42 protein-coding genes and 1 CRISPR repeat array (1 of these 43 only partly in view) are annotated in these 57,671 nt (G+C 71.2%); of the genes, 26 read left to right on the top strand and 16 right to left on the bottom strand.

Translation table 11 applies throughout. From position 1 onward, the window contains the following. Window positions 1-158 precede the first annotated feature (158 nt). From N4G63_RS24240 to N4G63_RS24255, 4 genes are all read left to right on the top strand, one after another. On the top strand, window positions 159-1,091 hold the full coding sequence (locus tag N4G63_RS24240; RefSeq protein ID WP_260790184.1) for a transglutaminase-like domain-containing protein: 933 nt from the start codon (window positions 159-161) through the stop codon (window positions 1,089-1,091). A 168-nt stretch (window positions 1,092-1,259) separates the two neighbouring features. Then, window positions 1,260-2,057 (top strand): MlaE family ABC transporter permease, encoded by a 798-nt coding sequence (locus N4G63_RS24245; RefSeq protein ID WP_443112094.1) that lies wholly within the window; start codon window positions 1,260-1,262, stop codon window positions 2,055-2,057. 60 nt (window positions 2,058-2,117) lie between these two features. Next, window positions 2,118-3,194: an MlaD family protein gene (locus N4G63_RS24250; RefSeq protein WP_443112095.1), complete on the top strand. Its 1,077-nt coding sequence runs from the start codon at window positions 2,118-2,120 to the stop codon at window positions 3,192-3,194. Between the two features lie 107 nt (window positions 3,195-3,301). Continuing rightward, entirely contained in the window at window positions 3,302-3,946 is a 645-nt protein-coding gene (locus tag N4G63_RS24255; RefSeq protein ID WP_260790186.1) for a hypothetical protein, read from the top strand. A gap of 363 nt (window positions 3,947-4,309) precedes the next feature. Here the strand turns inward: N4G63_RS24255 and N4G63_RS24260 are convergent, their stop codons facing one another. Together N4G63_RS24260 and N4G63_RS24265 are read right to left on the bottom strand one after the other, a co-directional pair. After that, complete coding sequence (locus N4G63_RS24260) at window positions 4,310-6,301, bottom strand: carbohydrate-binding domain-containing protein (protein ID WP_314600245.1); 1,992 nt, start codon at window positions 6,299-6,301, stop codon at window positions 4,310-4,312. Between the two features lie 106 nt (window positions 6,302-6,407). Further along, the gene (locus tag N4G63_RS24265; RefSeq protein WP_314600246.1) at window positions 6,408-9,152 is read right to left on the bottom strand and encodes an ATP-binding protein; all 2,745 of its coding nucleotides are present in this window, start codon (window positions 9,150-9,152) and stop codon (window positions 6,408-6,410) included. Window positions 9,153-9,334: 182 nt separating this feature from the next. Between N4G63_RS24265 and N4G63_RS24270 the strand changes: the two genes are divergently transcribed. Next, complete coding sequence (locus tag N4G63_RS24270) at window positions 9,335-10,459, top strand: PEP-CTERM sorting domain-containing protein (RefSeq protein ID WP_260790188.1); 1,125 nt, start codon at window positions 9,335-9,337, stop codon at window positions 10,457-10,459. Window positions 10,460-10,501: 42 nt separating this feature from the next. Then, entirely contained in the window at window positions 10,502-11,293 is a 792-nt protein-coding gene (locus N4G63_RS24275) for a PEP-CTERM sorting domain-containing protein (protein WP_260790189.1), read from the top strand. Between the two features lie 80 nt (window positions 11,294-11,373). On the opposite strand, the gene N4G63_RS24280 is transcribed toward N4G63_RS24275, so the two are convergent. The 4 genes from N4G63_RS24280 to N4G63_RS24295 all read right to left on the bottom strand — a co-directional run bounded on the left by N4G63_RS24280 (window position 11,374) and on the right by N4G63_RS24295 (window position 15,013). Continuing rightward, window positions 11,374-12,393 carry a TRAP transporter substrate-binding protein gene (locus N4G63_RS24280; protein WP_260790190.1) on the bottom strand — a complete coding sequence of 340 codons (1,020 nt, stop codon included), beginning with the start codon at window positions 12,391-12,393 and terminating at the stop codon, window positions 11,374-11,376. A gap of 39 nt (window positions 12,394-12,432) precedes the next feature. After that, on the bottom strand, window positions 12,433-13,725 hold the full coding sequence (locus N4G63_RS24285; RefSeq protein WP_260790191.1) for a TRAP transporter large permease: 1,293 nt from the start codon (window positions 13,723-13,725) through the stop codon (window positions 12,433-12,435). 118 nt (window positions 13,726-13,843) lie between these two features. Next, window positions 13,844-14,377: a TRAP transporter small permease subunit gene (locus tag N4G63_RS24290; RefSeq protein ID WP_260790192.1), complete on the bottom strand. Its 534-nt coding sequence runs from the start codon at window positions 14,375-14,377 to the stop codon at window positions 13,844-13,846. Between the two features lie 99 nt (window positions 14,378-14,476). After that, window positions 14,477-15,013, bottom strand: coding sequence for a gluconokinase (locus N4G63_RS24295; protein WP_260790193.1), 537 nt, complete (start codon window positions 15,011-15,013; stop codon window positions 14,477-14,479). Window positions 15,014-15,181: 168 nt separating this feature from the next. Here N4G63_RS24295 and gntR point away from each other — a divergent pair, with 168 nt between their 5' ends. From gntR to N4G63_RS24375, 16 genes are all read left to right on the top strand, one after another. Beyond that, the gene (gntR, locus tag N4G63_RS24300; protein WP_260790194.1) at window positions 15,182-16,300 is read left to right on the top strand and encodes an HTH-type transcriptional regulator GntR; all 1,119 of its coding nucleotides are present in this window, start codon (window positions 15,182-15,184) and stop codon (window positions 16,298-16,300) included. A 288-nt stretch (window positions 16,301-16,588) separates the two neighbouring features. Next, a complete protein-coding gene (locus N4G63_RS24305) occupies window positions 16,589-17,350 on the top strand; it encodes a class II aldolase/adducin family protein (RefSeq protein ID WP_260790195.1) in 762 nt (253 codons plus the stop codon). 166 nt (window positions 17,351-17,516) lie between these two features. Further along, window positions 17,517-19,091: an ABC transporter substrate-binding protein gene (locus tag N4G63_RS24310; protein ID WP_260790196.1), complete on the top strand. Its 1,575-nt coding sequence runs from the start codon at window positions 17,517-17,519 to the stop codon at window positions 19,089-19,091. An 18-nt stretch (window positions 19,092-19,109) separates the two neighbouring features. Then, window positions 19,110-20,081: an ABC transporter permease gene (locus N4G63_RS24315; RefSeq protein ID WP_260789561.1), complete on the top strand. Its 972-nt coding sequence runs from the start codon at window positions 19,110-19,112 to the stop codon at window positions 20,079-20,081. A gap of 110 nt (window positions 20,082-20,191) precedes the next feature. Then, complete coding sequence (locus N4G63_RS24320; RefSeq protein ID WP_260790197.1) at window positions 20,192-21,085, top strand: ABC transporter permease; 894 nt, start codon at window positions 20,192-20,194, stop codon at window positions 21,083-21,085. A gap of 26 nt (window positions 21,086-21,111) precedes the next feature. Further along, the gene (locus tag N4G63_RS24325; protein WP_260790200.1) at window positions 21,112-22,746 is read left to right on the top strand and encodes an ABC transporter ATP-binding protein; all 1,635 of its coding nucleotides are present in this window, start codon (window positions 21,112-21,114) and stop codon (window positions 22,744-22,746) included. Window positions 22,747-22,754: 8 nt separating this feature from the next. Then, a complete protein-coding gene (locus tag N4G63_RS24330) occupies window positions 22,755-23,708 on the top strand; it encodes a 2-hydroxyacid dehydrogenase (protein WP_260789562.1) in 954 nt (317 codons plus the stop codon). 19 nt (window positions 23,709-23,727) lie between these two features. Next, complete coding sequence (locus N4G63_RS24335; RefSeq protein ID WP_260789563.1) at window positions 23,728-25,890, top strand: alpha/beta hydrolase domain-containing protein; 2,163 nt, start codon at window positions 23,728-23,730, stop codon at window positions 25,888-25,890. A gap of 41 nt (window positions 25,891-25,931) precedes the next feature. Beyond that, the gene (locus tag N4G63_RS24340) at window positions 25,932-27,320 is read left to right on the top strand and encodes an aminotransferase (RefSeq protein ID WP_260789564.1); all 1,389 of its coding nucleotides are present in this window, start codon (window positions 25,932-25,934) and stop codon (window positions 27,318-27,320) included. A gap of 100 nt (window positions 27,321-27,420) precedes the next feature. Continuing rightward, window positions 27,421-28,551 carry a histone deacetylase family protein gene (locus N4G63_RS24345; RefSeq protein WP_260790201.1) on the top strand — a complete coding sequence of 377 codons (1,131 nt, stop codon included), beginning with the start codon at window positions 27,421-27,423 and terminating at the stop codon, window positions 28,549-28,551. After that, the gene (locus tag N4G63_RS24350; RefSeq protein WP_260789565.1) at window positions 28,548-29,483 is read left to right on the top strand and encodes a DMT family transporter; all 936 of its coding nucleotides are present in this window, start codon (window positions 28,548-28,550) and stop codon (window positions 29,481-29,483) included. Before N4G63_RS24345 ends, N4G63_RS24350 begins: the two co-directional genes overlap by 4 nt. A gap of 343 nt (window positions 29,484-29,826) precedes the next feature. Next, on the top strand, window positions 29,827-30,564 hold the full coding sequence (locus tag N4G63_RS24355) for a GntR family transcriptional regulator (RefSeq protein WP_260789566.1): 738 nt from the start codon (window positions 29,827-29,829) through the stop codon (window positions 30,562-30,564). A gap of 31 nt (window positions 30,565-30,595) precedes the next feature. After that, complete coding sequence (locus N4G63_RS24360) at window positions 30,596-31,624, top strand: histone deacetylase family protein (protein ID WP_260789567.1); 1,029 nt, start codon at window positions 30,596-30,598, stop codon at window positions 31,622-31,624. Window positions 31,625-31,627: 3 nt separating this feature from the next. Further along, window positions 31,628-32,704 carry a phosphotransferase gene (locus tag N4G63_RS24365; RefSeq protein WP_260789568.1) on the top strand — a complete coding sequence of 359 codons (1,077 nt, stop codon included), beginning with the start codon at window positions 31,628-31,630 and terminating at the stop codon, window positions 32,702-32,704. A 41-nt stretch (window positions 32,705-32,745) separates the two neighbouring features. Beyond that, on the top strand, window positions 32,746-34,062 hold the full coding sequence (locus tag N4G63_RS24370; RefSeq protein ID WP_260789569.1) for an aspartate aminotransferase family protein: 1,317 nt from the start codon (window positions 32,746-32,748) through the stop codon (window positions 34,060-34,062). Then, window positions 34,059-35,429 (top strand): ArgE/DapE family deacylase, encoded by a 1,371-nt coding sequence (locus tag N4G63_RS24375; RefSeq protein WP_260789570.1) that lies wholly within the window; start codon window positions 34,059-34,061, stop codon window positions 35,427-35,429. Before N4G63_RS24370 ends, N4G63_RS24375 begins: the two co-directional genes overlap by 4 nt. 55 nt (window positions 35,430-35,484) lie before the next feature. On the opposite strand, the gene N4G63_RS24380 is transcribed toward N4G63_RS24375, so the two are convergent. Both N4G63_RS24380 and N4G63_RS24385 read right to left on the bottom strand, forming a co-directional pair. Further along, a complete protein-coding gene (locus tag N4G63_RS24380) occupies window positions 35,485-38,682 on the bottom strand; it encodes a response regulator (RefSeq protein WP_260789571.1) in 3,198 nt (1,065 codons plus the stop codon). A gap of 41 nt (window positions 38,683-38,723) precedes the next feature. Then, on the bottom strand, window positions 38,724-39,815 hold the full coding sequence (locus N4G63_RS24385; protein ID WP_260789572.1) for a substrate-binding domain-containing protein: 1,092 nt from the start codon (window positions 39,813-39,815) through the stop codon (window positions 38,724-38,726). A 226-nt stretch (window positions 39,816-40,041) separates the two neighbouring features. Between N4G63_RS24385 and N4G63_RS24390 the strand changes: the two genes are divergently transcribed. Further along, on the top strand, window positions 40,042-41,283 hold the full coding sequence (locus tag N4G63_RS24390) for a TIGR03118 family protein (protein ID WP_260789573.1): 1,242 nt from the start codon (window positions 40,042-40,044) through the stop codon (window positions 41,281-41,283). 84 nt (window positions 41,284-41,367) lie between these two features. Then, window positions 41,368-45,146: a CRISPR direct-repeat array (repeat unit 36 nt; unit sequence GCTTCAATGAGGCCGGGGCAAGAAGCCCCGGATCAC). A gap of 273 nt (window positions 45,147-45,419) precedes the next feature. Here N4G63_RS24390 and cas2 read toward each other — a convergent pair. Further along, entirely contained in the window at window positions 45,420-45,716 is a 297-nt protein-coding gene (cas2, locus tag N4G63_RS24395) for a CRISPR-associated endonuclease Cas2 (RefSeq protein ID WP_260789574.1), read from the bottom strand. A gap of 21 nt (window positions 45,717-45,737) precedes the next feature. Further along, a complete protein-coding gene (cas4g/cas1g, locus tag N4G63_RS24400; protein WP_260789575.1) occupies window positions 45,738-47,462 on the bottom strand; it encodes a CRISPR-associated endonuclease Cas4g/Cas1g in 1,725 nt (574 codons plus the stop codon). A gap of 178 nt (window positions 47,463-47,640) precedes the next feature. Here cas4g/cas1g and N4G63_RS24405 point away from each other — a divergent pair, with 178 nt between their 5' ends. Both N4G63_RS24405 and N4G63_RS24410 read left to right on the top strand, forming a co-directional pair. After that, the gene (locus tag N4G63_RS24405) at window positions 47,641-47,991 is read left to right on the top strand and encodes a type II toxin-antitoxin system Phd/YefM family antitoxin (RefSeq protein WP_260789576.1); all 351 of its coding nucleotides are present in this window, start codon (window positions 47,641-47,643) and stop codon (window positions 47,989-47,991) included. Continuing rightward, window positions 47,975-48,379: a putative toxin-antitoxin system toxin component, PIN family gene (locus N4G63_RS24410; RefSeq protein ID WP_260789577.1), complete on the top strand. Its 405-nt coding sequence runs from the start codon at window positions 47,975-47,977 to the stop codon at window positions 48,377-48,379. Before N4G63_RS24405 ends, N4G63_RS24410 begins: the two co-directional genes overlap by 17 nt. Here N4G63_RS24410 and csb2 read toward each other — a convergent pair. The 6 genes from csb2 to N4G63_RS24440 all read right to left on the bottom strand — a co-directional run bounded on the left by csb2 (window position 48,362) and on the right by N4G63_RS24440 (window position 56,949). After that, window positions 48,362-50,662, bottom strand: a complete 2,301-nt coding sequence (gene csb2 / locus N4G63_RS24415) for a type I-G CRISPR-associated protein Csb2 (RefSeq protein ID WP_260789578.1) — start codon at window positions 50,660-50,662, stop codon at window positions 48,362-48,364. The two genes, N4G63_RS24410 and csb2, sit on opposite strands and share 18 nt — an antisense overlap. 1 nt (window position 50,663) lies before the next feature. Next, the gene (cas7g, locus tag N4G63_RS24420; RefSeq protein WP_314600248.1) at window positions 50,664-51,740 is read right to left on the bottom strand and encodes a type I-G CRISPR-associated RAMP protein Csb1/Cas7g; all 1,077 of its coding nucleotides are present in this window, start codon (window positions 51,738-51,740) and stop codon (window positions 50,664-50,666) included. Continuing rightward, complete coding sequence (gene cas8g2 / locus N4G63_RS24425; RefSeq protein WP_314600249.1) at window positions 51,737-52,633, bottom strand: type I-G CRISPR-associated protein Cas8g2; 897 nt, start codon at window positions 52,631-52,633, stop codon at window positions 51,737-51,739. The genes cas7g and cas8g2 overlap by 4 nt, the downstream gene beginning before the upstream one ends. Beyond that, window positions 52,626-55,307, bottom strand: coding sequence for a type I-G CRISPR-associated helicase/endonuclease Cas3g (gene cas3g / locus N4G63_RS24430; RefSeq protein WP_314600250.1), 2,682 nt, complete (start codon window positions 55,305-55,307; stop codon window positions 52,626-52,628). The genes cas8g2 and cas3g overlap by 8 nt, the downstream gene beginning before the upstream one ends. Window positions 55,308-55,388: 81 nt before the next feature. Continuing rightward, entirely contained in the window at window positions 55,389-56,318 is a 930-nt protein-coding gene (locus N4G63_RS24435) for a helix-turn-helix transcriptional regulator (RefSeq protein ID WP_314600251.1), read from the bottom strand. Between the two features lie 121 nt (window positions 56,319-56,439). After that, window positions 56,440-56,949, bottom strand: a complete 510-nt coding sequence (locus N4G63_RS24440) for an Lrp/AsnC family transcriptional regulator (RefSeq protein WP_260789583.1) — start codon at window positions 56,947-56,949, stop codon at window positions 56,440-56,442. A 248-nt stretch (window positions 56,950-57,197) separates the two neighbouring features. On the opposite strand from N4G63_RS24440, the gene N4G63_RS24445 reads away from it, so the two are divergent. Further along, window positions 57,198-57,671, top strand: the 5' portion of a protein-coding gene (locus tag N4G63_RS24445; protein WP_260789584.1) for an ROK family transcriptional regulator. 768 nt of this gene lie beyond the right edge of the window; only the first 474 of its 1,242 coding nucleotides appear in the window; it begins with the start codon at window positions 57,198-57,200; the stop codon falls past the right edge of the window.

Raw genomic sequence — 57,671 nt, forward strand, 5'->3', positions numbered from 1 at the left:
GCCAGCCAGCCAGCCAGCCGCGGCGTCCATACCGGCCGCACCAGCGTGCCGAGGCAAGCTCTGGCTGCGTCGCGGGCGCGCGGTCGCGCCGTGGCGCATACTGGCTGCATGAACACTGACTGGACAGCCCGGCGCCCTGGGGTGCCTGCGGCAGCGCGATGATCCGCATCGAGTTGCAGATCGACCTGCGCTACGAGATCGACGAGTACGGCGCCGATTTCATCTTCAACATCCACGCGGCGCACACGCCGGCCCAGGTGGTGTGCTCGGAACAGCTCACGCTGAGCCAGCCGATCGCCACCCGGCTGGACACCGACCCCGCCACCCGCAACCGCTACCTGCGGCTGCGCGCGCTGCCGGGCACGCTGGCGCTGCGCTACCTGGCCACGGTGCAGTTGACGCACCAGTTTCTCGAGCCGGCGCAGTTGCCCGAGGTGCCGGTGGGCCGACTGCCGCCCGAGGTGATCGGCTACATCTACCCCAGCCGCTACTGCCAGAGCGACCGCCTGATCCGCCTGGCCACGCACCAGTTCGGCGCGCTCTTCACCGGCCACAGCCGGGTGATGGCCATCCAGGACTGGGTGCGCCGGCAGGTGCGCTTTACCTCCAACACCACCAACTCCAGCACCTCGGCGGTGGACACGGTGATCGAGCAGCAGGGCGTGTGCCGCGACTTCGCGCACCTGATGATCGCGCTGTGCCGGGCGGTCAACATCCCGGCGCGATTTGCCACCGGCACCGATTACGGCGCCGATCCGGTGCTGGGCCCGCCCGACTTCCATGCCTATGTGGAGGTGTACATCGGCGGACGCTGGGTCATCTTCGACCCCTCGGGCACCGCCATCCCGATGGGTTTTGTGCGCCTGGGCACCGGGCGCGACGCCGCCGACGTGGCCGTGGCCACCATCTTCGGCAACGTGCAGTCGGCACCGCCGCTGATCCGCACCACCATCCTGCACGACCTGCCGGGCTGCGTGATGCCGGCGCACAGCACGCAGGCGCTCAGCACCGATGCCGGGCCGCCGCCGCTGCAGGCGCAGCCCCTGGCGCCACTGGCGCCTTACCAGCCGCTCGCGCCGCTGGCGCCGTAGCTGGCGCTGGCGCCGCTGGCGCCGTAGCAGCCGCTGGCGCCGTAGCTGCCGCTCGTGCCACTGGCGCTGAAGCCGCCGGTCGAGCCGCCGCCGCTGCCCTGAACGCGGGCCGGCCGTGGCCGCCGGTGGCGGCCCGTGGGCCGCTGGCCGCCACCTATGATGGCCGCCATGCCGGCCCCCACCGCCCTGCCCCGCCCCGCGCCGCTGCGTGCCGCGCAGCGCTGGCTGGCCAGCTGGTGGCAGATCGTGCACCTGGGCGCGCTGGTGGGGGCGCTGCTGCTCAGCCCGTCCACCTACGGCCGTGCGCGCCGGCCGCTGCTGGCGCGGCAGGTGGTGGCGTCGGCGCTGCCGCTGCTGGGCTGGTTTGGCGTGGTGTCCACGCTGCTGAGCCTGGTGATCGCGCGCATCGTGCTGGTCACCGCCGCCAGCTACGGCCTCAGCCAGTACGCGCTGGGCATGGTGGTGCGGGTGCTGGTGCTCGAACTCATTCCGCTGGTGGCGGCGCTGTTCGTGGCGGTGCGGGTCACCGTGCCGGCGGCGGCGCAACTGGCCGCGCTGCGCCAGACCGGCGCGCTGCAGGCGCTGCGCCAGCGTGGCGGCGACCTGCTGCGCGACGAGGTGGTGCCGCGCGCCGCCGCGGCGCTGTTCTGCATGCTGCTGCTGGCCGCGCTCAGCAGCGTGGTCACGCTGGTGCTGGCCTATCTGCTGGCGCATGGCTTCACGCCCTGGGGGCTGGCGCGCTTTACCCGCCAGGTGGGCCAGGTGTTCACGCCGGCCGTCTCGCTGATCTTTCTGCTCAAGACCCTGGGCTTCGGCGCCGCGGTGGCCATCATTCCGCTGGGCTCGGGCCTGCACGACCGCACGGGCAGCGCCAACCCGCTGCCGCTGGAGCTGCAGGGCCTGGTGCGGCTGTTTGCCGCCATCCTGCTGATCGAGGTGCTGTCGCTGATGGGCAACTACGCCTGACTCGCCTGACTCGCCCGATACGCCCCACGCCCGACACGCCTGCCCCCGCCCCCGCCACCGATGACCGAGCCGTCCTCCACCCCCGCCGCGCCCGTGCCGCCGGCGCCACCCGCGCCATCTGCACCACCCGCGCCGCCCACGCTGCCCCCGGCCATGCCGCCCGAGCACAACGCCGGCCTCGAGCGCCTTGCCGGCGGCCTGCTGCTGCTGCTGGTGGCCTTGCTGGCGGCCTCGGCCCTGTACCTGCTGTATGCGCGCGGCGCCTTCGAGCCCACCCAGCGCCTGGTGCTGCTGGCCGATGATTCCGAGGGCGTCACGGTGGGCATGGACCTCACCTTCTCGGGCTTTCCGATCGGCCGCGTGCGGCGCATCGAGCTGGCGCGCGACGGCAATGTGCGCATCCTTGTCGACGTGCCGCGCAGCGAGGCCCACTGGCTGCGCCAGAGCAGCGTGTTCACGCTGTCGCGCGGCCTGGTGGGCGGCACCGCGTTGCGCGCCTTCAGCGGCATCCTCACCGACCCGCAGCTGCCCGATGGCGCCGAGCGCCGCGTGCTGGCCGGCGACGCCAGCGCCGAGGTGCCCAAGCTGGTGGCCGCGGTGCGCGAGCTGGTGGCCAACCTCAGCGCCCTGACCGACAAAGACGCGGCGCTGGCCGGCATGCTGGCCAATGCCGCCACGCTGACCGGCCGGCTCAACGAGCCGCGCGGCGCGCTGGGCGTGCTGATGGGCAACCCGGCCGATGCCGACAAGGTGATCAGCGCGCTGAACCGCAGCAATGCGCTGCTGGCGCGCATCGATGGCCTGGCCCAGCGCATCGACGGCCTGGCCGCCAAGGCCGACAGCCTGGTGGGCCATGCCGATGCCCAGGTGTTCGGCCCGCAAGGCCTGGCCAGCGAAGCCCAGGCCACGGTGGTGCAATTGCGCGGCCTGCTCGGCGATGCCCGCGGCACGCTGCAGGGCGTGGACAAGCTGCTGGCCGAAGCCCAGGGCGTGGCCGCCAACACCCGCAGCGCCACCGCCGACCTGGGGCCGCTGCGCGCCGAGCTGGAGGCCAGCCTGCGCAAGCTGCAAGGCCTGGTGAACGAGCTGAACCGGCGCTGGCCGCTGGCGCGCGACACCGAGCTGAAGCTGCCATGAACAGCGCCTCCACCCGAAGCGGGCTGCGCTCGCCTCCCCCCCAGGGGGGCGCCGCCAGTGGCCCGGCGAAGCCGCTTCCACGGCGGCTGCTGGGGTGGTTTGCTGCCGTGCTGGCGCTGGTGTCGGGCTGCGCCGGCACGCCGCCGCCCGACTGGCAGATGAACGTGCACGGTGCGCTGCAGCGCGCGGTGGAGGCCCAGCTCTCGGGCCACACCCGCGTAGCCGAGGCCGAGATGCGCGTGGTGCGCAGCGAAATCGCCCGCACCGGCCGCCCGGCCCTGCTGGCGCGCGCCGAGCTGCTGCGCTGCGCGGCCGAGGCTGCCGCACTGAACTTCGGCGCCTGCCCGGCCTTCGAGCCGCTGCGCGCCGATGCCGAAGCGCCCGAGCTGGCCTACGCCGCCTACCTGGCAGGCCGCGCCAGCGGCGGCGCCGATGCCGCGCAGCGCGCCCTGCTGCCCGCCGCCCAGCAGGCCATCGCCGCCGCCGCCACGGTGGACGCCGCGCGCCTGAACACCATTGCCGACCCGCTGGCCCGCCTGCTGGGCGCCGCCATGGCGCTGCGCGACAACCGCCTGGCACCCGAGGCCATCGCGCTGGCCATAGCCACCGCCTCCGCCCAGGGCTGGCGCCGCCCGCTGCTGGCCTGGCTGCAGCTGGCGCAGCAGCGCGCGCAGCAGGCCGGCGATGGCGAGCAGGCGGCGCGGCTGCAGCGGCGCATGGATCTGGTGCTGGGCGGGGCCGACGGGCGCTGAAGGCCTGTTCCGCGGCGGCGCATGGCCGGTGTGCCAATTGCACAAGCGCCCATTGCAGAATGGGCGCCAACACAATAGGCACCGGGCAGGGAGAAGGCCATGCAACGCACCCATGCCGCAGCACCTGGCCAGCGCGCAACATGAGCGGCGCCGCCGACGCGCTGGCCCAGTTGCGCCAGGCCCAGGCACCAGCCGGTGCTCACCCAGCGCTGCCGGAAGATGTTAGGACATCGGGCTGTCGGGCGACTCGGCCTGGATGCCATCGCCAGCAGAAGCGGCCACAGCAGGCCTGGGCTGGCGCTCGTGCGGCGCAGGCCTGGTTTGCGCCGTGCCGCGGGTGCGCGCCGCAAGAGTGCGCCAGCCTCAGGGTTGGGAGACGGTACTGCTGACCGTGAAACTCAACTGCACCGTGCCGCCGCTGTGCGCGCCGGGCGTGAGGATCAGGCCGTTGACGTTTTCGCCCTGGCTGGCCAGCGTGCCGCCGGCCACCAGGCTGTAGCTGGTGCCGGTGGTGATGGCCGGCGCACCCACCAGCACCGAGCTGCTGGCCTTGGGCAGCATGAACGAGAACGCCGCCAGGCCGCTGGCATCGCGCAGCGTGTAGCTCTGGGCCTGCAGGCTGCGCAGGATCACCGTGTTCTGCGTGGTCACGCTGCGCGTGGGCGTGCTGTTGCGCCCGCCCGCGCCGATGAAGATGCCGCCGGTGATGGTGAAGGTGTTGCTGTCGCAGTCCAGCCCGCCTTCGGCACCGTTGGCGCCATGGGCCACCACCACGCCGCCGGTGATGCTGAGCGTGCCGTTGGAATCGATGGCGTCGTTGGCGCTGGCCGCGGCGTAGATGCGCCCGCCGTTGATGACGATGGCGGTGCCGGCGTTCAGCGCGTCGTCGGTGCTGCGCACGTCGATGTTGCCGCCGTTGATGGTGAGCACCGACTTGGCCTCGATGCCCTCGGGGCTGAGCGAGCTGTCGCCGTCGGCGGTGTTGGTGTCTTCGAAAGGCGTGCCGGTGGTCACGATGGTGATCGTGCCGCCGTTGATGGTCACGCGCGGATCGGGGTCGTCGGCCAGGGTGGTGGTGCTGCCGTCTTCGGCCGACTCCCACGCGGCGGTGATCGCCTTGTCGTGGCTGGTGATGGTCAGCGTGCCGGCATTGATGGCGATGAAGCCCAGCGGCTGCACGCTGTCTTCCCGGCCCTCCACCTTCAGGCCCTTGCCGGCCGGCGTGGTGATGGCCAGCGCACCGCCGTCGATCACCACTGCGTTGTTGGCACGCAGGCCGTCCTTCTTGGTGGCGGCCAGCGTCAGTTGGCCTGAGCGCAGGCGCACATGGGCATCGCTGGCCAGCGCATGCTTGGCGGCCGATGTGACCGACAGGCTGCCGCTGCCCGAGAGCAAGATGGGCCCTTCGCCAAAGAACGCGGCCTTCAGGTCCATGGCCGTGCCATCGGCCAGCGTGCGGGCGCTGTAGCTGCTGGTGTCGCCCAGCGTGTTGCTGCTGCCGGCGGCCAGCACCACGAAGGCGCGCTGCTTCGACTGCAGGTTCAGCGCCGGGCCGTTGGCGCTGGCGATCGCCACGCCCTCCAGCGACAGCTTGTAGGCGCCACTGCTGAGCACCGTGACCGTGCGGCCATAGCTGCCGCTGAGCGCAAACTCGGGCAGCGTGCCGGCGGGCAGGCTGGCGTCGATGGTCAGGCCCAGGCTGTCTTCGGTGATCGTGACCACGGTGGCGCCGTCCAGCGTCACGCTGCGGGTGCTGCCGCTGCCGCTGCCGGTGATGGCCAGCGCGCTGTCGCTGCTGCTGACCGCCAGCGTGTCCAGCGCGATGGCGATGCGCCGGAAGCCGAGGCCTTCGTGCAGATCGGCCGGGTTGGCGCCGGTGCCGATGTTCCAGGTCTCGGCGGTGGTGCTGGTTCCAGAGCCGCTCCCACTGCCGCTGCCCGAGCCGCTGCTGGCGGCGCTGACGGTCAGCACCGCGGCGCTGCTGGTCACGCTGCCGGCGCTGTTGCTCACCGTCACGGTGTAGCTGCCGGCATCGGCCGTGGTGGTGGCGCTGAGGCTGTGGCTGGCGCCGGTGGCCGAGGCGATGGTGATGCCGTCCTTCAGCCACTGGTAGCTCAGGCCGGTGCCGCTGGCCACCACGCTGAACGTGACCGCCGTGCCCGCCACCACGCTGGCCGATGCCGGCTGGGCGCTGATGGTGGGCGCGCTGACCGTGGTGGTGCCGCCGGTGCTGCCGCCGCTGGTGCTGTCACCGCTGCTGGTCGCCGGCTCAGCCGACCCGCCGCCCCCGCCACAGCCGCCCAGCAGCAACGCCGCCGCACACACCCCCAGCCCCATCCACGCACGCAGTCCCATGATCCATCCTGGCCATGCCCGGCCGGCCGCGGCATGCGGCCGGCATCACTGCAAAGATTTCACGCGGGCTGCGTTGCTGGCGTGTGTGCGTGTGTTGCCGCGCTGCTCAGGGGCCCGGCAAGGCCTGCAGCTCGCCCGTGACATCGGCCCGCGCAAAGGCCAGCCCGGCCACCTGCGCCACCGCCAGCGCATCACCGGCCAGGCGCGCGCCGTCATCCAGCGCCTGCTGCCAGGCCTGGGGCGACAGCCGCTGGCGGCACTGGCGCGCCTGCTCGGCGGCGCGCGCCTCGGTGTCGGGGCGCTGGCGGCCATGCGCGGCATACAGCGCATCGGCCAGGCCCAGCAGCCGGGCGGCACAGCGCGGGCGGTCTTCCAGCTGGCACAGGTGGGCCAGGTGGTCCAGCCAGTCGGGCTGCAGGCCGAAACGTTCGGCCAGCGGCCAGCCGCGCTGCGCCACGGCGCGTGCCTGGGCGGCATCACCGCGGGCCAGCCACACGGCGCACAGGTTGCGCCAGGCATGGAACTGGGTGAGCGGGCTGCCGCGGCCCTGCAGCCGGCGCTCCAGCTCCAGGCCGGTGCGCAGCGCCTGGTCGGTCTGGCCCAGCGACAGCTCCACCACCACCAGGTTCACCAGCGCGCGGGTGTCGGGGCAGCCGGCCATGTCGAGCAGGCCGATGCGCTGACGCAACCAGTGCGCGGCCTGCTCGACCTGACCATCGCCGTACAGCGCAAAGGTCTCGGCATTGGCGCGCACGGCACGCAGGATGGGCGGCCAGCCGCGATCGTCGATGGCACGCAGCCGGGCCAGGGCCTCGGCGCGTTCGGCCGCACCCAGCGCCGGGCCCGGCGGGCTGCACACCAGGTAGCCCAGCGCGCGGTACAGCGCCCGCGGCTCGCCCAGGGCATCGGCCAGCGCGGCGGCCTGGCGTGCATGGCCGGCGCCCACATCGGGCCGGGTGCGGCCGTAGGCCAGCGCGGCGGCCAGCAGCCAGCGCAGGCGCAGCGGCGCCGGGCAGTGCGGCGCGGCGGCCGCGGCCTGCGTGGCCTCGATGACCTCGCGCGCGCCCTGCGCCGAGGCTTCGTCGAGCTCGCGCGCCATGTCGGCGGCCAGGGCCACGGCGGTGTCGGGGTCGTGCGCCTGGGCCCAGGCCCAGGCGGCGCGGCCGTCGTCCAGATCGGGCACCAGGGTGCACCGCAGCGCATCGATGCGCTGGCCGCCGGCAAAGTAGGCCTCGGCCGCCTGCTCGAAGCGCTGGCGCATGGCCAGGGCGTGGCGGCGCTGGCAGTCGGCGGCCTCAGCAGCCGCGGCCAGGCGCTCGCGCGCGAAGGCCCGCGGCGTTTCCAGCAGCCGGTAGCGCAGGGCGCCGGCGGCGTCACCGGCCTGCACGGCGGCGCCGCCCGCGCCCGGGGCCGCCGGGGCGGCGGGGTTCTCCGGGGCGGGCACGGCGGCCACCAGCGCGCGGTCCACCAGTTCGGCCAGGGCATCCACCACGGCCCATTCGTCCAGCGAGTCGTCAGCCACCACCGCCACGGCCTGCTCCAGCGCAAAGCTGCCGGCAAACACGCCCAGGCGGCGGAACACGCAGGCCGCCGCCGGACCCAGCAGCGCGTGGCTCCAGCCCAGCGCGGCAGCCAGCGTCAGCTGCCGCGCCGGTGCATCGCGCCGGCCGCTCGACAGCAGCCGAAAGCGCGCGTCCAGCGCCGCCACCACCCGCGCCAGGCCCAGCGCGGGCACGCGCGCGGCCGCCAGCTCCAGGGCCAGCGGCAGGCCATCCAGGCGGCGGCACAGCTCCACCACCGCCGGCAGGTTCTGCGCATCCAGGCGGAAGTGCCGGTCGGCCGCGCGCACGCGCTCCACCAGCAGGCGCACGGCACCATGGGACAGCGCGGCGTCGAGGGTGGCGGCCGTGGTGGCGTCAACGGCCGTGCTGGCGGTGCTGGCGGTGCGGGCGGACGCGTCCGGCACACCGGCATCGGCCCCCGCGGGCCAGGGCAGCGGCCCGAGCTGGAACACCTGCTCGCCGGCCAGCTTCAGCGGCGCCTGGCTGGTGACCACCAGGGCCAGGCCCGGCGCGCCCTGGTGCAGCAGGCTGGCCAGGCCGGCCACCTCGGCCAGCAGGTGCTCGGCGTTGTCCAGCACCAGCAGCATCTGCAGCGGTGCCATGGCGCGCAGCAGCGCGGCACCAGCCTGGCCACGGCCATCGAGCTGCACGCCAGCCGCCTGGGCCACCGCCGCCGCCAGGCCCGCGCCGGAGGCCAGCGCCGCCAGGTCCACCCAGGCCGCGCCATCGGGCAGGCCGGCGCCAAGGCGGGCCATCAGGTGCCGCGCCAGGCTCGACTTGCCGATGCCGCCCGCCCCGGTGATGCTCAGCAGCCCGCCGGGCACGGCCAGGCGCAGGGCTTGCACCAGATCGGCCTCGCGGCCGTAGAGCGGCGCGTGCGGCGCGGCCGGTGCGACCTGTACAGCCGTGACGGCCGGTACAACCGGCTCAGCCGCCGCAGCGGACGCCACAGCGACAGCCTCGGCCATCTCGGTCACCTCAGCCATCTCGGCCACCAGCGTGAAGCGGTAGCCGCGGCCGGGCAGGTTGCAGATGGCCTGCGGCCCCAGCAGCCGGCGCAGCGCCGCCACATGCACGTAGAGGTTGGCCTCCTCCACCACCCGGCCGGGCCACACCAGCTCGATCAGCTCGGCCTTGCCCACCACGCGATCACGGCGCTCGGCCAGCGCCAGCAGCAGATCAAAGGCGCGCGATCCCAGCGCCAGAGGCTCACCCGCCAGTGTGGCCAGGCGTTGCGCGGGCAGCAGCGTCAGCGCACCGAAGCGCAGGCAGGTGGCAGGGTCGGGCATGGCGGATGGCGACATCCAGGCGGGGCGCAAGGGCACGGGCAGCGAAGCGCCAGGTACCGGCAGCGCTGCACGCACCCGCGTGGATTTAGAAAGATTCAGACCGCCTTCATTGTGGCGGGGCTCCTCAGCGGAAACCATGACAAGCGTCACCCCCCCCAAACCACACCCGGAGGAACCCCGCCATGAACCCCAACGCCCGCCGCGCCACCAGCCACCGCTTGATCCGGCGCCCCAGCGCCGCCGTCGCCCTGTCCACGCTGGGCCTGCTGCTGGCCACGGCCGTGACGCCCGCCCAGGCCGCCACCAACCATTACGACGTGCACCACGACTACGCCTTCTTCACCTCGAACTGGCTCAACCTGTGGGGCTGGAGTTCAGGCCCCGTGGGCTACAGCCGCTACACCAACTGGGCCACCGTGAACGGCCTCACCGATGTGGACAACGGCACCGAGTGGCTGCCCGCCAACAGCAGCACGCCGCACCAGGCCACGATGAGCACCGCCACCGGCCATGCCGTGGCCAATACCGAAGTGGTCAACCGCACGGCCTCCTTCAGCCTGCCCGGCTGGTGGGGCGGCTGGGCCGGCGTGAACTACATCTGGGGCAGCACCCATGCCTGGGGCAACACCTCGGCAACGCCCAACACCAACACGCGGGCCAGCGCCGTGAGCAGCGTGGCAGTCGATTTCGGCCGCCGGCAATGGGGCTACACCGGCTGGTTCTACTGGCAGCCGCGTCTGAGCAGCAGTTCGTTCGGCAGCAGCGTCAGCACCGAGCGCTCGCGCCGCATGTTCGACCCCATCATCGTGCGCTTTGACGACATCGAACCCAACCCCCTGCCCGCGCCGCCCAAGCCACCGGTGGAGGTCAAGCTGCTGGACGTGCTGTGGGAACCCACCCTCAGCGACCCCGGCGCCGGCTACACCTGGGACGCCGCCGCCGGCACGCTGCGCCTGACCGCCAGCCAGCAGGCCCGCTTCACGCTGACGCTCGATGCGCGCTACGTGGCCGACCCGGGCACGCTGAGCATCAGCTTCGACGACGACGGCCAGGCCCAGTTCTCAGGCACCGGCCGCTTTGCCGGGCTGCAGGCGAATGTGGGCCAGGTGGGCATCGCCAGCCTCACGCTGCCGGCCATCAGCCTGCAGTACACGCTGCCTGTGGACACCTACGAGCTGAGCCTGAGCGGTGGCGTGGGCCCCATCCCCGAGCCCGGCACCTGGTGGCTGATGGGCGCCGGCACGGCGCTGCTGGCCGCCTTGCGCCGGCGCAAGCCCGCGATGGCGCACTTGTTGCACGCTGGATGAGCGTCCACCGTCGGCGCATCCATGCCCTTCAGAGCCACATCCATGACCCTGTACGACCTCCCCGCTCCATCACCCGCCGACATCGCGCCCGCGCCACGCCGGCGGCCCGGCCAGTCCAGCCTGCTGGCTGCCGTGCTGTACCTGTGCACCTGGGCCCCCGCCCAGGCCGCGCCACCGCTGGCCGCGGCGCGGGTGACGCTGGGCAGCCTGGTCACCGACATCGGCCTGCAATGGACCGGCCAGCGCTGGGTGACCCCCGGCCCGTTGGTGGTGAGCGGGCCCGATGTCAGCCTGACGATCAACGGCCTGTGGCTCGACCCCGATCCCGGCGCCGGCTTCGACATCGTGGCGCAGAACCTGTCAGGCACCGACCAGGCCTTCAGCCTGACGCTCAGCGCCGAACTGGCGCCGGTGCTGCCGCAGGTGGATGCCGGCAGCAGCCTGTGGGTGCACAGCGCGGTGGATGGCGCGGCCCATGGCCTGGGCGGCGCGGCCGGCGTAACGCTGAACCCCACGGCCAGCCACCTGCTGCTGTCCAGCGGCCGCGACACGGCCCTGGGCACGCTGCCGGTGAACCTGGGCCTGGGCGAGGCGATGACCCTGCCCGATGGCGGCAGCAGCCCGATCATGGGCGCCGGGCAGGTGTTCACCCCCGCGCTGCCGATGCAGTGGATGGGCCTTACGCTGAGCTTCACGCTCTCGGCGCAGGACAGCGTGACGCTGATCGGTGACACCCAGCTCGCTCCGGTGCCCGAGCCGGCCCAGGCGGCGCTGTGGCTGCTGGGCCTGGCCGGGCTGGGGGCCTGGACGGCACGGCGCCGGGCCGCGCATTGACGCAAGACTGAAACGCCCGGGGCCGCATGCGCGGCCCCGGTTTCTTCGATGGTGCAGGTTCGGGGCTCACGCCCCGTGCATCACTTGCCGCCGCGCAGCTTGGCCAGCTGGGCCTGCGTTTCGTTCCACAGGTCCATGCCCACGTTGGCGGCGATGCTGGCGTTCACGCGGGTCAGCTTGTCGCGCATGCGGGCGGTCTCGGCCGCGCTCAGCTCGTTGATCTGCATGCCCTTGGCCTTGAGCTCGGCCACGGCCTTGGCGGCCTCTTCGCGGGTGTCCTTGCGCTCGAAGTCGCGGCTCTTGATGGCGGCGTCCATCAGCACCTTCTGCTCGTCCTTGGACAGGCCGTCCCACCACTTCTTGCTGACCGTCATGATCCACGGGCTGTAGACGTGGTTGGTGACCGAGAGGTACTTCTGCACCTCGTAGAACTTGGAGGACAGGATGGTGTTGAACGGATTCTCCTGGCCGTCCACCGTCTTGGTTTCCAGCGCGCCGAACAGCTCGCTGAAGGGCAGCGGCACGGCGTTGGCGCCCAGGCTCTTGAAGCTGCTGAGGAACACCTCGTTCTGCATCACGCGCAGCTTCACGCCGTCCAGGTCTTCCAGCTTGTGCACCGGGCGCTTGCTGTTGGTGAGGTTGCGAAAGCCGTTCTCCCAGTACACCAGGCCCACCAGGCCTTTTTCCTGCAGCTTGGCCATCACCTTCTGGCCCACCGGGCCGTCGAGCAGGGCGTCGGCCTCCTTGACGTTGTTCACCAGAAAGGGCGTGTCAAACAGCGCCATCTCCTTGGTGATGCCCACCAGCGTGGCGGTGCTGCCCACCATCATCTCCTGCGCGCCGCCAATCAGCGCCTGCTGCATCTGCGTATCGGGGCCCAGGGCGGCGGCGCCGATGGCGCGCACCTTCATCTTGCCGCCCGAGGCCTTCTCGACCTCGGCCGCGAACAGCTTGACCGCACGGCCCTGGTTGCTCTGCTCGTTGAGGCCGTAGCCAAAGCGGATCAGGCGCGGCTTGATGTCTTGCGCCAAGGCGGCGGTGGTGCTGGCCAGGGCCGCGATGGCGGCGGTGGCAACGAGGGCGCGACGGATCAGTTGCATGGAAGTCTCCGGGATGAATGCAAAGAAGCGGGAACAGGCTCAGCGCAGCCAGGCCACCGGGGCCGTGACCAGCTGCGGAAAGGCGACAAACAGCGCCAGGATCAGCACATAGGTGACGAGGAAGGGGTTCACGCCCTTGACCACCTGGTGCAGCGACAGCCGGCCCACGCCGGCCACCACGTTGAGCACCGTGCCTACCGGCGGCGTGATCAGGCCGATGGCGCCGTTGAGCACGAACATCAGGCCGAAGTACACCGGGTCGATGCCGGCCTTCACGGCGATGGGCAGCATCACCGGCGCAAAGATCAGGATGGTGGGCGTGAGGTCGAGCGCGGTGCCGATGAGCACCAGCGCCAGCATCATCACGGTCATCAGCAGGCGCGGGTTGTCGACCAGCGGGCCCAGCCAGCCGGTGAGCACGCCGGGCAGGTCGGCCAGCGTGATCATGTAGCTGGCCACCTGGGCGCCGGCGCACAGGAACATCACGATGGCGGTGGTCTTGGCCGCGCGCACCAGCACGCCGCGCAGCTCGGCCAGGCGCATCTCGCGGTGGATCAGCAGGGCCACGGCCAGGGCGTAGAAGGCGGCCACCACCGCGGCCTCGGTGGGCGTGAACACGCCGCTCTTCATGCCGCCGATGATGATGATGGGCATCAGCAGCGCCCAGAAGGCCTTGGCCGTGGTGCGCAGCCGCTCGCGCAGCGGCAGCGGCGTGCCGGGCTGCAGATCGATGCGGCGCAGCACCCACTTCCAGGCCACGATCAGGCCCAGGCCCATGATCAGCCCGGGCACGATGCCGGCAGTGAACAGCGCCGAGATCGAGGTGTTGGTGGTGACGCCGTAGATCACGAAGGGCATCGACGGCGGGATGATCGGCGCGATGATGCCGCCCGAGGCCAGCAGCCCGGCCGAGGTGGCCATGGGGTAGCCGGCCTGGCGCATCATGGGCAGCAGGATGGTGGCCAGCGCGGCGGTGTCGGCCAGGGCCGAGCCGCTCATGCTGGCCATCAGCACCGCGGCGCCGATGGCCACATAGCCCAGGCCGCCGCGGATGTGGCCCACCCAGGCCTGCGCCATGCGGATGATGCGCTGGCTGATGCCGCCCGAGTTCATCAGCTCGCCGGCCAGGATGAAGAAGGGCACGGCCAGCAGCGGAAAGCTGTCGATGCCGCCCACCAGGTTCTGCGCCAGCAGCTGGGTGTCCCAGAAGCCCAGCACCCAGGCCATGGCCGCGCCGGTGAGCACCAGCGCCAGCGCCATGTTCATGCCGATGCCCATCAGCACCAGCATGCCGAGGCAGAAGGTGACGAAGGCTTGTCCTTCGGGGGTCATGTCAGCGCCTCATTCGACGGGTGCGATGGCCGATCGCCCGCGGGAATGCGGGCCGGCCGGGCTGCGGCCTGGCGCCGGGCCCGCCGGGTGGATCTGGGACTGCGGTCTTGCTGGAACATCACTCCACCTCCACACCGTGGCCCAGGTGCAGCGGCTTGCGCGACACCAGCTCCCACAGCGCCACGCCGCCGATGGCCAGCGCGCACAGCAGCGCCGGCAGCGGCAGCAGCGCGGTGGGGTAGCCCATCACCACCGAATGGCTGCCCAGGCCCACCACCACCTGCTGCCAGGCGCCCCAGCCCAGCAGCACGCTGGCCAGCAGCACCAGCAGGCGGATCACCACCGTGGCCGCGGCCAGCGCCGCGGGGCGGCCGCGCAGCATCTGCAGCAGGCTGGTGAAGGCCATGTGCTCGCCCAGCGGATAGGCCGCCGCGGCGCCGATGAACACCAGCCACACGAACAGCAGGCGCGACAGCTCTTCACTGGCCGCGATGCCGCCGCCAAAGCCGTAGCGCAGCACCACGTTGATGAACACCGCCAGCGCCATGGCGCCCAGTGCGATGGCCATGGCGTTGTCGGCCAGGCGTTGCCAGGCCGGGACGGGGGCCGGGGCCTCGGCGGCCGGGCCGGTGGTGGAAGGGGGTGTGGTCATGGCGGGGCCCAGGCTGGGCGTGACAGGGGGCGTGACGGGAGGGGCGCGACGGGACGGGTGCGTGGCGTGGTGAAGGTGTAGTGACGGCGCCTGCCGCGCTCAGGGCCGGGCCGGCAGGCCGGCCTGCAGCCATTGCTGCACGGCCAGCACCAGCGCCGGCAGCGGCAGCGTGGCATCGAGCGCCAGCACGCGCGGCTCGCCCTCGGGCGGCTGCAGGGTGTCGAACTGGCTGTCCACCAGCGCGGGGTTGAAGTAATGGCCGCCGCGCCCGGCCACGCGCTCGCGCGCCTGCTCGCGGCTGAGCCGCAGGTGCACAAAGGCCAGGCCCGGTGCGGCGGCGCGCAGGCGCTCGCGGTAGGCGGCCTTGAGCGCCGAGCAGGTGAGCACCGCCTGGCCACCAGCGCCCAGCGGCGCGCTCTCGTGCGCCTGCAGCGCGCGGCCCAGCGCGTCCAGCCAGCCGGCGCGGTCGGCATCGGTCAGCGGCGTGCCGGCGCGCATCTTGGTCACGTTGGCGCCGGGGTGGTGGTCGTCGCCCTCCACCAGCGGCCGGCCCAGCGATTGCGCCAGCGCGGCGCCCAGGCTGCTCTTGCCGCAGCCGGCCACGCCCATCACGACGATTGACGGCAGGAGGTTCATGGTTTGGACAGCGCTATCCCAATTGGGTGAAAAAAGACAGGCCCGCAGCCTGTGGTGTCGTGCCGGTGCGCCGCGCTTCCCGGGTCAGGGATACTGCGGTGGACCGGCGGCAAGGACAGCGCTATCCTAAACATCCCAGCTCGCCAGCAGTATCAGGGTTTTTACTCAATGAGCCGCGATCCCGCGTCGGACGACGACCCCAGCGCCACCTCGGCCGACAGCCCGGCCGTCCACCCGACAAACAACCCGGCCGACAGCCCGGCCCCGCGCCGCCGCCAGGCCAGCCGCGCCACCGGCCGCGTGACGCTGGACGACGTGGCGCGCGCCGCCGGCGTGAGTGCCATCACCGCCTCGCGCGCGCTGCGCGGCACGCGCGGCGTGGATGCCGGCCTGTCGCAGCGCGTGCACGAGGCCGCTGCACAACTGGGTTATGTGCCTGACCCCGCCGCGCGCGCGCTGGCCTCGGCGCACAGCCAGCATGTGGCGGTGCTGATCCCGATGCTCAGCAACACGCTGTTCGTCGAGCTGCTTGAATCGGTGCAGCGCACCCTCACCCCGGCCGGTTACCAAACCCTGATCGGCGTCACCCACTACCGGGCCGACGAAGAAGAAGCCCTGCTGCGCAGCTACCTGGCCCACCGGCCGGCCGGCCTGCTGCTCACCGGCTTTGACCGCACGCCGGCCGCCCAGGCGCTGATCGACGGCAGCGGCCTGCCCTGCGTGCACATGATAGAGACGCGCGATGCGCCCGGCATCCACAGCGTGGGCTTCTCGCAGCAGGCCGCCGGCCGCGCCATCACCGAGCATCTGCTGGCGCGCGGGCACCGCCGCATTGCCTACGTGGCCGGCCAGATGGACCCGCGCGTGCTGCAGCGCGCCGAGGGCTGGCGCGGCGCGCTGCGCGCCGCCGGCCGGCTCGACCCCGCGCTCGAGCTGCTCGACCCCACGCCCACCAGCATGGCGCTGGGCGCGCGCCTGTTTCGCGAGCTGATGGCCCGCCACCCCGATGTGGACGCCATCTTCTTCTGCAACGACGACCTGGCCCAGGGCGCGCTGCTGGCCGCGCTGCGCATGGGCGTGGCCGTGCCGCAGCAGGTGGCCATTGCCGGCTTCAATGACCTGGACGGCAGCGACCAGATGATTCCGCCGCTGACCAGCGTGCGCACGCCGCGCGCCGAGGTGGGCGCCCAGGCCGCCAGCCTGCTGCTGGGCCTGATGCGCGGCCAGCAGCCGGCCCAGCCGCTGGTGGACGTGGGCTTCGAGCTGGTGGTGCGGCAGAGCAGCTGAGAGGGTGTCCCCGAAATGAGAGACACCCTCTGAGGGCGGCCGAAGACCTTGGCCGACGCGCTGCGGCCCGAAGGCGTGCGCACCCGCACTCACGCGCCCGCACCCACGCACCAGCCCCGAGCTTGGGCGCACCAGCATCAGGCGCCACCGCCACCCACAGGGGCTGACACACCCCCGCCAGCCCCGGTTTGACCCCGCACAAACCCTGGCACGGTTTTGGCTACACCTCCTGCAAACTGTCGACAGCCGACAGTTGACGAATCTCAAGCGTTTGGAGGGCCCCAGGCCATGTCCGTTTCTGCTGCCGAGCGCCAGGTGCGCGAGGACCTTGCTGCTGCCTACCGGCTGGTTGCCCATTTCGGCATGGACGACAGCATCTACACCCACATCTCCGCGCGGGTGCCGGGCACGCAGGACCAGTTCCTGATCAACCCCTACGGCATGCTGTTTCGCGACATCACGGCCTCGTCGCTGGTGAAGATCGATCTGGAAGGCCGCATCCTCGAGCCCACCGATTTCGACGTGAACCCGGCCGGCTTCACCATCCACAGCGCGGTGCACGCCGCCCGGCACGACGCCACCTGCGTGCTGCACACCCACACCGTGCCGGGCGTGGCGGTGTCGTCGCTGGCCTGCGGGCTGCAGCCCTGCAACCAGTGGGCGCTGCAGTTCCACAACCGGGTGGTCTATCACGCCTTCGAGGGCATTGCGCTGAACCATGCCGAGCGTGAGCGCCTGGTGGCCGATCTGGGCCCCACGGCCCAGGTGCTGATCCTGCGCAACCATGGCCTGGTCACGCTCGGCCGCAGTGTGGCCGAGGCGCTGATCCTGATGCACAACCTCGATCGCGCCTGCCGCGTGCAACTGGCCATCCAGGCCAGCGGCCAGCCCATCCATCCGGTGCCGGACGAGGTGGCCGAACTCACCGCGCGCCAGTACGAGGGCGGCAGCAGCAACCGCGTGGCCGGCAACCCCAACCTGTATGCGCGCGAATGGCGCGCCATGCTGCAGCGCCTGCAGCCGGCCACCGCCAGCGATTGGCGCGACTGACGGCCCGTGCCGCAGGTCGCGTTGATCTTCCGTTAGCTCCCCCGTTTCCCTCCCCTGCCCTGTTCCCCACCCGCCGGCAGCCGCCGCGGGTGCGGGCCGGGCTGCCGCATGGGCGGCGCAGCCGCCGCCACCGCCAATCCCACCGCAAGCAAGAAGGCTTTTCACCATGCAACGACGCCAACTGATTCAACTGGGTGCCACCGGGCTGGGCGTGTCCATCGCCGGCGTGCCGCTGGAACTGCTGGCCCAGGACAAGGACGCCAAGAAGGGCGGCACGCTCAATGTGCTGGTGCAGCCCGAGCCGCCGGGCCTGATGATGGGCCTGGTGCAGAACGGCCCCACGCAGCTGATCAGCGGCAACATCTACGAAGGCCTGCTGCGCTACGACGACAAGCTCAACCCGCAGCCGCAACTGGCCAGCAGCTGGACGGTGAGCCCCGATGGCAAGACCTACACCTTCAAGCTGAAATCCGGCGTCAAGTGGCACGACGGCAAGCCCTTCACCAGCGCTGATGCGGTGTTCTCGGTGGATGTGTTCCTGCGCAAGACCCACGCCCGCCTGCGCGGCAGCCTGGAGGCGCTGGAGTCGGTCAAGGCGACCGACCCGCTGACGCTGGAGTTCAAGCTCAAGTACCCGTTCGGGCCCTTCCTGGGCCTGTTCGAGAACGGCACCATGCCCATGGTGCCCAGGCACATCTACGAGGGCACCGATTTCGCCACCAACCCGGCCAACGCCACGCCCATCGGCACCGGGCCGTACAAGTTCAAGGAATGGGTCAAGGGCAGCTACATCCTGCTCGAGGCCAATGCGGCCTACCACGTGCCCAACCTGCCGCTGATCGAGAAGGTGTACTACCACGTGATCCCCGATGCGGCGGCGCGTGCGGCGGCCTTCGAGAGCGGCAAGATCGACATCGCGCCGGGCGGCTCGGTGGAGTACTTCGACGTGCAGCGCCTGGCCAAGCTGCCGGGTGTGGCCGTCACCACCAAGGGCTGGGAATTCTTCTCGCCGCACTCGTGGCTGTGGATCAACCACCGCAAGGCGCCGATGAACAACGTCAAGTTCCGTCAGGCGCTGATGCACGCCATCGACCGCGAGGCCATGGCCAAGATCGCCTGGTACGGCTTTGCCAAGCCGGCCACCGGCCCGTTCAACAGCGCCATCAAGTACGCCAGCGCCGACGTGCCCAAGTACCCCAAGGACATGGCCAAGGCCAAGGCCCTGCTGGCCGAATCGGGCTACAAGGGCGAGACCATCCGCCTGCTGCCCCTGCCCTATGGCGAGAGCTGGCAGCGCCAGGCCGAGATGGTGAAGCAGGCGCTCACGCAGATCGGCATCAAGCTCGAGCTGGTGGCCACCGACGTGGCCGGCTGGAACCAGCGCCTCAACGAGTGGGATTACGACCTGGCCTTCACCTACCTGTACCAGTACGGTGATCCGGCACTCGGCGTGGCGCGCAACTACACCAGCACCAACATCGCCAAGGGCTCGCCGTTCAACAACGTGGAAGGCTATGTGAACTCGCGCGTCGATGCGCTGTTTGCCGCCGGCGCCCGCGCCACCGATCCGGCCTCGCGCCAGAAGGCCTACCTCGAGGTGCAGAAGCTGCTGGTGGAAGAGGTGCCGGTGGCCTGGCTGCACGAGATCACCTTTCCCACGCTGTACCGCGCCAAGGTGAAGAACCCGGTCAGCTCGGGCATCGGGTTGAACGACAGCATCGCGCGCGCCTCCTTGGCGTAAGGACTTGGGCTGACCACGATGAAACGCCTGCAGTACATGCTCACGCGCGTGGCGCAGGGCCTGCTGGCCCTGGTGCTGATTGCCACCGTCAACTTCATGCTGGTGCGCGCCGCGCCGGGTGACCCGGTGGCGGTGATCGCCGGCGAGGCCGGCGCGTCGGATGCGCAGTTCGTGGCCCAGCTGCGCGCGCAGTTCGGGCTCGACCAGCCGGTGTCCACCCAGCTCGGGCGTTACCTGGGCCATGTGCTGCAGGGCGATCTGGGCTTCTCGTACCGGCAGCAGCAGCCGGTGGTCGATCTGATCCTGCAGCGCCTGCCGGCCACGCTGCTGCTCACCGGCACGGCCTTCGCGCTGTCACTGCTGTTCGGGGTGACGCTGGGTGCGCTGGCCAGCCGGCGGGCCGGCAAGTGGCTCGACAGCCTGATCACCGTGGTGGCCCTGGTGTTCTATGCCACGCCGCTGTACTGGCTGGCGATGATGGCGGTGCTGCTGTTCTCGGTGCAGCTGGCCTGGCTGCCGGCCTTTGGCCACATGACGGTGGGCGCCGGCTACACCGGCTGGGCCGCGGTGCTGGACACCGGCCGCCACCTGCTGCTGCCGGCACTGACGCTGGCGCTGTTCTACATGGCCGTCTACGCCCGCATGACCCGCGCCGCGATGCTGGACGTGGCGCAGATGGATTTTGTGAAGACCGCCCGCGCCAAGGGCCTGAAGCCCGGCCGCATCCTGCGCGCCCATGTGCTGCGCAATGCGCTGCTGCCGGTGGTCACGCTGGCCGGCATCCAGGCCGGCGGCATGATCGGCGGCGCGGTGCTCACTGAAACCGTGTTCGCCTGGCCCGGCATCGGCCGCCTGATGTTCGATGCCCTGCTGCAGCGTGACTACAACCTGCTGCTCGGCTGCTTTCTCGTCACCGCGGCCATGGCGGTGCTGTTCAACCTGCTGACCGACCTCGTCTACACGCTGGTCGATCCCCGAATTGAACTTTAGCCCCCCCCCCCGAAGCGCCTGCGGCGCCTCCCCCCAGGGGGCGCCGCCAGCGGCCCGGCAGAGCCGGTTTCGCGGCGGGCGCTGGGTTTGATCCATACACGGAGTCCGTCATGGCCAACTCTCTGTCCTCAACTGCCACGGTCGTCCTGACTCCTTCGAAGCGCTCGTCAGGTTTCTGGCGCCGCTTCGCGCGCAACAAGGGCGCGGTGGCCGGCCTGGTTGTGCTGGCGCTGGTGGCGCTGCTGGTGGCCTTCGGGCCGCTGCTGGCCGCCAACGACCCCTGGGACATGGTCGACCAGCCCTTTCTCGAGCCCGGCCAGACCGCCGGCCTGCCGATGGGCACCGACACCATGGGCCGCGACATCTTCTCGGGCGTGGTGCGCGGGGCGCGCATCTCGCTGCTGATCGGCGTGGTATCCACGGTGGTGTCGCTGATCATCGGCGTGGGCATCGGCGCGGTGGCCGGCTACTTCGGCCGCTGGGTCGATGCCACGCTGATGCGCTTCACCGAGCTGTTCCAGGCCGTGCCCAGCTTTGCGCTGGCCATCGTGCTGGTGGCCATCTTCCAGCCGTCCATCGACTCCATCGTGGCGGCCATCGCGCTGGTCAGCTGGCCGCCGGTGGCGCGCCTGGTGCGCGGCGAGTTCCTCACGCTGCGCCAGCGTGATTTCGTCTCGGCCGCGCAGCTGGCGGGCCTCTCTACGCCGCGCATCATCCTGGGTGAGATCCTGCCCAACGCCGCCTCACCGATCATCGTGATGGCCTCGCTGATGGTGGCCACGGCCATCCTGCTGGAATCGAGCCTGAGCTTTCTGGGCCTGGGTGACCCCAACCAGATGAGCTGGGGCTACATGGTGGGCGCCGCGCGCACCGTGCTGCGCCAGGCCTGGTGGATGGCGCTGTTTCCGGGCCTGGCCATCGTCTTCACGGTGCTGGCGCTCAACCTGGTGGGCGAGGGCCTGAACGACGGCCTGAACGCCCGCTCGGCCGGGAGAACCCGATGAACGCCCGCGTGCTTGACCTGTCCGCCATGAGCCATCTGCCCATTCCTGAGACCCCCGCCACGCCCGTGCTGGCGGTGCAGGGCCTCGACATCCGCCTGCCCGCGGGCGCCGACCGGCCGCTGGCCGTGCAGGGCGCCAGCTTCACGCTGCACGCCGGGCGCACGCTGTGCGTGGTGGGTGAATCGGGCTCGGGCAAGTCGATGATCGCCAATGCGCTGATGGGCCTGCTGCCGCAGCCCGCGGTGCAGCCGGTGGCCGGCCAGGTGATGTTCGACGGGCAAGACCTGCTGCAGCTCGACGAGGCCGGCTGGCGCGCCTTTCGGGCGGCGCGCATCGCCATGGTGTTCCAGGAGCCGATGACCGCGCTGAACCCGGTGATGCGCATCGGCGACCAGCTGGCCGAGCTGCTGGACGCCCACCTCACACTGCCGGCGGCCGAGAAGCGCCAGCGCATCGTCGCGGCGCTGAAGGACGTGGGCCTGCCCGAGCCCGAACTGCTGGTCGACAGCTACCCCTTCCGCCTGTCGGGCGGCCAGCGCCAGCGCGTGATGATTGCCTGCGCCATGCTGCTCGAGCCCCGGCTGCTGATCTGCGACGAGCCCACCACCGCGCTCGATGTCACCACGCAGGCGCAGATCCTGGCGCTGATCCGCGAGCTGCAGCAGCGCCGCGGCACGGCGGTGCTGTTCATCACCCACGATTTCGGCGTGGTGGCCGAGATCGCTGACGACGTGGTGGTGATGCAGACCGGCCGCATCGTCGAGGCCGGCCCGGCCGCCCAGGTGCTGCGCGCGCCGCAGCATGCCTACACGCGCCAGCTGCTGGCGGCCATTCCGCAGGGCACGCTGCGCGAGGCGCCGCCACCGGCGGCCGGCGAGGCCAGCTACGTGCTGCAGGTGCAAGACCTGTGCAAGACCCATGTCACCGGCCGTGGCCTGCTCACCCGCGGCCGCACGGTGCAGGCCGCCAAGGACGTGAGCTTTGCGCTGCGCGCCGGCGAGACGCTGGGCCTGGTGGGCGAATCGGGCTCGGGCAAGAGCAGCGTGGGCCGCTGCCTGGTGGGCTTGTCGCCCTTTGATTCGGGCCGCATCCTGTTCAAGGGGCGCAGCCTGCTGGCCGGCGAGGGCCTGCGCCGCGCCACCGGCGGGCGCATCCAGATGGTGTTTCAGGATCCGAACGCGTCGCTCAACCCGCGCCACCGCATCGGCCCGGCACTGATGGCCGGGCCCATGGCGCAGGGCCTGCCCCGCGCGCAGGCCGAAGTCCGCGTGCGCGAGCTGCTGCAGCTGGTGGGCCTGGGGCCCGAGGCGGCCGACCGGTTTCCGCACGAGTTCTCGGGCGGCCAGCGCCAGCGCATCTGCATCGCCCGTGCTTTGGCCATGCAGCCCGAGCTGCTGGTGGCCGACGAGCCGGTGAGCGCGCTGGATGTCAGCGTGCAGGCCCAGGTGCTGAAGCTGTTTGCCGAGGTGCGCGAGCGCTTCCAGCTGGCCATGGTGTTCATCACGCACGACCTGCGCGTGGCCGGCGAGATGTGCGACCAGATCGCCGTGATGCAGCGTGGCTGCGTGGTCGAGCACGGCCCCACGGCCGAGGTGCTGGCGCGGCCGCAGCACCCGTACACGCAGGCGCTGATGGCGGCGGTGCCGAAGCTGGCGGCATGACGCGGAACATGAGCGACCAACCCACGCTCGCGTTGCTGAGCGCCACCATCGACATGCGTTACCTGGTGCCGGCCTTCGAGGCCGCCTGCCCAGGCATCGAATTGCGCCTGTGGCCCGAGCTGGGCAACGTGGCCGAGATCGACGCAGCCGTGTGCTGGGAGCCGCCGCCCGGCGTGATCGCCACGCTGCCGCGGCTGAAGCTGATCCAGTCGCTGGCCGCCGGCATCGACCACCTGGTGCGCGACCCGGCCCTGCCGGCCAGCGTGCCGCTGTGCCGCATCGTCGATGCGCAGATGGCCAGCGGCATGGCGGCCTATGTGGCCTGGGCCGTGGTGCAGGGCCAGCGCCACATGGGCGCCTACCTGGCCCAGCAGCGCGCCGGTGAATGGCGCGAGCAGCCGGTGCAGCACCCGCCGCAGCACCGGGTGGGCATTGCCGGTTTCGGCACCCTGGGCCAGGCCTGTGCGCGCACCCTGCTGAGCATCGGCTACGCGGTGCGCGGCTGGAAGCGCAGCGCGTCCGAGGTGGCCGCTGACCTGCACGGCGTGGCGCTGTTCCACGGCGATGCGCAGCTGGCCGACTTTCTCTCGGGCTGCGACACCCTGGTGTGCCTGCTGCCGCTCACCGAGGCCACGCGCGATCGCATCGACGCGCGCTTTCTGGCCGCCCTGCCGCGCGGCGCGCACCTGATCAACGTGGGCCGCGGCGACCATGTGGTGGATGCCGACCTGCTGGCGGCGCTGGCCAGCGGCCAGCTGGGCGCGGCCACGCTGGACGCCTTTCGCACCGAGCCGCTGCCGGCCGGCCACCCGTTCTGGCAGCATCCGCGCATCACCGTCACGCCGCACATTGCCACGCGCACGCCCATCGCGGTGATCGCCGCGCAAACCCTGGCCAACCTGGCCAGCGCGCAGGCCGGCCGGGCCGCCGACGTGGCCATCGACCGCCGCCGCGGCTACTGACTTGCAAGGACACACCGACATGCCAAGCCGCCATCCTCGGACTGCCTTCGCTGTTGCCGCGCCCGGCTTCTGCGCGCCGGCACGGACACTGGCCGTGGGGGTGGCCGTGGCCCTGGCCAGCCTGCTGCCGGCCGTGCCGGCCCAGGCGCGGGTCACCCGCCTGGTGATCGACGCGCGCCAGCCCGTGGCGGCGCCGCCCGGCGCACCGGCCGGCATGGCCTACGAGCAGATCGCCGGCCGCGTCTTCGGCGAGCTCGACCCGGCCCTGCCCGGCAACGCCATCATCCAGGACATCCGCCTGGGCCTCGATGCCGATGGCAAGGCGCGTTATGTGGCCACCTTCCAGCTGCTCAAGCCGGTGGACAAGGCCCGGGCCAGCGGCCTGATGTGGCACGACGTGCCCAACCGCGGCCGCATCTTTGCCAACGCGGTGCAGGAGTTCGCCGCTGGCGACGTGATGCTGGCCAGCGCCTGGCAGGGCGACAACGCCGGCGCCACGGCAGTCAAGCCCACCGCCGCCATCGGCGCCAACCAATGGCTGCAACTGCCGGTGGCCCGTGGCCGGGATGGCGAACGCATCACCGGTGAGGTGTTTGCGCGCATCGTCAACCGCAGCGGGCCCGCCTCGCAGCCGCTGCTGGTGCAGACCAACCCGGTGCCCTATCGCCCGCTGAGCCTGGACACCACAAAGGCCCGGCTGGTGTCGCGCGGCGGCGAGCTGCAAAGCGGCGAGGTGATCGACGAGCGCGTGATCCCCGCGGCCGATTGGGCCTGGGCGCGCTGCGATGCCGACCACCCCTTCCCCGGCACGCCCGACCCGACGCAGATCTGCCTGAAGGCCGGCTTCGATGCGAAGCGCCTGTACCAGGTGGTGTTCACCGCGGCCGACCCGCAGGTGCTGGGCATGGGCTTTGCGGCCTGGCGCGACGTGGGCCAGTTCTTCAAGACCGCCCAGGCCGACGAGGCCGGCACGCCCAATCCGGTGGCCGGCTGGGTGAGCCACAGCATCGGCCGTGGCGTGTCGCAGTCGGGCAACTTCCTGCGCGGCTGGCTGCACCTGGGCTTCAACCAGGGTGAGGACGGCCAGGCCGTGCACGATGGCCTGTGGCCGATCATTGCCGGGCGCCGCATCGCGCTGAACCACCGCTGGGCCCAACCCGACGGCGTGCTGGAGCTTTACCAGGCCGGCAGCGAAGGCCCGCAGTGGTGGCTGCCGGCGCCCGACCCGCTGCGCGGCGGCCGGGTGTCGGGCATCCTGCAGCGCTGCCAGGCCACGCGCACCTGCCCCAAGGTGATCGAGCACTTCGGCGCGGCCGAGGTGTGGGCGCTCAAGCTCACGCCCGGCTGGGTGGGCACCGACGGCCAGGCCGACCTGCCGCTGCCGGCCAACGTGCGCCGCTACTACCTGGCCGGCAGCCACCACGGCGGCGGCGCCGGTGGCTTCGACACCAGCCTGCCCGGCGTGGGCCTGCCGGCCACCGGTGCCGCCTGCCCTGGCAACAACTTCGGCAGCGGCGTGCTGCCGGCCAACCCCATGCCGCACACCGAGACGGTGAATGCGCTGCGCCAGCACTTGCGCCACTGGGTGATGCAGGACCTGCCGCCCCCGCCCAGCCGCTACCCCACGCTGGCCGCCGGCCAGCTGGCGCGCGCCGACAAGGCCAGCCTGGGCCTGCCCACGCTGCCCGGCCTGCGCGCCAGCGTGCCCGAGCCCGACTTCATCATGCCGGTGCATGTGCTCGACCACGGCCCCGACTTCGACCCCGTGGACGGCAGCGGCATCGCCAGCCTGGCCCCGCCGCGCGTGCGCCAGGTGCTGCCGATGTGGGCGCCCAAGGTCGACGCCGATGGCAACGAGCTGGGCGGTGTGCCGGTGGTGCTGGCCCTGGCGCCGCTGGGCACCTACCTGGGCTGGAACATCACCGCCGCGGGCGACAAGCCCTTCCACGCCGGCCAGATCTGCAACTACGCGGGCGGCATGCTGCCCTTTGCCCGCACCCAGGCCCAGCGCGAGGCCACGCAAGACCCGCGCCCCTCGCTGGAAGAACGCTACGGCAGCCATGCCGGCTATGTGGCGGCCGTGCGCCAGGCCGCCGCCAGCGCGCAGAAGCAGGGCTTTCTGCTGCCCGAGGATGCCCAGGCCCTGATCCGCGCGGCCGAGGCCAGCCAGGTGCTGCGCTGACGCCCTGTTTCGACGCCCCCTTTCAACCGCCCCCCATCGCGATGACCACCCCCTCCGACAGCATCCAGGCCCTGCGCCAGCTCGACACCCAATCGCACCTGCACGCCTACACCAACGCCCAGGCCCATGCCGAGATGGGCCCGCTGGTGGTGGTGCGCGGCCACGGCGTGGAGGTGGAAGACGACCAGGGCCGGCGCTACATCGAGGGCATGTCGGGGCTGTGGTGCGCGTCGCTGGGTTTCAGCCACCCGCGCCTGGCCGAGGCCGGCGCCCAGGCGCTGCGCACGCTGCCGTACTACCACACCTTCAACCACCGCTCGAACCCGGCCGTGGCCCAGCTGGCGGCCAGGCTGCTGGCCCTGGCCCCGGTGCCGATGGCGCGCGCGTTCTTCGCCAACTCGGGCTCCGAGGCCAACGACAGCGCGGTGAAGATGGTCTGGTACCACTTCAATGCCACGGGCCAGCCGGGCAAGAAGAAGATCATCGCCCGCCAGCGCGGCTACCACGGCGTGACGGTGGCCAGCGCCTCGCTCACCGGCCTGCCCGGCAACCACACCGATTTCGACCTGCCGCTGCCGCGCATGCTGCATGTGGACTGCCCGCACCACTGGCGCAACGCCTTGCCCGGTGAAAGCGAAGAGGCCTTCGCCACCCGCCTGGCCGATCAGCTGGACGCGCGCATCCAGGCCGAGGGCCCCGACACCGTGGCCGCCTTCATTGCCGAGCCGGTGATGGGCGCCGGCGGCGTGGTGGTGCCGCCGGCCACCTACTTCGACAAGATCCAGGCGGTGCTGCAAAAACACGGTGTGCTGCTGATCGCCGACGAGGTGATCTGCGGCTTCGGCCGCACCGGCAGCATGTGGGGCAGCCAGACCTTCGGCCTGCGGCCCGACATCCTGACCTGCGCCAAGGCCTTGTCGTCGGGCTATGTGCCGATCTCGGCGGTGATGGTCAATGAGCGCATCCACGCCAGCCTGGTGGCCAACAGCGGCCGGCTGGGCACCTTCGGCCATGGCTACACCTACTCGGGCCACCCGGTGGCCTGCGCCGTGGCGCTGGAGACCCTGCAGGTCTATGAGGACGAGCGCATCCTCGAACGCGTGGCGGCGCTGAGCCCGCGCTTTCTGGCCGCGCTGCACCAGCTGGGCGAGCGCGCGGTGGTGGGCGAGGTGCGCGGCGTGGGCCTGATCGGCGCGCTGGAGCTGGTGGCCGAGCGCGGCGGCAAGACAGCCTTCCCGCCCGCCGCCAAGGCCGGCCCGCGCCTGGCCCAGCTGGCGCTGGACGAAGGCCTGGTGGTGCGCGCCATGGGTGACACCCTCGCGCTGTGCCCGCCGCTGATCATCACCGAAGCCGAGCTGGACGAACTCTTCGCCCGCCTGGGCCGCGCCTTCGACCGCTTCGAGGCCGAGGCCCCGGCGCTGCGAAGCTAACACCACCGCAGCGCGACATACCGGCCACCAGACTGCCAAGCCGCCAAGCCACCAAGGCATCAAGCCGCCACACGAGCCCCCGCCACCACCGATGAGCCCCCTGCGCGCGTTTTTCTGCCCCGACCAGCTGCTGCACGAGCCGCAGCAGTTCATGCGCCTGGGCCGCATCCACCGGCCGGCCGATGTGCCGGCGCGCGCCGAGGCGCTGCGCGACACGCTGCAGGCCCTGGGCCTGCCGCCCGAGGTGCCGGCCGAGCCGCCCGCGGCCAGCGCCCGCGCGGTGCTGGAGGCGGTGCATGCGCCGGCCTACCTCGACTACCTGCAGCACGCCCACATGCGCTGGCAGGCGCTGGCCGTGCCAGGCCTGAGCCCCGGCCCCGAGGTGCTGCCCAACCTGTCGCCCTACCCGCACCCGGCCGGCCATGCGCTGGCCACCGGCCCGGGCGGCGTGCGCCCGCCCTGCCCGTCGCAGGCCCTGGTGGCCCAGACCGGCTGGTTCATCAGCGACCTGTCGTGCCCGATCGGGCCGCACACCTGGCGTGCGGTGCTGCGCGCCGCCCACACCGCAGCCGCGGCGGCCGCGGCGGTGGTGGCGGGCGCGCCGCTGGCCTATGCGCTGTGCCGGCCCTCGGGCCACCATGCCCACCGCGACCGCGCGGGCGGCTTCTGCTACGTCAACAACAGCGCCGTGGCGGCGCAGCAGCTGGTGCAGGCCTTCGGCCGCGTGGCGGTGCTGGACGTGGACGCCCACCATGGTGATGGCACGCAGCAGATCTTCTATGACCGCGGCGACGTGTTCACCGTCAGCACCCATGCCGACCCGGCCAGCTACTACCCGTTCTACACCGGCCATGCCCACGAGCGTGGTGCCGGTGCCGGCGAAGGCTGCAACCTGAACCTGCCGCTGGCCCATGGCAGCGGCCTGCCCGAGTTTGCCGCCGCGCTCGACCAGGCCGCGCTGGCCATCGAGCGTTTTGCGCCGCGTGCACTGGTGCTGGCGATGGGCTTCGACAGCCACCGCGACGACCCGATCAGCGTGCTGCGCTTCGACCACCCGGCCTACCGCCTGGCCGGCGAGCGCGTGCGCCGCCTGGGCCTGCCCACCGTGGTGGTGCAGGAGGGCGGCTACCGGGTGGATGTGCTGGGCCCCGGCCTGCGTGCGCTGCTCGAGGGGCTGGGCGGCCTGGGCCGCGTGGATGCTGCCGGCCCGCGCCAGGGAGGCCCGGCGTGAGCGGCAGCGCCGCCCCCGCGCTGCCGGCGCCGGGCGCCGCCGCGGGCACCGGCCGTGGCGTGGCGCTGTTCCTGCTGGCCCTGCTGTGTTTTGCCGGCTACGACGCCTTTGCCAAGGCCATGGTGGCGCGGCATCCACCGGCGCTGGTCAACCTCAGCCGCTACATCGCCGTCAGCGGCATCGCACTGGCCTGGCTGCTGCAGGCGCGCAACCTGCGGCCCTGGCGCCAGCCGCACCAGGGCCTGCTGCTGCTGCGCTCGGTGATGCTGGCCATCACCGCCACCAGCTTCATGACCGCACTGGTCACCATGCCGCTGGCCGAGGCCACGGCCATCTACTTTGCCGCGCCGCTGGTGATGGTGGCGCTGTCGCCCTGGCTGCTGGGCGAGCAGCCCACGCGGCGCCAGTGGGCCGCCGTGCTGGCCGGTTTTGCCGGCATGCTGCTGATCGTGCGGCCGGGCTCGGCGCTGCCGCTGGCCGGCACCGCGCTGATGGCCGTTGCGGCGCTGTGCTACGCGCTGTTCCAGGTGCTCACGCGCAAGCTGTCGGGCCGGGTGGCGCCGTCCACGCAGTTTGCCTACATGGCCTCGCTGTGCCTGGTGATCACCTACCTGCCGGCGCTGCTGGGCCCGCCGCCGGCCTGGCCCGGCTGGCCGGCCATGGCGCTGCTGCTGGCTGGCGGCGTGCTCAGCGGCATGGCCCAGCTGCTGCTGCTGGCGGCCTTCCGGCGCGCGCCGCTGGCCACGCTGGCGCCGCTGAACTACCTGCAGCTGCTGCTGGCGGTGCTGATCAGCAGCTTCTGGTTCCAGCGCCCGCCCGATGGCCTGGCCCTGGCCGGCATGGCGGTGATCGCCGTGGCCGGCGTGAGCCTGGCGCGTGCGGCGCGGCGCCCCGGCGCGGCCTCGGGCGCCAACCACACCCCGCCACGCTAGTCCAGTGAAACGGAGAAATCGGATGTGCGTGGGTACCTGTCAGGGGCGCCATCTAGGCGCCGGGCGCAGCCGGGTTGGACACCCGGCGAGCACCGGCAACGACGAGGGCTCCCCTGACAGGTGCCCACCCTGCGGGCAGGGGTCTGGCAGGGCATGCGCCGGTGTTGCAACCCTTGCCCAGGCGTTCAGCCTGGGCTGCGGGCCGCGCCTTGTCGCCTGCCCTGCCAAACCCCTGCGCACATCCGATTTCTCCGTTTCACTGGACTAGGGAATCCACGGCCCGCCGCCGCCCGCGCACGCTGACACCATCCGCGCTCCCCGCCACCCCTGCATTTGCCGCCCCATGTCTGCCCGCCCCCTGCCGCCCGCTGAAACCCCGCCCGCTGCCCCGCTGCCCGCCCCGGCGCCCGGCTTCCAGGCCATCGAGGTGCCTGACCTGGTGGCCCGGGTGGAGGCGCAGCTGCGCGACGCCATCCTGGACGGCCGCATCGGCCCGGGCGAGCGCATCGTCGAGGCCGAGCTGGCGCGCCAGATGGGCATCAGCCGCGCCCCGGTGCGCGAGGCCGCGCGCAGGCTCGAAAGCGCCGGCCTGCTGCTGGCCCGGCCGCGCCACGGCTTTGCGGTGCGCGAGTTCACCGCGCGCCAGGTGGAAGACCTGTACCGCGTGCGCATCACCCTCGAGCTGATGGCCTGCGAGCTGGTGTGCGCCCAGGCCAGCGAGGCCGAGCTGGCCGCGCTGCTGCCGCAGGTGGATGCCATGGTGGCCCGCGCCGCCACGCTCACCCGCGCGCAGCGGGTGGCCATGGACATCGGCTTTCACCAGCACCTGGTGGCGCTGTCGGGCAATGCCTGCCTGCAGCGCCTGTACCTGCAGCTGAGCCACGAGGTGCAGCTGTTTCTGGCGCTCACCGAAGACACCTACGGCGACATCGCCGCGCTGGCCGACACCCACCGCCCCATCGCCCAGGCCCTGGCCCGCCGCGATGCACCTGCCGCCTGCGCCGCCCTGCGCCACCACCTGGAGGTGGCGCTCGACCATGTGCGCGCGCTGGCCGAGCAAGGCAGCGCACGCAAGCCCTGAGCCTCGAACCTCACCCGTTCACCGCCCGCCCATGCACGTCGTCCACACCCCCCAGCACCGCGGCCACGATCCGCAGCAGTTCATCGTGCGCGGCCGCTTCCAGCGCAGCAACGAGCAACCCGAGCGGGCCGACCGCCTGCTGGCCGCGGCCCGGGCCGAGGGCCTGGTGGCGATGGAGCCGGCTGACTTCGGCCCCGGCCCGCGCGCGGCCATCCACACGCCCAACTACCTGCGCTTTCTGCAAACCGCCTGGGCGCGCTGGCAGGCCCTGCCCAACGCCAGCGACGAGGTGCTGCCCAATGTGCACCCCTTTCCGGGCCAGCCCGCCAGCTACCCCGACAGCCTGGTGGGCCAGGCCGGCTGGCACCTGGGCGACATGGCCTGCTCGGTGGGCCAGCACACCTGGCAGGCGGCGGTGTGGTCGGCGCACTGCGCCACGCAGGCCGCGCAGCTGCTGCTGGATGGCGAGCGCGCCGCCTATGCGCTGTGCCGCCCGCCCGGCCACCACGCCTATGCCGATCGCGCCAACGGCTTCACCTACCTCAACAACGCCGCCATCGCCGCGCAGCACCTGCGCCAGCGGCATGCCCGCGTGGCGGTGCTGGACGTGGACGTGCACCACGGCAACGGCACGCAGGGCATCTTCTGGCGCCGGCGCGATGTGTTCACCGTCTCGCTGCATGGCGACCCGCATTTCTGCACGCCGTTCTTCACCGGCCATGCGCACGAACACGGCGAGGCCGAGGGCGAGGGCTTCAACCTCAACCTGCCGCTGGCGCGCGGCACCGGCGATGCCGACTACCTGCGCACATTGGATGTCGCGCTCGAGCAGACCGCCCGCTTCGCCCCCGGCGCGCTGGTGGTGGCCCTCGGCCTCGATGCCCACGAGCGCGACCCCTACCAGGCGCTGGCCCTCAGCACACCGGGCTTTGCCGCCATCGGCCGCGCCGTGGCGCAGCTGCAGCTGCCCACTGTGCTGGTGCAGGAGGGCGGCTACCTGTCCGACGACCTGGGGGCCAACCTGCGCAGCTTCTTGCGCGGCTTCGGCGCGGGGGCCTGAGGCATGGCACCGGCCTTCGACACCCTGCCCGAGGCGGCCGTGCTCACCGCCGGGCCGGCCCCGGTGCCGCCCGACTGGGCCGCCACCGTGCTGCGGGTGCACTGGGGCGTGGCCGGCAACCTGGTGCCGCTGTCGGGCGAGCGCGATGCCAACTTCCGGGTCGATGCCGACGACGGCGCGCGCTGGCTGTTCAAGGCCGCGCACCCGATCGAGCCGGCCGAGGTCACCGACTACCAGACCCAGGCGCTGGCCCACCTGGCCCGCCATGCGCCCGCACTGCCGGTGCAGCGCCTGCGGCCGACCTGGGGCGGCGCCTTGTCGCTCACGCTCACGGCACCCGATGGCCGGCCGCGCGTGCTGCGCCTGATCAGCTGGCTGGAGGGCGTGCCCGCACCGCAGGCCCCGCGCAGCGCCGCGCTGCGCGACGACGTGGCGCGCATGCAGGCGCGGCTGCACCGTGCACTGGCCACGCTGCGCCACCCGGCCGAGGCGCGCCAGCTGCCCTGGGACCTGCAGCGCGCCGAAGTGGTGGACAGCCTGCTGCCGCACCTGCCGCAAACCGCCGGCCAGCCGCAGCGCCTGGCCATGGCGCGTGGGGTGCTGCGCCAGCATGTGGCCCAGGTGAGCGGCGCGCTGGCCGCGCTGCCGCGCCAGGCCATTCACAACGACTTCAACCTCTACAACCTGCTGGTGCAGCCCGATGCGCCGCAGCGCGTGAGCGGCGTGCTCGATTTCGGCGACATGCTGGCCGCGCCGCGCATCTGCGACGTGGCGGTGGCCGCCTCGTACCAGCTCGACGACGCCGACGGCGCCGCCAGCCTGGCCAGCGTGGCGCAGTTTGCCGCCGCCTACCATGCCGAAAGCCCGTTGGCGGCGCCCGAGCTCGACCTGCTGTGGCCGCTGGTGCAGGCCCGGCTGGTGATGGTGGTGGCCACCAGCGGCTGGCGCGCGCAGCGCCAGGCGGCCCAGGCCGACTACCTGCTGCGCAACAACGCCATCTCGTGGCAGCGCCTGGCCGCCACGCAGCAGGTGGCGCCCGGGGCCGCGCGCCAGGCCCTGCAACAGGCCTGCGGTGTCTAGCAGCACCCGGCAGCCCATCGACGCAAGCAAATGACCCCCGCATGACCAGCCCTCCCGCCGACCTGCAGGCCCGCCGCGCCCGCCTGCTGGGCCCTGCCTACCGCCTGTTCTATGACGAGCCGCTGCACCCGGTGCGCGGCGACGGCGTGTGGCTGTTCGACGCCGATGGCCGGCGCTACCTCGACGCCTACAACAACGTGGCCTCGGTGGGCCATTGCCGGCCCGAGGTGGTGCAGGCCATCGCCGCCCAGGCGGCTGTGCTCAACACCCACACCCGCTACCTGCACGAGGGCGTGCTGGCCCTGGCCGAGCGCCTGCTGGCCACCCTGCCCGCCGGACTGCAGGCCGGTGAGGGCCAGGCCATGTTCACCTGCACCGGCAGCGAGGCCAATGACCTGGCGCTGCGCATCGCCCAGGCCCACACCGGCGGCAGCGGGCTGATCATCACGCAGTGGGCCTATCACGGCGTGACGGCGCCGCTGGCCGGCGCCTCGCCGTCACTCGGGCCGCAGCAGCCGCTGGGCGACAACGTGGCCACGGTGGCGCTGCCGCTGCGCGCGCCGCACGGCGAGATCGGCCCGCGCTTTGCCGAGGGCGTGCGCCAGGCCATCGCCAGCCTGCGCCAGCGCGGCCTGCGCCCGGCCGCGCTGCTGCTCGACACCGTGTGCTCCAGCGACGGTGTGCTCACCCACACGGCTGGCTGGCTGACCGAGGCCGTGGCCGCGGTGCGTGCCGAGGGCGGCGTGTTCATCGCCGACGAGGTGCAGCCCGGCTTCGGCCGCACCGGCGAGGCCTTCTGGGGCTTTGCGCGCCACGGCACGCCCGCCGCGCCGCTGGTGCCCGACATCGTGACCCTGGGCAAGCCCATGGGCAACGGCCACCCGGTGGCCGGCCTGGTGGCGCGCGCCGAGGTGCTGGCCGCCTTTGGCCGGCAGTGCCGCTACTTCAACACCTTTGGCGGCAACCCGGTGGCCATGGCCGCGGCCAACGCGGTGCTCGATGTGATCGCGCGCGAAGGCCTGCAGGCCAACGCGCTGCGCACCGGTGCGCTGCTGCGCGAGCAGCTGGCCGCGCTGGGCCGGCGCCATGCCGCCATCGGCGCGGTGCGCGGCGCGGGCCTGTTCATCGGGCTGGATCTGGTGGATGCCACGCAGGGCCACGCGGCCTTTGCGCCGGCCCCGGCCCTGACCCAGCGCGTGGTCAACGGCCTGCGCCAGCGCGGCGTGTTGATCAGCGCCACCGGCCCCGAGGCCAGCACGTTGAAGATCCGCCCGCCGCTGGTGTTTGCCGAGGCCCACGCCGCGCTGCTGGTGGAGACGCTGGACGCCGTGCTCACCGATCTGGAGAACGCCGCATGAGCCCCGCCCCTGCCTCCGCCGCCGCCCCCGCGATCAGCACCGAGGCCCTGGCCGCCGCGGTGGCCGCGCTGCAGCCCTGGATGATCGACACGCTCAGCGCGCTGGTGGCCGCGCCCAGCCTCTCGGGCGCCGAGCAGCCGGCGGTGGCCGTGTTCGAGCAGCAGCTGCGCGATCTGGGCCTGGCGCCCGAGCACATTGCGCAAGACAGCGCGGCGATTGCCGGCTCGCCGCTGTTCAGCTGCCCCTGCACGCCCGATGGCGGCCGCCACAACCTGCTGGCGCGGCACCTGCCGCCCGAAGCGGCAGGTGGCGTGAACGGCGGCCGCTCGGTGCTGTTCAACGGCCACCTCGATGTGGTGCCCACCGGGCCCGAGGCGCTGTGGAGCCACCCGCCCTTTGCGCCGCGCGTGGCCGACGGCTGGCTGTACGGCCGTGGCGCCGGCGACATGAAGGGCGGCCTGGTGTGCGCGCTGCTGGCCTACAAGGCCTTGCAGCAGCTGGGCTGGCAGCCGGCCGGCATCGTCGGCTTCAACGCCGTGGTCGACGAAGAGAACACCGGCAACGGCACGCTGGCCACCGTGGCCGCGCTGCAGCAGCGCGGCGCGGCCAGCGGCTTCGGCCGCGCAATGGCCCAGGCCCGTCTGACCGACTTTGACGCGGTGATCATCCCCGAGCCCTTTGCCGAGACGCTGATGAGCGCCCAGGTGGGCGTGCTGTGGCTCACCGTCACGCTCACCGGCCGGCCGGCGCATGTGGGCTACATGCGCAGCGGGCTGAACCCGATCGAGGCCGCCCAGGCGCTGATGGCCGAGCTGAAGCTGCTGCAGGCCGAATGGAACGCCCCCGCGCGCCGCCACCCGGCCTTTGCCGACGTGGCCCAGCCGATCAACATCAACCTGGGCCGGCTGCAGGGCGGCGAGTGGCATTCGTCGGTGCCCTGCACCGTCACCATGGGCCTGCGCGTGGGCTTCTACCCCGATGAAGACCCCGACATCGTGCGCACCGCGGTCGAGGCGCGCATCCGCGCCGCAGCGGCGGCCATCGATGCCGAGCTGGGCGTGGCCATCACGCACGAGGGCTTCAAGGCGCCGGGCTGCGTGTACGACCTCGAGGCCCCAGCCATGCGCGCGCTGGCCACGGCCCACCAGGCCGTGCATGGCCGTGCGCCCGAGCGCCTGGCCTGCACCGCCACCACCGATGGCCGGCACTTCCGGCTGCTGACCGACATCCCGGTCACCAACTACGGCCCCGAGGCACGCCACATCCACGGCCTGGACGAATGCGTGAGCCTGGCCAGCATGCAGCGCGTGGCCACGGTGATGGCGCGTTATATGGTCGACTGGTGCGGCGTGTTGGCACGGCCCTGAACGGCCTGGCGCCCGGCGGGCTGGCGCCGGCCGGCCTGGCGCCTGGCGGGCCGGCTCACACGGGCTCGGCCTGGGCCGAATCGATGTCGTCCACCAGGGCCTGCAGCATCTGCGCGGTGGTGACCAGGGCCTCGGCCAGCGCGGCCTGCGGCGCGCCGCCGGGCCCGGGTTCGTCACCCAGCTGCTCCAGCGCGGCCACCTGCGCGGTCAGGGCCTCGGCGCCCAGCGTGGCGCAGGCGCCGCGCAGCGAGTGGGCCTGGTGGCGCCAGCCGGCAGGCAGGCGGTGGGTGGCCTCCAGCCAGTCGGCCAGGCCGGGGCGGTAGCAGCGCGCGAAATGCCCGATGGCGCCCAGCAGCAGCTGCGGCTGGCCACCGGCATGGCGCAGGCCCAGTGCGATGTTCAGGCCCGGCACGTCGCCCAGGCGCTGCAGCCGTGCCTGGGCCTCACCGGGATCGCGGGGCGCGGGCGCCACGGCCGCAGCGTTGGCCGGCGCGGCCGCGGCGGGTGAAGGCGACAGAGGCGACAAAGGCGACAGAGGCGGCAAGGGCAGCCAGCGCAGCAGCAGCGTGTACAGCGTGGCCGGTTCCACCGGCTTGGCCAGGTGGTCGTCCATGCCGGCCAGCAGGCAGGCCTGGCGGTCTTCGGCAAAGGCGTTGGCGGTCATGGCCAGCACCGGCAGCGCACGGCCGATGGCGGCGCGGATGCGGCGCGTGGCGCTCAGCCCGTCCAGGCGCGGCATCTGCAGGTCCATCAGCACCAGCGCATAGTGGCGGGTCAGGGCCAGCGTGGCGCCCTCCTCGCCATCGGCGGCGCACTCCACCACCAGGCCGGCCTGGGTGAGCAGCTCGCGCGCCACCTCCTGGTTGACCTCGTTGTCCTCGACCAGCAGCACGCGCTGGCCGGCGTGGCGCTGGCGCAGGCGCAGCAGCAGTTCTTCGTCAGCGGCCGGCGCGCCGTCGTCGGGGGTATGCGCCTGCCACAGGTGCGGGGCCTGGTTCGAGGCGCGGCTGAGCAGGCGCATCAGGGCATCGTGCAGCGACGAGGGCATGATCGGCTTGACCAGCACCGCGTCGCAGCGCCCGTCGCGCTCGGCCTGCCAGATCAGCGGCTGGTCGAAGGCGGTGACCAGCAGCGCCGGCGGCATCTGGTCGCCCAGCAGCTGGCGGATCTGGTCGAGGGTTTCGAAGCCGTCCCAGGGCTCCATGCGCCAGTCCACCAGCAGCAGATCGGGCCGCTCGGCCTGCACCTGGCGCAGCGCGGCCGGGCCGTCGGCCACGGCCAGGGCCTGCAGGCCCAGCATCTGCAGCTGGTCGCACAGTGCGCTGCGCGCCTCGGGCAGGTCGTCCACCACCAGCACGCTGCGTCCGCGCAGCGACACCGGCGCCGGGCGTGCCGTGGCCTCGCGCGCACGCCGCAGCCAGGCGGTGAACCAGAAGCGGCTGCCATGGCCGGGCTGGCTTTCGAGGCCGATCTCGCCGCCCATCAGCAGCACCAGCTCGCGGGCCAGCGCCAGGCCCAGGCCGCTGCCGCCGTGGCGGCGGGTGATGCTGGCATCGGCCTGCTCGAAGGGCTCGAACAGCGCCGCCTGGCTGGCCAGCGGCACGCCCGGCCCGGTGTCGCGCACCTCGAAGCGCAGGTGCAGGCGCTGGCCTTCTTCGGCCAGCAGCTCGCCGCGCAGGCTGACGAAGCCGTCGTCGGTGAACTTCACCGCATTGGCCAGCAGGTTGATCAGCACCTGGGCCAGCCGGGTGGCATCGCCCACCATGCGGGCCGGCAGGTGGTCGGTGTCGACCACCAGCTCCAGGCCCTTCTCGGCGGCCTTGGTGCGCACCATCTCGAAGGCCCGGTCGAGCAGGCCATCGAGGCCGAACTCGGCCTGCTCGAGCAGCATCTTGCCGGCGTTGACCTTCGACAGATCGAGGATGTTGTCGATCAGGCGCAGCAGGTGCTGGGCCGCTTCGGCCACCTTGTCCAGGCGCTGGCGCTGCGGGCCGGGCGCGGTGTCGCGCCGCAGCAGGTGCACCAGGCCGATGATGGCGTTCATGGGCGTGCGGATCTCGTGGCTCATGCCGGCCAGAAAGGCGCTCTTGGCGCGGCTGGCCGCCTCGGCCTCGGCGCGGGCGCGGCGTTCGGCCTCGGCCTGCGCGCGGTTGCTGAGGTCGAGCACGAAGCTCATGCCCTGCTGCGGCTGGGTGTCGGCCACCAGCACGCTGCCCACCAGCACCGGCACCAGCTGCCCGTCGCGGTGCACGCACAGGCGTTCGTAGGGCAGCACGCGGCCGTGGCGCACCAGTTCGTCGAGCTTGCGCTGCAGCAGGCCGGCCTCGTTGCCGGGCGCCATGGCCAGCCAGTTGAGCTGGCCGGCATTGAGCGCCTCGCGGCTGTGGCCCACGGTGGCCAGCAGGGCGTCGTTGGCGTCGAGGATCAGGCCGTCGGTGCGCCAGCGAAACACGCCGATCAGGTTGGAATCGACCAGGTGGCGCAGGCGGCTCTCGCTGGCCTCGAGCGCGCTGTGGCTGGCGGCCTGGGCGGCGGTGCGGGCCTGCAGCTGGCTGGCCAGGGTGTCGATGCCCTGGGCCAGCTGGGCCAGCTCGTCGCGGCCACCGTCGGCGGCCAGGCGGTGATCCAGCCGGCCGGCCTGGATGTGCTGCAGGCCCTGCTGCGCCGCCTCGAGCCGCCGCCCCAGCCAGCGGCCGAACAGGCCGGTGCTGGTGGCGCTGACCGCCAGCGCGCAGCTGGTGATGGCGAACAAGGTCCACAGCAGGGCATTGAGCGGGGCGTCGACCTCGCGCGCCGGCACGGTGAGGGCCAGGGTCCAGTCCATCGGCTGCAGCTGCTCGTGCACCACCAGCCAGCTCTGGCCGGCATCGTCGGCACGCTGCGCACCGGGCGGGCGGTGCTGCAGGTGGTGGGCCAGTGCGCTGTCGTTGCGGCTGCCGAAGGCGCGGTCGGGGTCGAACACCACGCGCTGGTCGAGCTGCTCCAGCACCCACAGGCGGCTTTGCGCCAGGCCGGGTTGCTGGCGCAGGCGCTGCTGCTGCTGGCGGGCTTCGTCGTGGGCGGCGGCCACGCCGCTGCGCTGCAGGCGCTGCAGCACCGCCGCCGAGGTGTGCTGCAGCTCCAGCGTCAGCAGGCGTTCATGCAGCTGGCGCTGCGCCGGCCCCAGCCACAGCGCGGCGGCCAGCGAGGCCGCCAGCGCGGCCAGCACCAGCACCACCAGGGTGATCAGATTCAGACGGGTGGAGACTTTCATGCGCGATCGTGGAAGCGCCGCGGCAGCCACGGCAGGGCGCGTCAGAAGCGGAACTGGTCGACGTTGTCGCGGGTGAACTGCAGGGTCGGCAAGACCAGCTCGGCGTTGACCTTGTCGCGGCGCGGCAGCACCTGGCCCATGCGGCCGGCCTGGAAGGCCGTGCCGGCCTGGATGCCGCCGTTCAGCAGCTGCCAGGCCGCGTGCACCGTGAGGTAGCCGTGGTCGCGTGCATTCCAGCCCAGCGCGGTGTTGAAGGTGCCGTCCAGCAGGTACTCGCGCACCGCGTTGGGCGTGCTGTTGCCGGTGAGCGCGGGCAGGGCCCGGGCCGGCTCGGCGCGGCGCAGCTCGCGCAGGGCCTGGGCTGCGCCGGGCAGGTTGGGCGCGCCCAGCACGATCAGGCCCTTGAGCGCCGGATGGCTGCGCAGCAGATCGCGCGTGACGCGTGCGGCTTCTTCGGTGCTTTCGCCGGCCGGGCGGGTGTCGATCAGGCGCAGGCCCGGGTGGCGGGCGTACAGGGTGCGCTTGATGGCCTCGATCCAGCGGGTCTGGTTGGGTGCGCTGAAGCTGGTGGTGATGATGGCGATGTCGCCGCGGCTGCCGGCATCGGCCACCAGGGCCTGCACCAGGCGCTGGCCGAACTCGTCGAAATCGACCAGGTTGACGAAAAACTCGCGCGGCGTGACATCGGCGTCCCAGGCCATCACCCGCACACCGGCCTGCACCGCGCGGGCCAGCACCGGCGACAGCGTGACCGGATCATTGGTCGCCACCGCCACCAGCGCCGGCCGGGTGGCGATGATGCGTTCCAGCAGCGCCGCCTGGGCGTCGGCGCGGTCTTGCTCGGTGCCCTGCCACTGCACGCGCAGATCGGGCCGCTCGGCCGCGGCCGCCTCCACGCCCTGGCGCACGGCCTCGTAGTAGCCGATGCCCACCAGCTTGGGCACCACCACCACCCGCCTGGGCGCCGCTGTGGCGGTTGTGGCGGGTGTGGCCGCGGTGGCTGGTGTAGCCGCTGTGGCGGCTGTCCAGCCCGACGGCAGCAAGGCTGCGGCGGCCAGTGCGCCCAGGCAGCGGCGGCGCTCGGCAGGTGCAGTGGTGGCGACTTGCTGGGCAGGCGTGGGGGGCTGGCGCAATGGATGGGTCTCCCGGCGGCGATTGTGTGGCCCGGCGCTGCCGCGCCTGCCGCCATCTGCATCCGTACAAACGCGCAGGTGACGCGGCCTGGCGCGCCAGCCGCAGGCCTGAGGTCGGCACCATCCCTATGTTGAGAATCATTCGCATTCGTAAAGCGGATGTAATTCCACGATGCCGACCGGGCCGCTGTCTGCCCGGCGGCGCGTTCACCCAGGAGTTGCGCACATGACCTTCCGCCCCGCCCATCGCGTCCGTCTGGCCGCCACCGCCCTGGCCCTGGCGGCCAGCACGCTGGCCCAGGCCAGCTATCTGCAGACCCATCTGGTGGCCAGCTCCGACGCCTATGGCGCCGCGGTGGTCGACCCCACGCTGGTGAATGCCTGGGGCATCGCCATCCGCCCGGCCGGCCTGGGCGGGCACTTCTGGGTCACGGCCAATGGCACCGGCCTGTCCAGCCAGTGGGTGGGCGACGTGGCCGGCCTGCCGCTGTACCAGGACGATCTGCGTGTGGTCAGCGTGCCCGGCCCGGTGCTGGGCAGCGGCGCCACGCCCAGCCAGCCCATGGTGGCGGTGGGCACGCCCACCGGCGTGGCCTTCTACGGCGGCAGCCAGCACTTCCGCATCACCCAAGGCTCGATCCAGGACGCGTCGGCGCGCTTCCTGTTTGCCACCGACAACGGCGTGCTGTCGGCCTGGACCGAGCGCCGCAACGCCGATGGCAGCTACGACCGGCCGTTCAATGCCAAGGCGGTGGTCGACCGCTCGGCCGACGGCGTGCAGTTCTTCGGCATCGGGGTCGACGAGGCCGGCGGGCGCGTGTATGCCGCCAACTTCGGCAGCCATCCAGGCATGTTGGTCTACGACGGCCAGTTCAACGACATCAGCGCCAGCGCCGGTTTTGCCAACCCCTTCGTGCAGGACGGCTACCAGCCCTTCAACGTGCAGGTGCTCGCGCAAGACCGCGTGTTCGTCACCTACGCACGCTGGGGCTCGGCCGGCGAGGAGGAAACCGGCAACGGCTTCGGGCGCGTGGTCGAGTTCAACACCGCCGGCCAGCAGGTGCAGGTGTGGGGCGACGGCGCCGGCCTGAACGCGCCCTGGGGCCTGGCCATCGCGCCCGACAGCTTTGGCGAGCATGCCGGGCGCCTGCTGGTGGGCAATTTCGGCGATGGCAGCATCGCCGCCTTCGACGCCGGCACGCATGCCTTTGTCGACCTGCTGCGCGATGCCAGCGGCACGCCGATCCTGATCGACGGCCTGTGGGGCCTGCAGTTCGGCAACGGCGCCAGCCTGGGCCAGAGCGACCGGCTGTACTTTGCCGCCGGCCCGCAAGACGAGACCGCCGGCCTGTTTGGCCACATCGCCGCAGTGCCCGAGCCGGCCGCCGCCTGGCAGTGGCTGGCCGGGCTGGGGCTGGGGGCGGCGCTGTGGCGCCAGCGCCGGCTGATCCGGCTGCGCCGGGTGTGATCACGGTCGTGTCGCTTGCATGAGGCGGGGCAGGAAGCCCTGGATCGCAACCGCCAACCCGCCCACCATCTCCCAACAGCCTCGGCTTCGATGAGGCCGGGGCAAGAAGCCCCGGATCACCAACCTCAGCCCGGGCGCCTTTCGCAGCATCGCCGATGCTTCAATGAGGCCGGGGCAAGAAGCCCCGGATCACGTCGCATAGGTCATGTGACGTATCCCCCGTGCACCCTGCTTCAATGAGGCCGGGGCAAGAAGCCCCGGATCACATGGCGCTGGCGCTGGGGGCCGTGTTTGCTGCTGTAGCTTCAATGAGGCCGGGGCAAGAAGCCCCGGATCACCATGCTGACCCCGCAATTCGGCTTGCCGCTGCACGACGCTTCAATGAGGCCGGGGCAAGAAGCCCCGGATCACGGCGTCCCGGGCGGCGAACATGCCGGGGATGGCCGAGCTTCAATGAGGCCGGGGCAAGAAGCCCCGGATCACCTCTGCCGCCCCGACAACAAGCAGAACCGAGCGCGGCGCTTCAATGAGGCCGGGGCAAGAAGCCCCGGATCACCACGATGATGTCGCGCGACAGGCGGGCCATCTTGGGGCTTCAATGAGGCCGGGGCAAGAAGCCCCGGATCACCCGGTCAAATTGACGGCCGACGAGCACCGAGCGCTGCTTCAATGAGGCCGGGGCAAGAAGCCCCGGATCACGTGGTGGTGGCGGATCAGCCCGAAATCGCGTACCGCGCTTCAATGAGGCCGGGGCAAGAAGCCCCGGATCACATCGGCAACGGCACCCTCGTGGATGGGCTGACCCTCGCTTCAATGAGGCCGGGGCAAGAAGCCCCGGATCACGCGGCTGCGGGGCCGGCATGCCCTTGGGGTCAGTCCAGCTTCAATGAGGCCGGGGCAAGAAGCCCCGGATCACTAACCGGAAGCACCACGGCCGTCGCTGACTACGTTGCTTCAATGAGGCCGGGGCAAGAAGCCCCGGATCACCTGTGCAAGGCATTCGTTGCTTCGGCGCGATCAAGGAGCTTCAATGAGGCCGGGGCAAGAAGCCCCGGATCACGCCGGACGAGACGGCCATAGCGGCGCCAGTCCAGTAGCTTCAATGAGGCCGGGGCAAGAAGCCCCGGATCACGGCAAACGCCGGGCCCACGTAGCCGGCGGCGGCCGTGCTTCAATGAGGCCGGGGCAAGAAGCCCCGGATCACGATTCTCGACCCAGGGCGGCGGCTGACCACGCCCACGCTTCAATGAGGCCGGGGCAAGAAGCCCCGGATCACCAGCGCGGCATCGATGTGGCAAGCGTCAGCGCGTCCGCTTCAATGAGGCCGGGGCAAGAAGCCCCGGATCACGTGGCGGTGATGTACTCCGTGCACATCGGGTCAATGCTTCAATGAGGCCGGGGCAAGAAGCCCCGGATCACGCGCCGAACCCCACGATCTTCGGCAGCGACCAAGACCGCTTCAATGAGGCCGGGGCAAGAAGCCCCGGATCACCTGCCGTACTAGCATCGCCGATGGACTCCAGGTTGAGCTTCAATGAGGCCGGGGCAAGAAGCCCCGGATCACCGCTGTAGGTGGCGCGGTGGAACGGTTCCACCCCACGCTTCAATGAGGCCGGGGCAAGAAGCCCCGGATCACACGGCTCCAGCAGCTACCTTCCGACTCGTATCGTCGCTTCAATGAGGCCGGGGCAAGAAGCCCCGGATCACCAGCAGACCGTCTACACACCACCCGCGGTGATCCCGGGCTTCAATGAGGCCGGGGCAAGAAGCCCCGGATCACCCCGTACCGAGCAGCGACCCGAGCGACCTGCAGTTGCTTCAATGAGGCCGGGGCAAGAAGCCCCGGATCACCTGTGCACACTGCAGCGCATCAGGCCCCCACAAAGCAGCTTCAATGAGGCCGGGGCAAGAAGCCCCGGATCACGAGGCTCCGGCCCAACCCCCCGCCCCGCTGCGCAGGCTTCAATGAGGCCGGGGCAAGAAGCCCCGGATCACCCCCAGCCCGAGGCCTGACCCACCATGCCGCGCATCGCTTCAATGAGGCCGGGGCAAGAAGCCCCGGATCACATGTCCAGTGATCAGTCCAACGCCGAGGCAGTCGGCGCTTCAATGAGGCCGGGGCAAGAAGCCCCGGATCACCCCACCCGCCGTCAGTTGCAGGGGCCGCGGTAGGCCAGCTTCAATGAGGCCGGGGCAAGAAGCCCCGGATCACCCGCCGACACGGCCCAGCTGCAGCACTGGGAACAGGCTTCAATGAGGCCGGGGCAAGAAGCCCCGGATCACAAGGCACTCAATCCGCATTCCCGAGCACTCTCCAAGCTTCAATGAGGCCGGGGCAAGAAGCCCCGGATCACGGCGGCGGCGCTCAAGTCCCGGTTGGCTGCCGTTTCGCTTCAATGAGGCCGGGGCAAGAAGCCCCGGATCACGATGTCGCTCGACGCCTGCCCCGTCGCCTTGGCTAGCTTCAATGAGGCCGGGGCAAGAAGCCCCGGATCACTACCGCCCCGGCACCGCCGTGATGCTCACCCTGGTGGCTTCAATGAGGCCGGGGCAAGAAGCCCCGGATCACGCGAAGTAAGGCCCGGTGTAGTGCGCGTAGATCTCGCTTCAATGAGGCCGGGGCAAGAAGCCCCGGATCACCTCCCATACGCGCCTCGGGCTGCCTTCCTGCCCTACGCTTCAATGAGGCCGGGGCAAGAAGCCCCGGATCACCACCTGGCCACCCGGCGCGGCCGGCGCCTGCCCCGGCTTCAATGAGGCCGGGGCAAGAAGCCCCGGATCACGCCGGATTGCGTCACCCGGCCGTACTCGTTGCCGTTGCTTCAATGAGGCCGGGGCAAGAAGCCCCGGATCACTGGGGGGTTCCATCATGGTTTGGCTCAGTGATTCTGCTTCAATGAGGCCGGGGCAAGAAGCCCCGGATCACGCAGCATGCGCTCCAGGGTGGAGTGGGGCTTCATCTCGCTTCAATGAGGCCGGGGCAAGAAGCCCCGGATCACGGTAACGCGCCCGACACGGCGCGCACCGAGTAGCCGCTTCAATGAGGCCGGGGCAAGAAGCCCCGGATCACCCGCTCCGTGGGCGGTCTCGTCGGTGGTGACGGGCAAGCTTCAATGAGGCCGGGGCAAGAAGCCCCGGATCACCCGATCAGCAGCGAGCGGGCCGCGCCGGGGTCGTCGCTTCAATGAGGCCGGGGCAAGAAGCCCCGGATCACGCCATGCCCATGGTCGAGATGCTGCAGCGGATGAAGGAGCTTCAATGAGGCCGGGGCAAGAAGCCCCGGATCACCTTGTCAAAGAGCTGACCGATAGCCGGTTCAGCGCGCTTCAATGAGGCCGGGGCAAGAAGCCCCGGATCACAAGCATCCGCCTTCGCGCCAGTGCCGCCAATGTCCACGCTTCAATGAGGCCGGGGCAAGAAGCCCCGGATCACGACGATATCAAGGCGGCAAAGGATAAGGGCCGGAACGCTTCAATGAGGCCGGGGCAAGAAGCCCCGGATCACATGGTGTGGGGCACGTTCTCCGCGGGAGAGACGATGCTTCAATGAGGCCGGGGCAAGAAGCCCCGGATCACGCCGTCTGCTGTTCAACGATGGCACCGGCCTGAGCTGCGCTTCAATGAGGCCGGGGCAAGAAGCCCCGGATCACCAGAGTGCGAAAAACTGTGGAGACGACAGAGACTCGCTTCAATGAGGCCGGGGCAAGAAGCCCCGGATCACGCTTCTGCGCTCGGGAAGATGGCTGGCATCGCCGGGCTTCAATGAGGCCGGGGCAAGAAGCCCCGGATCACTGGATCAAAGCCGAAATCCCCCGACCGCAGCACCTTGCTTCAATGAGGCCGGGGCAAGAAGCCCCGGATCACGGCCCCCTCGCGGGAGCTGTATTGGTGCGGATTGTGGCGCATGTGTGCGAGCGCTGCGGTGCACAGGCACGGTTTTCAGTGCCGCTGATCCGCTGGTCGGGCGGGTACCGCGTGCAAGTGCTTGATTGTTAAGGAGCGATCCGTGTGCGAGCGCTGTCCACCGGCAACGGCGCCACCTCAGCGCTCGCGCGGCAAGGGCAGCCGAACCAGCGCAGCAGTTTGCGCCTGGAGCGGCCGCGCTCATGATGCCTGAGCGGCCACGCCACGCTTGCGCTACACCACCACGGCCATGCGTTCCACGGGCTCGAAGCGGCGCTTGCCCAGGCTTTGAACACGCGGTGTCACGCCATCGGCCGGGCCCACGTCGATCAGCATCACATGGTCTTCGCCCATGTGCATCGCGGCACTCAGCGATGCCTGCAGCTCGGCGCGTCGCGCCCGGCTCAGCCGGCACTGAAACACCGACAGCTGCAACCATTCGCCATAGCCGTGCATCAGCTTGAAGATGCTGCGCCAGCGGCGGTCGTCGGCAATGTCGTAGGTGACGATGTAGAGGTGCTCGTCGGTCATGGCGTGGCCTGGGGCTGGGGGTCAACGGGTGATGAAGGGCGGCCAGCGGTCGATCTCGCCCAGCATGTGCCGGCCCAGCAGCCGGCACTGAATCTCCACGATCTGCCGGTACTGCGCGGCATAGCCGAACAGCGGGTGCGTGATCTCCTGGCCGAGACGCCGCTCGAATGCGGTGATGAAGCTGCGGCGGCCGCGCTCGTTCAGGTTCACGGCATCGCCCGCGCTGACGAAGTCGCCCAGCCCCACCTCGCCGTTGTTGATCACCGTCAGCACCACTGAATCGGCCAGCAGGGGCCGAAAGGGCTCCATCATGTCGAGTGCCAGCGCCGGCCGCCCATAGCGTGACTGGTGGTAGACGCCGCGCAGCGCATCAAAGCCCACTGCCGTGAGCGCCACCGCCAGTGTGCGCGCCAGCATCGAGTAGCCATACGACAACAACGCGTTCACCGCATCGGTGGGCGGCCGGCGGGTGCGGCGCTCGAAATCAAAGCCCCACATCGCGCCATCCGGTCCGGCACCCGGCCGGCGCTCGGGCGAGATCATCTGGCGAAAGTGCCTGAAGTAGCGGGCGGCGGCATTGCCTTCGATGCCCAGCAGCGCCTCGAGGCTGCGCGCGCGCTCGGCGGCGTCGATGTCTTGCCTGAACTGGCCGAGCAGTTCTTCAGGCATGGCCTCGGGTTCACCGGCAGCCGCCTTCCAGTTGCGACGCAGCAGCGTGCGCTGGTTGCGGATCTTGGCGGCCACGATGTCGCGCGCCAGGCGCAGGCAATGCGCATCGTCGAAGCTGGCGCGGTACTGGGCGGTGCGCAGCTCGGCGTTCTTGTGCCCCAGCCCCACGGTGTGGCCCAGAAACCAGCCGCCATGCGACAACCATGTCACCGGGATCTGGCGCGCCATCAGCTCGTGCAGCGCAGGCGCGGTGAGGTACACGCCGCCCTGCAGCACCAGTTGCGACACCTCGGCCAGCCGCGCAGTGGCGGCCGGCTCGTCGTCGAGGCTGACCTCCAGCACGTCGCCCTTCTTGGCCACCTTGGCGCCACGCGCCTGCACATACATCGGCAGGCTGGTGCTGCCGGCCACGGCCAGCGGGCGCGGTGGTGTCTGCCCGGCGCGCAGGTAGTGCAACTCGTCGGGCAGGCAGATCGGCGCCAATGAGCAGCGCGGGCATTTGGGGCTGTTCTCCAGCGGCGGTGGAATCTGGCCTCCGGTGGCAATCAGGCGCAAACCCGCAGCGGCCGATCGGGTGGCCGCGCGCAGATCATCGTCAAGCACCACCGGCACCCGCTCACGCGAGGCCACGAAATACAGCACGCCCTCGGGCACGTCATAGCCATGCTCTTCGAGCAACAGCGCCTGGGCACACAGCTGCACACGCTCGGGCTCGTAGGCGCCGCGGGCCACGTGCGGGCGCTTGCCGCGCTTGTAGTCCACCGGCACGGCGCGTGTGCCTTCGATCTCGGCCAGGTCCAGCTTGGCCACCAAGCCGAGCGCCTGCGACGACAGCTCGAGCGAGCGCACATGGATGCGTGGCTCGGGTTCCACCTCGGCATCGGTTGAATCCTTGGACGCGTCCTTTGACCGTTTGGGTGGCGCAGGCCTTAGCGATGGCTTGTCGACCCGCTTATGTGCGATGCGGCCTTCAACAGTGTCGGCTGACTCGGCCCACTCGCCCTGCACCCACTCCAGATACGCCAGGCGTGGGCAGTAGCTGAACTCGTTGACCATGCGCGCGGGCAACAGCGGCACACCTTCGGGCAGGGGTGGCGCATCCAGCGGAAGAGGCGCCTGCGCGGGCGCATCCGCGGGGTCGACAACTGCCGGCGCAACCGGCCCAGGCGCTGGATCAGGTGATCGATCATCGGTCATGGTGGTCTACAATTGCGTACGCAATCCTGTATCGAATGGACGAAAAGGAGCCGCAGCGATGGACTACGTCACCGTGCGCGAGCTGCGCGAAAAGTCAGGCGAGATCTGGCAACGCGTGGAAGACGGCGAAGAGTTCGTCGTCACGCGCAACGGCAAGCCGATTGCGCTGCTGGTGCACACCGCGCCGGCCGAGGTGGAAGCGCGCCTGCGCGCGCTGCGGCTGGGCCGCCTGGGCAGCCTGGTGGCGACCATCCAGACCGATGCCCAGGCCAGCGGCGCCAGCACGTTGACAGAAGAACAGATCCAGGCCGAGATCAACGCAGCCCGGCGCGAACGCCGCGGGGGTCAGGCGCCCGCGCCGGCCATGGCAGCCGAGCCGCCTGCCAAGCCGTATGCGCGCCGTCGTTGACACCAATGTCCTGGTATCGGCCCTGATGTCGGCCGGCGGCGCCCCGGCACAGGTGATGTCCAGCATCGCGAGCGGGCAGTTGCGGCCCGTGGTCTGCGCCGACATCCTGGCTGAATTGCAGGCCGTGCTGCCGCGCCCGCGCTTGCACCTTCGCGCCGACCGCGTGGCCGAACTGCTGAGCCTGATCGAGCTGACCGCCGAATGGGTGCTGGTGCCCCGATACACCGGCATCCCACCCCTGCCCGACCCCGACGACTGGCCTTTCATCGGCGCCGCGCAAGCGGCTGCCTGCCCGTTGATCACAGGCAACCTGAAGCACTTTCCGCCGGGGTTGGGGGTGAGGGTCATGACGGCGAGGGAGTGGGTGGACTCAATCGGCGCTGTCTGAATCCATGGCCGGCACCGCCAAGGCGCCGATGCCGGCGAACAGCCCCCCACCCAGCAAGCTGCTGCGACCCAGCGCCACGGGGCCTGCAATTGGCGTGGGGAACGCGAGCCGCAGGCGTGCCTGCAGCCCACGGCCAGGCACGCCGCACGCGCTCAGCACCGTCACCTGCGGCCGGGGCAGGTGGCAGCGCATGCACTCGGCCAGCACATCCGCCGCCAGCGCCTCGGTGGCACTGGCCTTGCGCCGATGGCGCGTAACGTCGTACGGCGTGACCGATTCCCAAACGCTGGCGGCGGCAAGCAACGGGTCGTCACCGCGTGCCAACACACCGGTTTGCACGGCATGGCGGCCCGCGGCGCCGGCGCGCAGGTCAGTCAGCCCTTGCAGCGCCTGTTGCAGAACCACCAGATGCTCACGCTCGCGTGCGAACGCGTGCCGCCGCTCCAGCCTGTGCGGCGCCAACACCACCCAACGTTGCCGTGGGCCGTCCCAATGAAAGGCCAGATGCCGTGAGGGTTCAGCATCGGGCGCGGTGCTGTCCGAAGCATGGCCGCTGAAGTAGGCGTTCAAGGCAGCCCGAGCGGACGAACCCAGCACATCGCTGACCCGCGCCATCACCGCGCGGCGCAGGGCACGGGCCAGGTCCAGCGCAAGCTCCGGCGGCGCGCCGGCCGCTCCTTCGGCCAGCTGCACCACGGCGATGCCGTCGCTCACAGCGCCAGTCCAGGCGGCCGGATCGGTGAGCAAGCCTGCAACCCGATTCGACGGTGCCAACACGCCCAGGCCCAGGAAGCGTCCGTCACCAATGGCCAATGGCCCGCTGACCGGGCGGTCAAAGCACAAGGCCACATGCCACAGGCGCTCTTTGGCAAAGCGCGAGCCTTCGGCAAAGGGCTCGGAACGTTTGCCGTGCGCGGTGAACGGCTCGCGCTGCACGCGCACCTGCACGGCCAGGGCCGGCACGCCCGCATGGCGCAAGGCGCGGTGCACCGCGGCCACGGCGCGGCCTTCCTCGGCCAAACGCTCGTCGGCGCGCTTGGCCTCGGCTGCGTCCTTGTGCCGAGCCGGGTCGATGCGTCGGCGGGCGGCTGCCTCGGGCAGGGCCAAGGGCGTGACAGACTGCCAGTGCTGAGAGGGCACGGTGTAGTGCGCCAACATGACGGCCTGGTCGGATCGCGTCAGCATCCAGGGGGCGACCTCACCGGTGTCGCCATCGATGGCTTGCAGCCCCGAAAACGCCCAATCCAGGTCCTCAGCCGCCAGCGGGCAGCCGCCGGGAATCTCGACCAGCACCCTGCGGATGGCCTGATCGGCATGCACCGAGCCGATGGATGGCAGCGGCACGATGTGCACCCGCTGCGCCAACGGTACCCCTCCGCTGCCATCCGCAGCGCGCCCGATCAGGCTGCGCTCGATGGCTTCGGCAGCATCGGGCAAGGCTTGGCGCAGCCGGTCGGCCGCGGCATCCCGCACGTTCTCCACCAAGGCCGCAGCGCGATGCTGGGGCCAAGGCCAAGGCCAGGGCTTGGTGGTGCCGTGCGCGCGCAGGTCGTACAGGGCCAGCCGTCGTGACGGGGCGTAGCTGACCGATGCAAAGCGCGGCTTGGGCGCGTTGGTGAACAGCACGCGGGCCTTCTTGCCCACGCCCTCCACGCGCAGCCGTGGGGCGCGATGCCGCAGCACCAGACTGTCCAGCGCGCCAGGCATCGGACACGGCAAGTTGCGTCCCGCCCTTGTGTCGGACGAGGGTTGGTGCACGATGCCGCGGTAGTGCAGCAACACGGTCTGCAATTCGTCTTCTGGCAGCACTCGGGCATCGGCCCAGGCCATGTCGACACCCCGGCCCAGCTGGTAGACCGCATGCGCAGAGTCCACCATGGCCTGCTCGGGGCAGTCGCCCTCGGGCAGGCGCCAGGCATAGAGCAGAGGCTGTGCCGCATTGAACAGGCTTGGCTGCACCTGCTTGGCTGTGCGGATGCTGCTCACATCCGATGGATCGGCCACTGCATCTGCGTCGTTGTTGGGCACATAGAGGGCGACGGCCTGCCCCACGGTATGCCGCGGCGCGGCGATCACGGGCGGCGGCAGCGCCTCCAGCCAGCGCAAGCCGGGCACCACGGGTTCGGGCAGATTGTGGCCACGTGCCACGCCGGCCACCATGGCCTGGAAGATGCGGGCCGGGGCCGGAGGCCATTCGGGCGCGCCCTGGTGCATGCCGTGGTAGCGCGCCGTGCCCATCCCGTCGGCGTGCAGGTGCACGGCAATCAGGAGGTGACGGGTCATGTCAGGCCGCCTTCTTCTTGGCGGGCTTGGGCTTGGCGCCGTCCTTCTCGGTCAGATCGGCCTTGGCCAGGTCCTTGCCGAACCTGACCGTGCGCGCCGGACCTACGCCGAACTCGTCGGCCCAGCGGCGCGCCAGGGCGCGGGCCTGGGCGTTGTCCAGCGGCAGCGCTGTGCGTTCACCGGTGCGGGCCACCTGCTCCCAGCCGCCGGCGGCCGGCAGCTTGGGCACCAGCAGGCAGCCCTGGCGCAGGAAGCCATCCATGGGTTCGGTGGCGGCCACCAGGGCCAGGCCCAGGATGTAGCGCTGCAGCGGCACGCTGTCTGATGCCGCAAACAAGCGGCGCAACGCGATCAGATTGATCGTGACATCGCGGATGATGGGGCCGCGGGCCACGACGCCGCCATGCGCGCCAGGGGCAGGCACCGCCACAAACCCTCGCTGTGCCAGCGGGCTCTTGGCATTGCCCTCGGACTTCTCCTTCTCATCCTCGGAGAAGACCTCCAGCTTGCTGTAGTCGGCTGCCGGAACGTACTGGGCCGAACGCGTCAGGCGCTCCACATCCCAGGCGCGGATCACCGATTGCAAAAGACGCGGCAGCTTGGCCTGCGTGTCGCGCGAATCCCAGACGCCGAACACCAGCGAGGTCGGCCCCAGCTTGGCCAGCTTGGTGGCGTCGCCCTCGCTGAGGAAAGTCTTGAAGGCATCCTGCGCCTCGTCCTTCAATCCGGAGGACCGCACGATGGCATCACCCAACCGGTGGCCGGCTTCCAGGATGCTGACCGACTTGGCGCCGTCGATCTCCACCGTCACCTGCGGCACGAGGCCGGCCAGATCGGGATCGGTGCCAAACACCGGCTCCAGGCGGTTGGCCTGCGCGCCAACACTGTCGACGGTGACCACCTTGGTGCCGTCGTCGAGTTTGTCGATGTTGTAGTTCTGCGGCAGATCGGCATAGGTGGGCGGGAAGAACACCGCACCCTCGCCTTCCACCGGCACCAGATGCTGCTTGAGCACCAGGGCCACCGGCCCCTTGGGATCGATCCAGCCGTTGATGACATCTTCCGTGAGCGTGCTCATGCGAGGTTCTCCTCAGTGACAGTGGTGATGGAACGGGCCTGGCCTTCCTTGCCGGGCCAATCGAGAAGCATCTTGAAATGCCGCATGGGGAACGGCAGTGGTGCCATGCCCAGGCAGGCGCGCAAGATGGACAGGGGCAGCCAGTGCGTGTCTGACCCACCCGCGCGCCCCGCGACGGCGTAGCCGTACAGCAACTTGTTGCGCCAATCGGGCCGCATAGGGCGCGCATGGCTCAACCCTATGGCGCCCAGAAGCTCCACCAGCGGGAAGCCCAGGGTGGCGATGTCGCCATGCGCATTGAGCGAAAACCCGGCGTGGATCGGGATGTAGTCGCGGCGCCAGTCGAGTCGGAAGCTGCTGCTTTGCGGCGCACACAGTGCGAACGGGTCGGCCACTGCGGCCGCTGACTGCCCTTGCACCAGGGCCAGCGCGTCGGCCGCCAGACCGGCACCTGGATAGCCGCCCGCCCCGGCCCAGAACTTGACGTTGTCCCGTTCGGTAGCGTCGCCCCAATGCTCGAGCGTCAGGCAGTGCTGGCCGTCCGACAGTCGGCATACCAGCGTGGCGGGGCTCGGCGGATCAGGGAACGGGTAGCCATGCCCGCGATCCCTGGCCTCGGGTGGGCTTCCCCAACTGCTGATCCATGCCGCGATGTTGGCACTGCCCGCAGGCGCCACTGCCTGCGCACACGCCTCATCCATGAACCTCAGCACCCTGAGCACCGGAGATTCATCGCCGCTCGCACGCAGCCTGAACACGCTGCCAGCGGGATCGGACCAGTCGAAGACGCCCTGCGCATCACCCAGCAGCACATCCGCCGCTTCGGCAAAGCCGATGCAGGCAAAAACCTGCCCGGGGTTGAACAGATCCACCGGGATGCTGGCTTCAGCCATGGTTTCGGCCCTCCTCGTCATTGCGCCGCGACGCCTGCTGATCGGCCGCCCGCAGCAGCGCCTCCCACCACGCCAGGCCCCACGGCCCCCAGCGTTCGCTGAGCGCGGCATAACGCAAGGCCACCTCACGCGCGCGTGCCACGGCACGGCTGGGCGGCTCAGCCGCGCCATCGGTGCGGATCAGCGGGCGCGCGCCGCCGTGGTGAGCGGCAACCAGATGTAGACACAACTCGCGCAAGTCAACCGGCAGGGCTTGAACACGCGGATGCGCCTCGGCGAACGGCAGCGAGCCGAATTCATGCCGGTAGCCGTCCAGCAGTGCCACGTCGGGGCGCCCTACCGTCTTGGCATAGGGAGGCCGGCCGCCTGCGGGAGCGTGAAACGCGCGTTGCCAGCGGTCGACCTGCTTGCCCTCGTCATGCACCAGCGCGGCAGTGGCCAGCATCTCGGCGTAGGGTTCGGACAGCCGCAGGTCCTGCGCCAGGCGGCGCGCTGCCGCCTCAGCCCAATCCTGATGTTCGCTGAGCCATTGCGCACGCTGCGCCCCGGAGCGGCCTTCTTCGGAGCCCGCCAACTGGCTCAGCAGACTGCGCACCACCAGCCATGCTTGTTCACCATCGTCGCTGCGATTGAGCGCAATGCTGACCTCGGTGCGCCAGCCCTCGTCTGCCTCCAGTTCGCCAGACGAGTCGGCCCGGTCGATGCGAAATGGTACCGGTCTGACCTGTTCCGCAATGTCGACCCGCGTGACATCGAGAGCCGCAGCGTCGGCCCCGACATCCAAAAGCCCGTCGGCAGACAATCCACCAAGCCGTGTGTCGACCCAGACAGTAGTACCGCGCAGCCATCGTTCCAGATCACGCTTGCTGGCGGCCACGATGGCGTCGCCCGTCAGCGCCCGCCCACCGCCGTCAGTGTCGCCTACGAGCACCACGGCCACATCGCCCAGGCGCAGGGGCGGCCCGTCGACACTCTCCACCGCGCTGTGTGACTCCGGGCTGGGCAGGCGTCTGACGCGCGCGACGATCCATTCCTGTACTTGCCACAGTTCAGCCTCCAGGAGCTCGGACAGGTGCGGTCCCGCTGCGTCGAGAAACAAGTTCATGGCGCTGGCGGAGAACACCTGGCCTTGATCGTCCACCGGCAGGTGCTCGCGCCAGAGGACGCGCAACTGCGGTTGCTCGATCTCTTCGGGCCAGCCGCGCAGCCAAGGGCCGACTTCCGGTCGGCCCGAATGCCGCTCGAGAGAGGTCATGGCCCAGGCATCGACCAGAGCCCGGGTCAACGGCGGGTGGAGCAGCGCTGGCGTGCTGGCCATGGCGATCAAGGCCGCCGCCTCTGGGTCGGCCTTCAGGCCTGACAGGGCGGCGGGGCTGCCATCGCGTGCACCGTCTTCGGTGAGCGGCAGTCGGTTCACGCAACCCAGAACGGCCTGGTTCCGAGCCTGAACGGCCGCATCTTCAGAGTGCATCGGGACTACGATGACCGAGGCATCGCCGCAGCCTCTGCGATTGACCCGCCCCAGGCGTTGCACCATGCGCTCCCAGGCCACCAGATCGCACACGGCATGGTCAGCGTCCAGGTCGACCCCCACTTCGGCCGCCGATGTCGCGACCAGAAAGATCGGACGATCGGACACTTGCGCAGCACCCGCCAGGAAGCCCAGCGTGCTCAGACGACGCGCCGCCTGCTCACGTTCATGCACCCGGCGCCCACCGACAAACAACTCTGCCACTGGCGCAGACTTTCCTGCCAGCCTGTCCAGCGCCTGCTGCAGCTTCGTTGCGTGTTCGCGGCGGTCTACAAAGACGATCACGCGGCCCGGCGTGCGCCCCTGCGCGCACAGCTCCCAGGCATGGCGGGCGAGGGTGTCCGGCAGATCCTTGGCATCAACGGCATCGAACAGCCGGATGCGCTTGTGCGCGTGCAGCCGCTGCCGCACCACGGGGTGGCTGAGATCGTCGTCGGCCAGCGTGAAGGTTTCGTCGTTGGCGCGCTGCCGCCCTGTGGCCGACAGCGTCAGCAGTTGCATGGCCGGAACGATGTCCTCACCGCGCCCGCCTGCCGCGGTCAGCGTGCGCCCGTTGGCGTCGTCACGCGAGGCGATGCGGTCGAGCAACCGCTCGAAGGGCGGCACCAGGTGCGCCTCGTCCAGCACCAGCCAGGCGTCAGAGCCCAGCAGGCCCGCCTGGTAGGGCCGCATCTTGCGCGAAACGCCATATCCGCTGAACAACAGGCGCGAGCCGATCATGTCCACCGTGCCGATGACGATACCCGGCGCGGCCGGATCTTCCAGCCAGTCGCGGTTGTCGGCATGCTGGCCACGCAGCGTGGAAATGGGCAGCGGCCCCTTCAACCCCAGTGCCTCGCGCAGCGAGGGCAGGCGCTCGACGATTTGTCGCAGACCCACGGCCACCTCGGTGGCTTGGTCCACCACGGCCCGCCGATCAACCAGATACACCAGCCGCCGCGGCAGCCGCGCACCCAGTGCCAGCGCCACCAGCCAGATCGCCATCACGGAGGTCTTGCCCAACCCGGTGGGCAGGTCCAGGGCGCGTGGCATGCGGCCGGCCGCCAGATCCCGCAGCAGACGAAGCTGCCACGGAAAGGGTGCGCCGCCCGATGACAGGCTGAGCGCCAGGCTCAACCACTGCTCGCCACGATCGATGTGCATTTGCGTTTCCTCCCTGTCTTGAGCCTCACTGTGCCCACCCCCAGGCTCACCCCATGCACCTGGCCGGCGCAGGTCACCTGATCATTCATCCAGCCCCATCCCCTCCAGCCCTGCCCGCAGGCGCCGCACCACCTCGTCGCGCAATTCCTCCGGCGCGATCACCTCCACCTCGGGCACGTGGCGCAGGATGTCCATCACCAGTTCGCGTGGGTCGGTATACGGCAGGGTGAGCGTCCAGCGGCCTTGGGCGTCCCAGCTGCCGCGCTGCTGGTGGTGCCAGCGTTCGGCGGCCACCCACCGGGCGCGCTTGGCGCTGAAACGCAGCATCGCCCACTGCACATCGCGGCCGGCGAAGATGCCGTAGCCGGCGCCCAGCACGGCGTCCAGTTCGGTGTCAGGCACGTCGATGGCGGGGCGCTCCAGCACATTCACGGTCTCGATGGCGTCCACGGCAAAGCTGCGCAGCGCCTGCCGCCAATGGCACCAGGCGTCCAGGTACCAGTTGTCGCGGTAGTGCACCAGGCGCTGTGGCGAGACTTCGCGCTCAGAGATATCGGCCCGGCTGCGGCCGCGGTAGCGGATCACCATGCGCTGGCGCTGCAGCAGTGCGCCCCCTGCGGCCTGAAAGCAGGGCAAGGTGATGCGCCGGGCGCCCACGGTCTGCACGCGGATGCGCCGGGCCACGTCCGATTTGGGCGGCGCGCCAGAGCCCAGGATCTGGCCCAGGCGCTTCATCAGCGGCTCGATGTGGCTGCCCAGCAGGCCCCCGGCGTCCAGGTTGGCCAGCAGGTGCTGCATGGTCAGCAGGGCGTGGATCTCTTCGGCGGTGAACCAAAGGCCCGGCAGCTCGTACTGCTGGCCCGCAGCCGGCACGGCGCCGTCCAGCACCCAGCCGGCGCGGTTGCTGCACCAGCGCACCGGCGTGTCGAGCCGGTCGCGCAGGTACTGGATGTCGCGCTTGACGGTGGCGCGCGAGACTTCCAGCAGTTGCTGCAGATCTTCAGGTCGCACGCTGCGCCGCAGCTTGAGCAACTGGCTGATGGTTCTCAGCCTTTCCTCGCGCCCCATGCTCGCCCTCCCCGGGCGGTTGTTATGGGGCCATCTTATGCGTGCTGCGTGCCGGCCAGCGCCCTCAGCGCCGGCCGCCCCTGCCCGAGGTCGGGGTGGTGCCGGCCTCGATCGGCAGCGGCGCGCCGGACTTGACTTCCTTGAGCACCACGCTCGAGCGCACATGGGTCACGCCCGGCAGCTTGAAGGCCACGCGGTGCAGAAACTGCTCGTAGCCGGCCACGTCGGGCACCAGCACCTGCAGGATGTAGTCAGCATTGCCGGTGGTGGCCCAGCAGCCGGTGATTTGCGGGCAGTCGGCCACCGCGCGCTCGAACTGCTGCACCACGGCCTCCTCGTGCCGCGCCAGGTTGACCTCGGCGATCACGCACTGCGCCAGGCCCACGCGGCTGCGGTCCACCGCCACGGTGTAGGCGCGGATGGCGCCGGCCTCTTCCAGCGCCTTGATGCGCTTCCAGCAGGGAGTGGACGACAGCCCCACCTTGTCGGCCAGCTGCTGCACGGTCTGGCGTGCGTCGCGCTGCAGCTCGGTCAGCAGCTGGGCGTCGATGCGGTCAAGTGACAAGGGGCTCATGCCGCGGGCTCCGGCGTTCAGGGCGTGTGATTCTATGAAGCGCCGGGTTCGCAGCCGTGTGCCCTCGCCTGGCGGGCTTCGGCTGGCGCCGCGATGGCCTGTCGCCCAGGTTTGCCCTTAAGCGTTTTCACTGGCTTCTTTCGTTCGCCGCCCGAACTAATATCCGGCCCCATCGACCTTGAGCGCTCGTTTGACGCCCGAAATGACAACGCTGTCAGATCATTTGCCCAGCCTGCCGGAGCACCGCCTTGGCCACTGAAGCCACCGGCAACCAGCAGTTGCTGAAGGTCATCAACCGCATGGCCCTGGTGCGCCTGCTGTGCGCGCAGCCGGGCCTGTCGCGGGCCGATCTGGCCACCGCGGCCGGGCTCACCAAGTCCACGGTCAGCGGCCTGACCCGCGAGCTGATCGCCGAGGGCTGGCTCGAGGAGCGCGAGGTGGTGGCCACCGGCGACCTGGGCCGCCGCCCCACGCCGCTGTTTGTTGACCGCTCGCGCCTGCTGCTGCTGGGCGCCGAGGTGGGCATCGGCTCGCTGCGCGTGGTGGCCACCACGCTCACCGGCGAGGTGGTGGCGCGCGTGGGCACCGGCTTTGATCTGCAGCGCGGTGCGCCGGCCTGCATTGCCGGGCTCACCACCGCGATGCTCAAGGTGCGGCGCCAGCTGGCCGCCGGCCAGCAGGTGATCGGCATCGGCGTGGGCCTGCCCGGTGGGGTGGACGAG

Source organism: Aquabacterium sp. OR-4 (assembly GCF_025290835.2).
Classification (GTDB): Bacteria; Pseudomonadota; Gammaproteobacteria; order Burkholderiales; family Burkholderiaceae_C; genus Pseudaquabacterium.

Excerpts from the sequence above, each read along its gene's own strand:
- N4G63_RS24240 (WP_260790184.1), top strand. The coding sequence starts at position 159 with ATGATCCGCATCGAGTTGCAGATCGACCTGCGCTACGAGATCGACGAG.
- N4G63_RS24245 (WP_443112094.1), top strand. The coding sequence starts at position 1,260 with ATGCCGGCCCCCACCGCCCTGCCCCGCCCCGCGCCGCTGCGTGCCGCG.
- N4G63_RS24250 (WP_443112095.1), top strand. The coding sequence starts at position 2,118 with ATGACCGAGCCGTCCTCCACCCCCGCCGCGCCCGTGCCGCCGGCGCCA.
- N4G63_RS24260 (WP_314600245.1), bottom strand. The coding sequence starts at position 6,301 with ATGGGACTGCGTGCGTGGATGGGGCTGGGGGTGTGTGCGGCGGCGTTG.
- N4G63_RS24265 (WP_314600246.1), bottom strand. The coding sequence starts at position 9,152 with ATGCCCGACCCTGCCACCTGCCTGCGCTTCGGTGCGCTGACGCTGCTG.
- N4G63_RS24270 (WP_260790188.1), top strand. The coding sequence starts at position 9,335 with ATGAACCCCAACGCCCGCCGCGCCACCAGCCACCGCTTGATCCGGCGC.
- N4G63_RS24275 (WP_260790189.1), top strand. The coding sequence starts at position 10,502 with ATGACCCTGTACGACCTCCCCGCTCCATCACCCGCCGACATCGCGCCC.
- N4G63_RS24280 (WP_260790190.1), bottom strand. The coding sequence starts at position 12,393 with ATGCAACTGATCCGTCGCGCCCTCGTTGCCACCGCCGCCATCGCGGCC.
- N4G63_RS24285 (WP_260790191.1), bottom strand. The coding sequence starts at position 13,725 with ATGACCCCCGAAGGACAAGCCTTCGTCACCTTCTGCCTCGGCATGCTG.
- N4G63_RS24290 (WP_260790192.1), bottom strand. The coding sequence starts at position 14,377 with ATGACCACACCCCCTTCCACCACCGGCCCGGCCGCCGAGGCCCCGGCC.
- N4G63_RS24295 (WP_260790193.1), bottom strand. The coding sequence starts at position 15,013 with ATGAACCTCCTGCCGTCAATCGTCGTGATGGGCGTGGCCGGCTGCGGC.
- gntR (WP_260790194.1), top strand. The coding sequence starts at position 15,182 with ATGAGCCGCGATCCCGCGTCGGACGACGACCCCAGCGCCACCTCGGCC.
- N4G63_RS24305 (WP_260790195.1), top strand. The coding sequence starts at position 16,589 with ATGTCCGTTTCTGCTGCCGAGCGCCAGGTGCGCGAGGACCTTGCTGCT.
- N4G63_RS24310 (WP_260790196.1), top strand. The coding sequence starts at position 17,517 with ATGCAACGACGCCAACTGATTCAACTGGGTGCCACCGGGCTGGGCGTG.
- N4G63_RS24315 (WP_260789561.1), top strand. The coding sequence starts at position 19,110 with ATGAAACGCCTGCAGTACATGCTCACGCGCGTGGCGCAGGGCCTGCTG.
- N4G63_RS24320 (WP_260790197.1), top strand. The coding sequence starts at position 20,192 with ATGGCCAACTCTCTGTCCTCAACTGCCACGGTCGTCCTGACTCCTTCG.
- N4G63_RS24325 (WP_260790200.1), top strand. The coding sequence starts at position 21,112 with ATGAGCCATCTGCCCATTCCTGAGACCCCCGCCACGCCCGTGCTGGCG.
- N4G63_RS24330 (WP_260789562.1), top strand. The coding sequence starts at position 22,755 with ATGAGCGACCAACCCACGCTCGCGTTGCTGAGCGCCACCATCGACATG.
- N4G63_RS24335 (WP_260789563.1), top strand. The coding sequence starts at position 23,728 with ATGCCAAGCCGCCATCCTCGGACTGCCTTCGCTGTTGCCGCGCCCGGC.
- N4G63_RS24340 (WP_260789564.1), top strand. The coding sequence starts at position 25,932 with ATGACCACCCCCTCCGACAGCATCCAGGCCCTGCGCCAGCTCGACACC.
- N4G63_RS24355 (WP_260789566.1), top strand. The coding sequence starts at position 29,827 with ATGTCTGCCCGCCCCCTGCCGCCCGCTGAAACCCCGCCCGCTGCCCCG.
- N4G63_RS24360 (WP_260789567.1), top strand. The coding sequence starts at position 30,596 with ATGCACGTCGTCCACACCCCCCAGCACCGCGGCCACGATCCGCAGCAG.
- N4G63_RS24365 (WP_260789568.1), top strand. The coding sequence starts at position 31,628 with ATGGCACCGGCCTTCGACACCCTGCCCGAGGCGGCCGTGCTCACCGCC.
- N4G63_RS24370 (WP_260789569.1), top strand. The coding sequence starts at position 32,746 with ATGACCAGCCCTCCCGCCGACCTGCAGGCCCGCCGCGCCCGCCTGCTG.
- N4G63_RS24375 (WP_260789570.1), top strand. The coding sequence starts at position 34,059 with ATGAGCCCCGCCCCTGCCTCCGCCGCCGCCCCCGCGATCAGCACCGAG.
- N4G63_RS24380 (WP_260789571.1), bottom strand. The coding sequence starts at position 38,682 with ATGAAAGTCTCCACCCGTCTGAATCTGATCACCCTGGTGGTGCTGGTG.
- N4G63_RS24390 (WP_260789573.1), top strand. The coding sequence starts at position 40,042 with ATGACCTTCCGCCCCGCCCATCGCGTCCGTCTGGCCGCCACCGCCCTG.
- cas2 (WP_260789574.1), bottom strand. The coding sequence starts at position 45,716 with ATGACCGACGAGCACCTCTACATCGTCACCTACGACATTGCCGACGAC.
- N4G63_RS24405 (WP_260789576.1), top strand. The coding sequence starts at position 47,641 with ATGGACTACGTCACCGTGCGCGAGCTGCGCGAAAAGTCAGGCGAGATC.
- N4G63_RS24410 (WP_260789577.1), top strand. The coding sequence starts at position 47,975 with ATGCGCGCCGTCGTTGACACCAATGTCCTGGTATCGGCCCTGATGTCG.
- csb2 (WP_260789578.1), bottom strand. The coding sequence starts at position 50,662 with ATGACCCGTCACCTCCTGATTGCCGTGCACCTGCACGCCGACGGGATG.
- cas7g (WP_314600248.1), bottom strand. The coding sequence starts at position 51,740 with ATGAGCACGCTCACGGAAGATGTCATCAACGGCTGGATCGATCCCAAG.
- cas8g2 (WP_314600249.1), bottom strand. The coding sequence starts at position 52,633 with ATGGCTGAAGCCAGCATCCCGGTGGATCTGTTCAACCCCGGGCAGGTT.
- cas3g (WP_314600250.1), bottom strand. The coding sequence starts at position 55,307 with ATGCACATCGATCGTGGCGAGCAGTGGTTGAGCCTGGCGCTCAGCCTG.
- N4G63_RS24440 (WP_260789583.1), bottom strand. The coding sequence starts at position 56,949 with ATGAGCCCCTTGTCACTTGACCGCATCGACGCCCAGCTGCTGACCGAG.